Below are 57671 nucleotides of genomic sequence, written 5' to 3' on the forward strand. Positions count from 1 at the left end.
ATTGCCCGCGCCACCATTCATGATGTCAGCGCCGTTCCACCCCCTCAGCGTATCGTTGCCGGCACCGCCGGTCAGCGTATTACTCTTGGTATCGCCGGTTAAATCATCGTTGAATTTGCTGCCTATCAGATTCTCGATATTGGTCAGTGTGTCCAATCCCGCACCCACGGTATTTTGTTGCGTGGTGATCAACAGTGACACGCTGACTCCGCTACCGGCCGACGCATAGGTGGCGGTATCATTGGGTGCTGGCGTACCAGTTAGTACATTGTTCCCAGCCGTACTCGCCACCAGCAAACCATCATTGACGAAAAATGCCGTGTTGCCACCACGTCCGCCAATGAAACCGTCCGTGTCGCCGTCATTATCAATATCTGCGAAACTTAAACTGGCTCTCGAAGCAACATTTGCCAATCCAAATGGTATGCTGCTTGGATCATCAAATACCGGATTGCTTGATGTTCCAATATTTCTATAAAACACTGTACTGCTTGAAAAATGACTGTCAGCCCCCTCAAAGGCATCCAGGTCGCCATCCTCATCGATATCCACAAACACCAGCTCCGAGTAGTACGAGCTTAACAAACCAAATGCTGTGGTTTCGGCAGTAAATACTGGATTACTGGCTGTTCCTGTATTTCTAAAAAATTGCACCGGGTTATGATAGGAACATATAAAAACATCCAGATCGCCATCGCCATCGATATCAGCAAATGCGGGTTTCGAATATGAACCCACATCAACCAGGCCGAACGGATTCGTGCTAGGCGCGGCAAATGCCGGACTTCTGGCGTTACCCGTGTTCCTGAAAAACAGTATATTGCCGTCATCATTACCGATCAGCGCATCCAGATCGCCATCATGATCAATATCCACAAAGCTCGGGCTCGATGAAAACCCTACATCGCTTAAACCAAATGGGTTGGTACTCGGGGCTGCGAACACTGGATTGGTAGCCGTTCCGGTGTTTCTAAAAAACAGAGTATTGCCACTGCCATTACCTATAAACGCATCCAGATCGCTATCGCCATCGATATCAATAAGATTAGGGCTGGCGTCATCGCCTACATTGCTCAAGCCAAAGGGATTGATAGAACTGAGGGTAAAATCGGGATCGGCCATGTGAATCTCCTGAAAATAGGTTATTGTTTATGCTTATTATTTAAGATCATGCTGATTTCGCAATGACAAAGGATCAATCGCTTTCTGCAAATGCTGATGGAGTTTTCGTTCGATTGATAAATGCCGGTAAGCGGGCAATACATAGGATGATAATAATTCCGCATGCTGATGTTCATCTTCCTGCCAAGCCTCTGCAATGACCAAGCCAATCAGTTCGCCATCCAACGATGCCGCAATGCCGGTTATTTCACCACGTGGCGGCTGGGATTGCCAGCGTTTTTGCAGACTCGGTTCAGTCATCGCTTCATAGGGAAGCAGATTTTCGGGAGTCAAATGATAAACCCGCTGGTATTTGACCGGAAGCTCTTCCGCATTTTCGATCTGCGAAGGCCGTGGCAAACCGGCGGTCTGGGTCGGCTGGCTCAATCCCGGTCGTTTCACGGTAGGTTTAGTGACGATCAAACCGCCGGAACCAGGAAAAGAAATCAACCGATCGATATCATCGGTCTGAAAACCCAATGCCCGCGGCTGGCGAATTCCCGGCAATACCAAGACGTCAAACAACTCCTCGACCACACCATCAATATGCAGCACATGCACGACCGTGCCCGTATTCAAATCTACAACCGCAAGTCCGCACTGGGCCGTCATTTGATCGGCTGCCAAGCGGGTTTCCAATGTCAAACCGGTAAATGCCTTGGAACGCAGTTTGGATAACCCGACCAGGGCAAAATTCTTCCAGAACGCTAACCCTCGCACAAAACCCGGGCAAAACGTGACCGGCTCGAATCGCTCACCATTCAGATAACCCAGCTCGCCAGTACCGGAATTGAGGACCCACAGCTTGTCCTGATACCAGCGCGGCGAATGAGGCATCGACAAACCGCGAGCGATGATTTCACTGCTCGGTATGTGCATCACTATGCCACCGTCGACCCTATGATTGCGCCATCCCGCAGCTTCATCAGTTTCACTGCAGGCAGTGACATATGTGGGTTTGCCATCTTGCATGGCCAGGCCATTCAAATGGCAACGGTCTTCCGCCGCTAATTTGGTAATGAAAGGTGGCTGCCATAACGGAACAAAGCTATATCCAGCCTGGAGCTTGGCCAGGCAGCTAAAATCGGTATTGATGAAGACGATTTCCTGCGCTGCAGTCACGACGACATCATGCACATTCAAATCACCGGTAGTGTGCGCCTGGCTCGGTACATACAGGCGGTCGCCATGCTGGTATTGTTCATTGCGACCCAAGCGATTTTCCAATTGCCAGATCTGATACCGCGTCGCCAAATAGAGGCTGTCGTCCTTGGCATACAACCCCATCGGCTTATCAAACAAACGCTCATTGACTGCTAAATGGCCATTTTCTTTGCGTCCGACCAGAAAAAGCCGGTTGGTTTGATAGGTAGTAAACGCTAGGCTGATTTGCTCCTCCTCCAGCCAGTGGTAAAGTCGTGCAGAACCATGCATGGTAACGGCAGGCGAAGTATATGGGGATGTTTGTTGGGTCATTGGGTTCGGTTGATTCAATCAAAAAGGCAGGCTACCAGAAATTACCTCCAGGCAACCTTGAAGTTGAATTAAATAAAGACGATATCGACATTAGTCGTGTTCAATCCAACATCCACGGTGGCAATCTGTGCGTCGCATTGGCGCTTTGCCACTCCTTCGATACCGATCAAGCTTAGCGCATCAATACACTTGTACAAGTGATAAAAGCCACACTCCCGGCAATATGGCCTAATCATCACCCCCGGACATCGGGAACCAACTCAGTTCCTCAATTAAATCACGACAATGTCTGCAGACGTCAATGCCAATCCCGTGCCGACCGCGGCAATCTGCGTGGCGCCACCCGCGCCGTTGCCATTGGCATCGTAGATCAGAGCCCCGGTTACGCTGTTGTAGATGACATGGTCGTTGGCATCGAGCGCTTGCGCCCCGATGCGGAATTGGCCAGCCGCCAACGTGCCCGGCGCAGCCAAAGCGGTGAAAACGCTGTTTTCCAGTTGGATCGTGTCATTGACGGCCTGGTAATCCGTGATTACATCCACCGGCCCCATGCTGGTAAACTTGAAGATATCGTTACCGGCTCCGCCCGTTAAACGGTTCGCGCCCAGTCCGCCATCCAGCATGTCATTGCCAGCACCGCCGTTCAATGGGTTGTCGGCGGAATTTCCGGTAATGATGTTCGCTAATCCGTTCCCGGTACCGTTGATCGCTGTTGTTCCCGTCAGCGTGAGGTTTTCGACATTTGCCGGCAAGGTATAAGTCAGCCGGCTGCTGACCGTATCGATGCCCTGGTTCGGGCTCTCAGTAACCACATCCCCCACATTCTCGACAAAATAGAGGTCATCCCTGAGCCCACCGATCATGGTATCGGCGCCCGACCAACCGGTCAGCGTGTCATTGCCGCCCCCGCCATTTAAAGTATCGTTACCGGCCTGACCATTTAACTGATTGTCGGCATTATTGCCCGTCAACACGTTAGCCAACTCATTGCCCGTGCCATTGATTGCGCTGCCGCCGGTCAAGATCAGCTTTTCGGCATTGACCGGAAGCGTGTATGTAATGGTGCTGCTGACGGTATCGATACCTTCATTCGGTTTCTCGATCACGGCATCGCGCGTGTTCTCGACATACATCGTGTCATCGCCCGTACCGCCGATCATCGTATCGGCGCCCGACCAGCCGCGCAGACTATCGTTGCCCGCCCTGCCATCCAGAATGTTATAGGTTGTATTGCCGGTCAGGTTATCCGCAAACGCGCTACCGATCAGGTTCTCAACCGCGGTGATGGTATCCAACCCCGCCCCGCCGGTATTCTGCTGGGTCGTGATATTCAGAGAAACGGTCACGGCTCCAGTGGACGACGCATAGGTGATGGTATTGTTGCCTGAAGAAGTGCCCGTCAGAACGGTATTGCCGGGCGTGCTGACCAGCATCACGGTAAAGTCCTTGGTACCGGTAAGCGCCGGCGCAATGTCATCGCCGACGCTGGCGTTGACCGAGAATTCGCCAACAAAATTGGTTGCCGGCGTAAATACCACCCCCGCCAATAACGCATTGACATTCGCAACCGCACCGCTGGCTTTCCATTCACCGGTTGCCGCGTTGTAACTCGAAGTCACGCCGCCGGATGTTGCCGTGTTCAGTTTGCCAGCCGCACTATTTGATAGTGTCAAACTTACGCTAATAATTGTACTATCAGGATCGGTGACGATAACATCTTTTAGATTCAGAGGGTTATTTTTGGTATACACTTCTGGGATAGTAAGGTTGACTACATTAGGAGCATGATTATTAATTAGAAATTCATCCCAAGCAAAGCTCGAGGCATACCAGTACATTCCCATCACGTAAACATCCAAATCCCCATCACCATCAATATCTACAAATGCTTGACCGGTCAAACTACTACGCCCGCCGGGTTCTGGGATATTTAACGGATTGGCTTCACTAGAAAACAAAGGAATATTCGATGTTCCTATGTTTCTAAAAAAAGAACCATTGAAACCTAAGGAATCTAAATCCCCATCATCATCAACATCTTTGAAATCAAAATCAGATCCATTCAAACCAAACGAATTGGCAACAGGCTCAGCAAAAATTGGAATGCTATTAGTTCCAATATTCTCAAAAAAATTGTTATTCACAAATATATCTTGATCATTATCAGCATCAATATCTGCAAATACGGGTTTGGCATTAAAGCCAGTACCGCTCAAACCAAATGGACTAAATATGGGAGCATTAAATAACGGAATAGCAGCAGTTCCACTATTCTCAAAAAATAAAATATTTCCAGTTTCATTTCCTATAAATGCATCCTTATCTCCATCATTGTCGATATCGACAAAAGTTGGCGCGGCAAAACTCCCTACATCGATCAGTCCGAATGGATTAGTCAGGGCATTGTCAAAAATTGGTTGAGTCGTTGTTCCAATATTTTCAAAAAATAATGTATCTCCGCCTGGATCTCCAGGATAGGAATAGCTTTGCCCAACAAAAACGTCTAAATCGCCATCACCATCTATATCAACAAAAGTAGGAATCGGATCATAACTAGTTGTAGGTAAGTGAAAACTAGCGAATGAAAAATTTTCGCTACTGCCTGTCCCTTCATTTTTGAAAAAAGAAGTGTTACCAAAATAAGTACCTTCAAAAATATCTAAATCGCCATCTCCGTCAATATCGGCAAATGTTAAGTTTGTATAGGTACTTTCAGCATTTATGTGGAAAGGATTCAAACCGTGGCGATAGAACACTGGATCTTGTTGCGTTCCGACATTACGAAAAAACCATGTTCCACCAGTACCGAAATAATGATACCAACTCACAAAGGCATCAAAATCACCATCTTCGTCAATATCGACAAAATTGATAGTTGTATATCTACTTATATAATTCAATCCAAATGGGTTAGTTTGAGGAGTAGAAAAAGTAGGGGTGGAAGCGGTTCCTATATTTCTGAGAAATTCCACAGAACCATCACCACTACCAATAAAAGCATCAAAATCACCATCGCCGTCTATATCAACTAGTGATGGCGTAGCATACGAACCAACGTCAACCAATCCAAACGGATTTGTTACAGGAGATGCAAAAAAAGGAGTATTGAAAGTCCCTATATTTCTAAAAAAAAGTGTATTCCCTTCGGTATTGCCAATAAAAGCATCCAGATCATTGTCGCCATCGACATCGACAAACGTGGGATTTGCGTTATCAGTTACATCAGTAATTCCAAATGGATTTGTAATAGGAGTATTAAAAAGAGAATCATTGATCGATCCTCCATTCTTGAAAAAGAGCGTATTACCATCGCCATTCCCAACAAAAGCATCTAAGTCTCTGTCTCCATCAATATCAACCAAGGTTGGAGCAGCAAAATTTCCTACATCACTTAATCCAAACGGGTTAACACCAACATAAGAAAAAACGGGATCAGATTGCGCCATGAAGTCATCTCCGATGAAAGTTATAACTGCTGAATTGATCAATAGCTAACTTGAAATTGGTACAAACAGAAACTTGTCACTCTGCTGAGGGGAAAATGGTCGGCAAGCAATCAACTCATTTCAACCCCAGACTTTCCAATGCCTTCTGATGATCCCATTTGCCATGAAATAACAATCCTTTTTTCTCAGGCGTGCGATCGCTGGTCCAGGTGATATAGTTGCCATCAGGGGTAAACACCGGCAAACCGTCGAATCCTTCTTTGTCGGTCACGCGGACAGGGGCTTTTTCGCCGTCGACGTCGACGATGTAGAGTTCAAAATTGCGGTGGCCATGCAGATTGGTGGCAAATATGATGTATTTGCCGGAGGGATGATAAAAAGGCGCCCACGACATTGCGTTGAGGCGCGTAATTTGTTTTTGGTCGGTGCCGTCGATGTTCATCGTGAAAATCTCGGCTTCCCGACCGCTTTCGGTAAACCGGCGCCAGACGATCCGCTTCCCATCCGGACTGAAGAACGGGCCGCCATCGTAGGTGTTGGTGTCGGTCAGACGTTTCACGTTCGAGCCATCGGCATCCATGATGTAAATATCGATCATGGACGACGGATTGGTTTTGAATAGTGCAGCTTCCTCATCGGTCAACTTATTGGCATAGGCTCTGCGGTTGGAAGCGAATGCGATCAATTTCCCGTCCGGCGACCACGATGCTTCGGCGTCGTAGCCCAGGGTCTTGGTCAGATTGCGGATGTTGTTGCCGGAAAAATCGGTTTCATAGATATCGTAGAATTCATCATAATCCCACGCATATGACTGCCGTTCGCCGGATTTCCTGCGTTCGATCTCGGCGAGCATTTTGGCTTTTGCACCCGCATCTTCATGCGTAGACGAAAACAGCACTTTTTCTTGCGAAGGATGAACCCAAGCGCAGGTCGTTTTGCCCTGTCCGGGCGAGACTTGCTGCACCGCCCCGCTGTCGATATTTTTCAGGAAAATCTGGTAGAACGGGTTGTCGTCGGCCACTTCAGCCTGATAGATCATCCATTTCATGTCCTGGCGATAGTAGGCTTCCCCGGCCCTTTTTTCCTTGACGGAAAGTTGCTGTTCGGCGGTGATGAAATCTGTTGCATGCGCTGGCACACCATTGAATGCAGCTAACGAAACGAAGCTGCTGACTGCTAACGAGGCGCTGCTCAGAAAAGGGGTTGGAAGAAAATTTCTCATTGCGGTAAATGTCCGGGTTAAAAGAAACCATTAGAACATAGCCGCAAAAAGAAAGTAAACACGCAATGTTATAGAATGCAGGCTGTGAAAATCGACCCTGTCGACTGCCATCATTCCATCAAAAATTACTCGATGAGAACTTGAATAATGCCCAAATCATTAAAATTTTTTGCCGCCTGCATCCTCGTCCTGAACGGTTTGCTCTTCAGCCTCAGCGTCTTGGCTGGCGAACAGACCATACACCACCGCATGGAAATCATCCTGACTCCTGCAACCTCGGAACTTCAGGTAACGGATCACATCCGCGTTCCCGAGCATGTCCGAAACCAGAATGGCGCAACCACGCTCGAATTCAGCCTGCATGGCGATTTGACGATCACGGACAGTCAGGGCGTCCGCATCCTCGCGCGAGAAAATGATCGATCGTCGAATGCCGGCCCTGTTCCGCTCAAGTACTACACACTCACGCTGGCGCCGCAGCAGACCGAATTCACCGTGCATTACCGGGGAAAAATCAATCATGCCTTGAAAAATCCCGGCGAAGACTATGCGCGCAGTTTCAGTTATACCCCTGGCGTCATTTCCAGCGAAGGCGTATTTCTGGCCAATTCCAGTCATTGGTATCCGCAATTTGCGGATGCGCTGGTGTCCTTCCATATGGCTATCGAAGTACCACCGGATTGGGATGTCGTCAGCCAAGGTGTGCTGGTAAACGAGCACAAAACCGCAGAAAATCACATCGTGATCTGGGAAGAACAGCAACCGCAGGATGATATTTATCTCGTTGCTGGCCGCTATCATCGCTACACGCAATCCGCAGGCGCGGTCAATGCCCTGGTTTACCTGCGCAGTCCCGATGATGCGCTGGCTCAGAAATATCTCGACACCACCGCGCAATACATCGGAATGTACAACAAGCTGCTGGGCCCCTACCCGTACACCAAGTTTGCGCTGGTCGAGAATTTCTGGGAAACCGGCTACGGCATGCCCTCATTCACGCTGCTGGGCCCCAAAGTCATCCGCTTTCCATTCATTTTGCATTCGTCCTATCCGCATGAAATCCTGCACAATTACTGGGGCAACGGTGTTTTCGTCGATTATGCCAAAGGCAACTGGGCAGAAGGATTGACGGCCTATCTCGCCGACCATCTCGTCAATGAACAGCGCGGTAAGGGTGAGGAATATCGACGCGACGTATTGCAGAAATATGCCGACTTTGTCAGCAAGGAAAAGGATTTTCCGCTGATTCAATTCGTATCACGGCATAGCGCCAGTTCGGAGGCCATCGGCTACGGCAAGACCATGATGTTCTTCCACATGCTGCGCCAGGAACTGGGCGACGAGACATTCGTACGCGCGTTACGGCAATTGTACAAGCAGTTCAAGTTCAAACAGGCGACGTTCGACAATGTGCAAACCACGTTCAGCACGGTAGCCGGGAAGGATTTCAGTCGGCATTTCGACCAATGGGTACGCCGTGCCGGTGCGCCGAATCTGGTATTGCGCCAAGCAGACCTCGAACCGACTCCGCAAGGTTTCAAGCTCAAAGCGCAGATCGAACAAACCCAGCCCGGCGAACCGTATGATCTGATCGTGCCGGTGTTTGTATCCTTGCAGGATGAGGAATCGGCGAGCCGAGCGGATGTCAGCATCACCCAGAAAATGCAGACCGTTGAAATGAACTTCCCTGCCCGTCCGGTGCGCATCGATATCGATCCGCAATTCGATCTGTTCAGGCGCCTCGATGACCGGGAAATTCCATCGGCGTTGTCCCAGGGCTTCGGCGCCGAAAAACCGTTGCTGGTGCTGCCTGCAAAAGCCGACTCATCGTTATTGCAAGCCTACCGCGCGCTCGCCGCGCAATGGCAAAAAACCCAATCCATGGTGTTGGAAGTCATCGCAGATGATCAATTGGAAACGCTGCCGGCGGATCGAACCGTATGGTTGATGGGCTGGCAGAATAAATTCGGCCCTGAATTTCTGAAGGCGGCTGGCAGGCAGAATCTCGCTTACCGCGACCATTCATTGCAATTGGAACAGCACCAGTATGCGCAAGCAGAACATGCCGTCGTGCTGACGGCGCGGCAACCCGCGCGCAGCGATAAGACATTGTTGTGGGTCGCATCCGACAATGCCAAGGCCATTGCCGAGCTCACCCATAAATTGCCGCACTACCGCAAATACAGCTATCTGGTGTTCAAGCATGGCGATGAGCTGACCAATATCAACAAAGGCCAGTGGCCAGTCAGCGAGTCGCCGCTGACCCGGATCATCGATCCCGACGGCAATGCCGCAATTCCGCTTCCTGCGCTCAATATCAAGCCACGCCGAGCGTTGGCGGAACTGCCGCCAATATTCTCGGAAAGCCGCATGATGGCCGATATCACCCATCTGGCCAGCGCAGCGTTCAAGGGGCGCGAATTGGGCACGCCGGAGCTGGATACCGCGGCTGATTATATCGCCGCGCAATTTCAGCAGATCGGCCTGCAGCCTGGTGGCGACGGCGGTAGCTATATTCAAGCCTGGCAACAGGATGTCGGAGCTCCGAAAGGCAAGATTGCGTTGCGCAATGTCATTGGCATTCTGCCCGGAATCAATCCGCAACTATCGGGCCAGAGCCTGATCATCGGCGCTCATTACGATCATCTCGGCCTGGGCTGGCCGGATGTGCGTTCGGCGCATCAGGGGAAAATTCATTTTGGCGCAGACGATAATGCCAGCGGCATCGCCGTGATGCTGGAGCTGGCGCGGCAGATTGTGCCGAAATGGCAACCGGAGCGCAGCATCATTTTTGTCGCATTCACTGGTGAGGAAGCCGAACTGCTCGGTTCCAGGCATTACCTCAAGGTAGCCAGCACGTATCCGCGCGACAAGATCGCCGCGATGCTGAATCTGGATACGGTCGGACGGCTTGCCACTCATCCGGTCACCGTATTCGGCGCTGGCAGCGCGCGCGAATTGGTGCATGTCTTGCGCGGCGCGGGGTTTGTGACCGGCATCGCCGTCAATGCCGTACAAGATGATTTCGGCTCCAGCGACCAAGCCGCATTCATCGAAGCCGGCATCCCGGCCGTACAATTTTTTGCCAGCGCCCATGAAGATTTTCATGCGCCGGGAGATACCGTCGATAAAATCGACTCCGCCGGATTGGTCAAAATCGCCGCCATTCTGAAGGAAACCGCCGAATATCTGGCAAATCGCATCGAACCGCTGACGGTTGCGTTGCCGGCGAATACCGCTCAACCGGCACCACCCGCAGCCAAACAAAAACGCACCGCCAGTCTGGGCACCGTTCCAGATTTTTCCTATCAGGGTAAAGGAGTTCGCGTGGACAATGTCATTGCTGATTCCCCGGCGCAACAGGCAGGATTACAGACGGGAGACATCTTGACGCGGCTAGCCGGCCAGCCGATCAGCGATCTTGCGTCGTATGCGAGCATTTTACGCACGCTGAAAGCCGGCGAAAAAGTGGAATTACAGTTTCAGAGAGACAACGAAATAAAAACGGTTGATGTTACGTTGACTGAACGCTGATGTTTGCATCCAGAGGCAGGGCAGCCGAAGAATCTCAACCATGCTGCCCTGATTGAATTCATGCGTCCGGCCAGTATCGAAGACCACCGACCACAAGAACAGCAATGCCAAAGGCCGTGCTTGTTGAAATCAACCGCGGCTTGCGGCAAAAAGCACTAACTATGAAATTCTACGGCGACGCGACAGCGCAGCCATCAATCCAAGACCTGCAAGCAACATCATGTAAATCTCGGGTTCAGGTATGGCTTGCGCAACATGGATACTAATTGCCCCGCTATTATTCACCCATTCAGTGCCATCCATTGTGCCCAGGAAAAGACGGGTAGCAGCGTCAGGAATAAGAAATTGCTGGATGACATTCCCCGATGTCATGCCATCTCCAATGAAGAACACCTGCTGGATCTGAGGTGACAGCGTAGTAAAATTGAGTCCGAAGGTTTGAAAATCCAATCCTGCGGGCGCAGGCGACAAATTGGGAACGCTATCGGTTAAAAATACGCCAATTAATGAATTGATCGGTGCGCGGATATCGGATATGCCATTTTGGGCGCCTGCTTCATGATCCCAAAATAGCGTGCCATTATATACGTTGCCGTCTATGGAACTGCAATTGGTATCTACGCATGCAGGGGTATTGCTCACGCCTCCGATAGCTCCTGAGAATGTAAGGATTCCACCGGTTGAAAGACTCAATCCTTTGACCTCTATGGGGGATTGATCAGGAGCTTGGTCAGGCGGCGCTGTCGATCCGTCCGGCATCCCCGCGAGGTAAGGGTTGGCATTACCAGGAACAGAAACAGACACTGCTTGCGCAAAGCCGCAAAAACTCATCAACAGGATAATGAACGAATGGTTTCTTAAAGAAGTGATTATTCTCATTTTCATCTTTCTATCTCCAATTAAAGTTTATTGTTGGGTTCGTAAAGAATCTGCTAAGAAATGAGGATCAACTACCAAAAATGCCCGCATCCCTCCAAGACAAGGATAGGCAATGGGTTTTTGGTTTTGCGTTATGGGACGTTTAACTGAATGGAGTAAAACCCACTTCAACCGGAGGCATGTATAAAGGCGGGTCTATATGTTTCGTTCTGAAACAACACTCGCCTTCACGTATAGAAGTATTTCCCCTGTAGAAGCGCTGCATGGCCTTACCTATTTCATTTTTACAGCACTTCTCCACGCAATGCTAACAGGCGAAGATCAATCCTACAATAGCAGCGCGCAATAAATAACACCAAGTCTGAGTTGATTCACATCCCGACCAATCAATCATAGCTGTGAAAAACGCGTCCACACGTATCTGTCGGCAATATGTGATCAAGATAGCTGGCATGTGCTTTTCCTGACATTTGCAGTCCGGCTCCCATCAATACCAAGAATAACAAATGAATGAATCTGATTTTGCGCATGATTGACTCCATTCGATCCGGAAATATTCGAAAACTTTGCTTGATTCGGACATTCGTCGAATGACGGTTCGCGTTGCGTGTCAATCAATACGAAAATTGCCGATGTGTGCCGATGGTTCATTGAGTCTGAATGCACCAGCACTTGCCATTGTAAGCGTGGCGGCACGGCAGCCATGTAAGGAATTGAGTACTGTTTGGGCGGCTAACCAGGGATTTGAATCCACAACGCCACATCTAGAACTACTGCGCCTTAGGCGCAGCTACATCAGTGCTGTCTGATTTTGATATTGATTTCGGGCGTGGGATACGGCGCAGTAGAAGACAATCGGTTGAATCCAAGCACAGTCACCCGATGGGTTGCGTTGAAACTGGGAGCGCCATCCTGGTCACGCAATATCGAGGAGACTTTGTATTCCATGCTTTGCGAAACGGGGTCAAAACGAACATCATGAACCCAGATTCCAGCCCGCTGTACGCGTTGTTGCCCGCATTCATAGGACAGATCCCAACCGGTCAGCAGCGGTACAGCATAATTGTAAGGTAATTCGTCGATACGAAATGTCTGGGTACGCACCGCGCCATCAGAATTTTTGCGGCAATTTCCAGCATTGGCGGAACGGGGATTCAATACCAGAAAGTCGGGGCGCACTTTGATGCTGCTGCCGCGAATCACTGCCGCCCGCGTTTTGACCCCATGCGTCCGCGTGCCGTTGTCCTTGAATATGGTTTGTGTAGCCCAATGCGGGCTGCCATCCTGGCTCGGCGATACGCCGGTCTGGGAAAGACTGTAAGCCATCTGCAACAGAGGATAATCGACCCGATCGCCCCACTTGCACGGCGATAAACGGAATTCGCACTCGAAGGCATCGTCGTAACGGAACTCGAAGCCGCGCGGAATGATCGCAATCGCATCATGGCGCTTGAGCGTGCCTTTATTGCCGGTATTCTCCAGCGTCGTCACCGCGCCCTGATTCTTTTTCTGCTGCACGGCAGCTTCAATCCCGTTGTAATCACTTTCCATCGCCGCATCGAACCATATCGACGAATACCCGAATGCAGTATAAAAGACGCAAAATTCAAACGGTTCTTTGCCATTCTGGTCGTCCAACTTTCCTTGTATTTCGAACATCAGCATCGCTGATCCGGCATTTTTTACCAGTTTGCTGTGCGTGATATCGGCCCGCATTGAGTTGACTTCGCGTTCCTGGTGCAGGTAGCGCAAATCCCATCCATTCAGTACGATGGAGCCATTATCCACATAATGCGGCATTTCAATCCAGGCAACGACGGTAGCCGCTTCGGCCCCGCTGTCGCGCTGCACACATTTGGTTCCTTCCATCAGAATGAATCTGCCGTTGTCTTCAAATGACGTTCTGGCGGTGGTTTTCAACGAGAGCTGTTCAAATGGCGTGGCAGCTTTTGCCCGATCCGATGCATCCGGTGATTTCTTCTGCTGGGCCTTGGATGCGCAAGCCGAAAGCACCGCCAAGATGCCGAGTAACACTAGCCACCAGAGCGCGCGTCGAATCATACATGTTCTCCATTGAAAATCTGATGCGAAAAAAGCAGTGTTGCACATTCCCATCCGTAACGATCATATCATGCAGTCACGTTCGGCTAACCTTTGACCCGACTGATTTTGGCAATTTCCTTAATGTGCCTCAAGCTACGTAGAATTTGGGCCAGATGCTGACGGTTATTGACTTGCAGGATGAAACGCATTTGCGTGTAATCCCCATCGCCTTCCATCGCGATATCGTCGATATTGGACTCGGCTCTGGCTATTTCTGCTGCAATACGGGCCAATACACCTTGCTTGTTGATCGCAGTAACCTTGATGCATGCTTCGAAAGTTCTGCTGATGTCTTTACCCCAGGCAACGTCGAGATAATTCTCGGCGTTCTTGTGATTGCTGGAAATGACCGAGCAATCATGGGCATGAATCACTAGACCATAATCTTTCTTGATCAATCCTACAATGGCGTCGCCGGGAATCGGACGACAGCATTTTGCAAATTGCACGGTCAATCCTTCGGTGCCTAATATCGTAATGGGACCTGCTGCCTGTTCGTTGGAAACGGATTCCAGTGGCGCTGTCAGGCGCTTAGCCACCACGGCGGGAAGCTGCTTGCCAAGCGCCATCTCGGCCATTAATTCGTCTTTCGATTTGACGCCGCTGTCACGCACCAGTTTATCCCATTGCGCTTCGGTAACCAGATCCGGATTGATATTAAAAAATAGCAGCGCCTGATTTAACATGCGCTCGCCCAATTTCACCGATTCATCATATTGAATATTCTTCAGGAAATAACGGATATGCGAGCGCGCCCGGCCGGTTGCGACGTAGCTCAGCCAAGCCGGATTCGGATTGGCATATGGTGCTGTGACGATTTCAACGCGATCGCCACTTTTCAGTTGCGTGCGCAAGGGCGCATTCTCACCATTGATTTTCACGGCAACACAGCAATTACCAACATCGGAATGCACGGCATAGGCAAAATCAACGGCGGTAGAACCTCTAGGAAGCGTGAGAATTTTTCCTTGCGGCGTGAATACATACACGTCGCCGGGGAAAAGATCGATTTTCAGATGTTCCAGAAACTCCAGTGAATCGGTTGAACCACTGAGTGTTTCCAGTAAGCTTTGCAACCATTGGCTGGTCTTCAAATGCAGGTCATTGAAATCGCCATCGGTGGCTTTATAGAGCCAGTGCGAAGCTACGCCATTTTCCGCAATCCGATGCATCTCGGCGGTGCGAATCTGGATCTCGATCGGAAGACCAAACGGCCCCAGCAGAGTGCTATGCAAGGATTGATAGCCATTGCTTTTGGGAATCGCAATATAGTCCTTGAACTTGCCGGGAATCGGTTTGTAGAGACTGTGCAACATGCCCAAGGCCACATAACACGCCGGAATATCCTTGACGATGACGCGAAATCCATAAATATCCAACACCTCGGAAAACGACAGATGCTTGTCCACCATTTTGGAATAAATGCTGTATAGGTGTTTTTCACGGCCGGAAACTTCAGCTTCGACGCCTGATTCTTTCAGTTTATGGTTGATTGCTTCAAGGATCTTTCCGACCACTTCGCGACGGTTTCCACGCGCGGCTCTGGTCGCTTTAACCAGTACCTTGTAGCGAGTCGGATAGGAATAGCGAAAACCTAATTCCTGTAATTCCTGATAGATATTGTTCAAGCCCAGGCGATGCGCAATCGGCGCATAGATCTCCAGCGTCTCGCGGGCGATACTGCGTTGCTTGGCTGGATGCATCGCCTCGAGGGTGCGCATGTTGTGCAATCGATCGGCCAGCTTGATCAGAATGACGCGCACGTCCCGCGCCATGGCCAGCAACATTTTGCGGAAATTCTCGGCTTGCGCTTCTTCCTGGGTCTGAAACTCGATTTTGGTGAGTTTCGAAACGCCGTCAACCAGTTCCGCAACGGATTCGCCAAACCGTTCGCTGATCTCGGCCTTGGAAATGTCCGTATCTTCTACGACATCATGCAGCAACGCAGCCGTCAATGTCGGCACATCCAGATGCAATTTGCTCAAAATTCCGGCTACTGCCAGAGGGTGCGAAATATAAGGCTCGCCCGATTTGCGGAATTGCCCCGAATGTGCGCCCTGGCCGAATAGATAGGCATTCTTGAGCTGAGTAACGTCCTCCGGCTTCAGATAATGGGATGTTTCAGAAAATAGAAGTTCTGCTTCAGGCATGGATGAATGGTGATTTTTTTAAAACACGTTATATTCGATGGACAGCAGAGATTGTAAATGATGCGCCGACATTCACAATCTCTGCCATTCTCTACAAAATAGAACGATTATATGCTGGGACTCAGTTGGAATGAAAGCTGCCCATGCCAGAAGGCCTATGAAAGAAAACTCGGACTGTGAAACTTTCCAGCAGCGGTCGTGCGATGTACTGCACAGTATCACCCCATCTTCTGGCAAATTAATCAGTAAAAAGGCAAAGGAATTTTTGAAAAAACAGAGACGTTAATCCGGCAAAACGAGAAGGTGAAACAGCACGATCTATGAACGATCAAGGAGCGTTGTGAAGTAACTTCAACGCCGCAAGATCAATCAAATCATTTTCCCAGAGCTTCCTCGGCATGAAAGCGTGCCTGGGTTTACAGACTTCTTGGATTGAGAATATCCATCCCTACTTTACCTTGCGCCACTTCGCGCAGCGCAATGACGGTCGGTTTGTCACGCGCGGCTTCTACGAGCGGAGCCGAGCCGATGGCTAATTGTCTCGCCCGTGCTGTTGCTGCGAGCGTCATATCGAATCGGTTGGGAATTCTTTTTAAACAATCTTCGACGGTGATTCTTGCCATGGTAGTTACCTCAAAAGTTAAAAATTGTAAATGTGGAGTTCATGAATCCGGGATTATAAGCGAATGTCATGTTCTGGAAAATCGGGAAAAGGCACTGCAAAAGCTGCAACTCCAACGCAATCCGACCGGGTGCACAGTATTTCAGCGCTTGTTAGGATAGCTGATCCATCAACGACCGGTGTTTCAGTAGCTGCCGATCCCTTCTCAAGCGTTCAGCTCTGATGATGCACAGTAAATCGCCGAGCGCTTTATCGAGATCATTATTAACAATGACATAGTCAAATTCATGGATATGACTCACCTCTTCACGCGCAGCCGCGAGTCTTTTCTGAATGACATCCGGATTATCCTGACCACGGGTTTTTAACCGCATCTCAAGCGCATCAATCGATGGCGGAAGTACGAAAATTGCCACAGCGCATGGAAAAATCCGCTGAACCTGGTGGGCTCCCTGACAATCGATCTCAAGCAGAATATCCTGTCCTGCCGCTACCGCTTCGTTGATCCATTTTTGCGAAGTGCCATACAAGTTGCCGTATACCTCGGCACTTTCGAGAAATTCTCCATTACCGAGCATGGTCTGGAAGATGTCCATACTCACGAAATGATAGTCCCGGCCATTCACTTCTTCCGAGCGCGGCAACCGTGTGGTATGCGAAATCGATAAGCTGAGGCTGAGACCCGATTGCAGCAGCGCTCTCACCAAACTGGTTTTACCGGCGCCAGAAGGCGCACTGATGATAAATAATGACCCGGTAGTTTCTGTCATGTCATTTTCCGGTAGCGGTCTTGAGTGAAAATAATTCGAAATTCAGAGCGTATGCGTCGAAACTCCTCGCATGAACCGGCTTATTTTTCACTGCGCACTTTGGTAATCAGCGCATCCAATGTTCTGATCGTATCCTGCGGTGTGCCGCCCATTCTTCCGCTGGTCAGATATTTGCCGTTCACAACCAATGCTGGGACGCCGCTCAGTTGATATTGCCGCGTCAGTTGAGTCGACCTTGATACCTGATTCTGAACGGAGAATGAATTATACGTGGCCTCGAATTTCTTTTTATCGATGCCTTGTTTTTCAATCCAATCGAACAATACGGTTTCGTTATTCAAATCAATTTTGTCCCGATGAATGGCATCATAGACCTTATCGTGCAGATCGTTCGTGATTCCCATCGCTTCGATCGCATAAAATATTTTGGCAGCAGTAACCCAGTTAGGCCGCAATATTGCCGGAACGTAGCGGAAGCTGACATCGCTGGGCACATTGGCCAGCCAGGATTTCAAGTGAGGATGGAGGCTATAGCAATGGGGGCAACCGTACCAGAAAAATTCCAGCACTTCGATTTTGCCGCTATCCTGCGTCGGTTGGGGATTCTTCAGAATGGTGTAGTCTTTACCGTCGACAACCTCGGCATGCACTCCCGACATTGCGATCCAACTCAAACATACTATCAAAAAGAAAACTGCTAGAGACTTGCGTTGACTCATTTTAGCTCCTTTAAAAATCATCTGATGGATTATTGGATTTCTTGATAAATCAAAATTCTGCACATCTTGAGTCTAACAAACCCCTGACTCGCTAGGGCGTTCTGACGAACTGAGCAGCAATACCATTTTCTCGCAGCGAAGCGCTTGCTTCGTCGAGTTCCTCCTTTTTATTGAATGGACCAATCCGCACCCGGTACCACACGCCTTTATCCGCCAAATTGATCGGCTGTATCGAGGCATACATCCCCAGCAGCGCCAGTCGCGCTTTGAGGTTTTCCGCATCATCATTGTTCTTGAAGGAGCCAGCCTGCAGAAAATATTTTTCAGCAGGTTTCGTATGCTTGGTCTGCGGCGGTAACGAAGTTTGGGCCGTGTCGGGCGCCATACTGCGCGGTTGGATTGAAGCAAATTGCTGTTTCTGATCGACGGCATTGACTGTTGGTTGATTTACGACAGCAGGTGGCGAGGTATCTACCGGTTTATGGCTAATTTCCGGAACCTTGGCAGTGGCGGAGGATGGCACAGTGGGACGTTGTTCGGGCCGCTTGTTACTAGGATCGATTTCTGGTTCATCGATACCTGGGAGGATTTTATAAAAATCGAACCGTGGTTTTTCTTCAACGACGCTGACGAGTTCTTCCTGGGCAGGCTTTACTGGTGTTTTGGACTGTTCGGCGACCGGACGGATTTCGTTCTTATCGGTGGGTTGAGTGGCTTTGTCAGTAGTCAAGAAAGGACTGGGTGCATAGCTGATATATAACCAAATCCCGATGGCGCTCATCAAACCCAGCGCATAGCCGACAAATCCACCGAAGAATGCTGAACCGCCTTTTCCATTCGCTGATTTCGAAGAATTTGGAGATTTATAATCGCGACTCATGAATGTCCTTATGCACTAATTGGGTTACATTTTATCAGGCGCACTCACGCCCAATAACCTCAGTCCGTTGCTCAATATCTGCTGTATCGAGGCAATGAGCGCCAACCGAGCATGTTGCACTGAAATCTCAGGCACCAGAAAGCGTGTAGAATTATAATAACTATGAAATTCACTGGCCAGTTCTCTGAGATAAAAAGCGATCAAATGAGGCGATAATTCTTTCGCGGCAATTTCAGTCACATCCGGATAATCGATGATTTTTTGCAGTAATCCCAATTCTGCTGGATTGATCAGCGCTGCGGCATCCACCTCAGCTAGATCGGCTCGATCGCCGTCCCATTGTGCCAGCACGCTGCACACGCGGGCATGCGCATATTGAACGTAGTACACGGGATTCTCGTTCGTCTGAGACGTGGCCAGATCCAGATCAAAATCCAGATGCTGATCGCTTTTGCGCATCACGTAAAAAAAGCGGGCCGCATCCTTGCCGACTTCCTGGCGCAATTCGCGCAAAGTCACAAACTCACCCGCGCGCGTCGACATCGACGCTTTTTTACCATTCCGGTACAGCACCGCAAACTGTACCAGAGCAATCTCCAGTTTGGCCGGATCCACTCCCAGCGCCTGCAACGCGCCTTTTACGCGCGGAATGTAGCCATGATGGTCTGCGCCCCAAATATTGATGACCTGGTCAAAACCGCGCTCGAATTTGTTCAGGTGATACGCAATGTCGGAAGCAAAATAGGTAAACTGACCATTTTCCCGTTGCACGACGCGATCCTTTTCATCGCCGAACCGGGTCGAGCGAAACCAGGTTGCGCCATCCTGCTGATAGAGAAAATGCCTTTTATCCAGCAACTCGATCGTATGCGCCACCAATCCATTGTCGAATAATGATTGCTCCGAGAACCAGGTATCGAATTCCACGCCGAACTCCATCAGATCATTGCGGCAATCCCCCAATTGTTCCGTCAACACGAAATTATGGATATAGGCATAATCCTCTCCGAGGATTTTTTTGGCGTTGGCAATCAATTGATCCAGGCGCTCATCGGTATCCATCTCTGCGCCCTGTGCGGCAATGGGCATATCCTGCAGCAAGGATTCTGGTTGATGCACATAACGCTGTCCATGCGCCTGATAAATTAGTTCGGCCATGGCTTTGACATAATCCCCTTGATAAGCATTGGACGGGAAAGGAATCTGGATGTTATCGAGCTCGAGATAGCGCAGCCATGTGGAAAGCGTCAGGATATCCATCTGCCGACCGGCATCATTGACGTAAAATTCCCGCGAAACGGCGTATCCTGCGGCCGACAGTATATTGGACAGACTAGCGCCGATCGCCGCTCCACGTCCATGCCCCACATGCAAGGGACCGGTTGGATTGGCTGAGACGAACTCCACCTGAACTTTTTTTCCATTTCCGAGTGTACTATGACCAAACATTTCTCTGCTTTGCAGCACATACTTCAAATACTGCTGCTTGGCAGTATTCTTGAGAAATACATTGATAAACCCTGCGCCGGCCACTTCAATCTTTTCGATATACGGCGAATCAGGCAGATGAGCAATCAATGATTGCGCGATTTCGCGTGGATTGTTGTGCAACGATTTGGTCAATTGCATCGCCAAATTACACGAGTAATCTCCATGACTGGCCTGCTTGGTACGCGCAAGTTCAACGCGCAGCGTTGGCTCCACTGCGGTGATTGCGCTGGCTGCCTGATGGAAAAGCTCCGCAAAATGCGTTTTAAAGTGGGGAGGGATCGATAAGTCCATAATTTAAAATAATGATAAGATTTTCATAACTGCGCGCTGGTAACGATTCCGCTGGCGATAGTTCTGAAGTCAGGAAAACGCTGAAAAACTACCGCGTCCGCTCATGCTGACGATGCATTTCAAACAGGCATATCCCGACGGTCACCGATATATTCAAGCTCTCGACACTACCCGCCATCGGAATACGCACCAACTGGTCACATACTTCCCGCGTCAGCCGCCGTATGCCCTTTTCTTCCGAACCGAACACCCAGGCGACTGGCATATTGATCTGGAAATGGGTCAGATCATTATCTGCATTCCCAGCAGTGCCAATAACCCAGATTCCCCGCTCTTTCAATTGCCGCAAGGTACGGGCCAGATTTGTGACGGCGATATAAGGAACGGTATCCGCCGCTCCACTGGAAACCTTGTAGACCGTTGACGTCAACCCAACCGCCCGGTCTTTGGGCGCAATCACCGCATGCACGCCAAAGGCATCGGCCACACGCAAGCACGCACCCAGGTTATGAGGATCCTGAATGCCGTCCAGCACCAGCAAACGAGCCGGTTCCGTCAAGGTATCGAGCACATCGTCGATGTCGATATGAGTACGCGAAATATCGATATTAGCGACCACGCCCTGATGGCGATCGGTCCCGGTCATACTGGTCAATGTCGAACCTTCACAGGATGTCAGGCGAATTTTCCGGTTTTCCGCTAAATTCATCAGTCCCCGCGCACGTTGATCTGCCCGCGCAGCATCAATAAAGATTTCCTGAATACTGTCAGGATTCTGCCGCAACCGGCTCGTCACGGCATGAAAGCCGAAGATCAGGCGTGTGCTCGAGGCCATTCTTCTTCAAACACTGCAAATTCTTGCTCGGCAATAAGTACCATAGCGGATACAGGCATAATCACATAGAAAAAATAATCTCGGACGTTCTCGACGTTATTTGTCACGCCATTTTTCTTAAATCCGTTATTGTAAAACAAATTGGCTGCTAAGAAAGCTCAGATAGAATTACTGTGCTCGACCCGTACCGCGTAGAAATCAAGCACAAGGCAGCTTATTTAGGGGATGTTGACTGATTTTTATCCGCCTTCGTTTTGTCTGATGATCGCTTGCTGCGTTTGCTTGCTACCGTTTTCAGAGCATCATTTTGCTGAGCGCGATTCTGACGATGGGATAATCTCTCTGCTCGGACAGAACGGACTCCTTTTAGGGAAGGTTCAGCCAATACGAAATCGATTTTGCTGGTTTCCAAATCGACACGTACCAATTTGACGCGTAATCGATCCCCCAGGCGATACTGCATGCCACTGCGTTCACCGAGCAAGCAATGTTTGGTGGCGTCAAAATGAAAATAATCGCTCGGCAATTCGGAAATATGCACTAAACCCTCCACATACACATTGTCCAATGCCACAAACAACCCAAACCCGGTCACTGCGCTGATGACGCCATCAAAACTCTCACCGATTTTATCCTGCATATAGAAGCACTTTAACCACGATTCGACTTCACGTGTCGCTTCATCGGCACGCCGTTCCGTCATGGAACAATGCTTACCGAGTTCCTGCCAATCGCCCGGTTGATAACTTCCGCCGTTGAGCACCGCCTTAATGGCGCGGTGCACCAGCAGATCAGGGTAACGACGTATGGGTGAAGTAAAATGCGTATAGGATTCGTACGCCAAACCGAAATGGCCGGTGATAACCGGACTGTAGATGGCCTGTTGCAACGATCTGAGCATGACGGTCTGCAATAATTGCGCATCGGGTCTGCCATAAATCTTCAGCAGGGTCTGAGCATAATCCTTGGCGCTGGGTTTTTCTTTGCCGCCCAGTTGAATACCGAATTCCTTCAGAAAATTCCGTAATGCAATGATTTTCTCAGGAGAGGGGTCTTCGTGAATGCGATAAAGCGTCATTTGACCGTGCTTCTGCAAGAAATCAGCCGCGCATACGTTGGCCGCCAGCATGCATTCTTCGATCAAGCGATGCGCATCATTACGCTGCACCGGTTCAATCCGATCAATCTTGCCCTGTTCATTGAAAAACATCTGGGTTTCAATCGTTTCAAAATCGATGGCACCTCTTTTTTTGCGCGTTTTCAGCAATGACTTGAACAGTTTATTGAGGATCAGCACGTGCGGCAATAATGCTGAATATCGTTTGGCTTCAGGTCCTTTTGGTTTGGCCAGCATTGCAGCAACTTCGGTATAAGTCAAACGCGCATGCGAGCACATCACCGCAGGATAGAATGCGTATTCGACGATCTCACCGTTTTTCTGAAACTCGATCTCGCATATCATGCAAAGCCGCTTTTGCTCCGGATTCAAGGAGCACAGCTCATTGGATAATGCTTCCGGCAACATCGGTATCACCCGACGCGGGAAATACACGGAATTACCACGGTTCAACGCTTCTTGATCAATAGGATCATGCGGTTTGATGTAATGGCTGACATCCGCAATCGCCACGTATAAACGAAATCCCTTATCCTCCTGCTGGCAATATACGGCATCGTCAAAATCACGAGCAGTTTCGCCATCGATGGTCACCAGCGGCAAATGACATACATCCTCGCGGCCTTTCAATTCTCTTTTTAAAACATTCTTGGGAAATTTAGCGGCTATTTTTTGGATCTCCGGTGAAAATACATGCGGAAGATCATGCTTCCTCAATGCGATTTCGATTTCCATGCCAGGCGCTGTGTAGTCTCCCAAAATCTCGATGATCTTGCCGATGGGCTGCGCATACTTGGTCGGCTGCTGGATGATCTCCACCATGACTATCTGCCCGGCTTTCGCTTTGAGGGAATGTTCGCGCGCAATCAAAATATCCTGGCTGATGCGTTTATTCTCGGCAACCACCAGCAAAATGCCATGATCGATATGCAACCGACCCACCAATCGGGTATTGGCGGATTCCAGCACCTCCACGATAGTTGCTTCCTTGCGACCGCGACGATCCAATCCAATCTCGCGCACCAGTACCTTATCACCGTGCAAGGCTTTCTGCATTTCTTTGGCGCTCAAATACAAATCATCGCTGCCATCATCCGGAATCAAAAACCCAAACCCATCGGGATGGCCTTGAACGATGCCTTTGATCAAATCCAGCTTTTCCATCACGCAAATGTCGCCTTTGCGGTTGCGAAAAATCTGCCCTTCCCGAATCATAGCCGCCAATCGTCGATTGAACAGATCGTGTTCGTTCTTGGTAATACTCAGCATTTTATGCAGGCTATGCTCTGCAATCGGAATTCCCTCTTGCTGTAATAATTGCAAAATAAATTCACGACTTGGCAAAGCATGTTTGTAGCGCTCTTTCTCGCGCTTAAGAAACGGATCTAAATTTCTCAGCTTTTGATTCTTCTTCATTGACAAAACATCGGTTTCCTATAGAATTACGCGTTCTTCAGCAGTCTGTTCAGGCTGCTACATCGCCCAGATGGCGGAATTGGTAGACGCGCATGGTTCAGGTCCATGTGCCTTCGGGTGTGGAGGTTCGAGTCCTCTTCTGGGCACCATGAGCATACAACAAACTGTAACTTAACTTCGAAATATTACTCAAGCACTTAATCCCGGGATGAGTCAACTTCTCCCAAAACACCGCACCCTTTCCAGAAGAAGCATAATTTTGATGTGATTAGCTATTGTTATCACTAAGTTAACATATCTTAATTACTGCAGAACCACGGATAGGAAAATAAACCACATTTCATCAAAATAAAGCACCCCGCCGCAAGCGGTGAGGTATTTAAATTCGCTCTTCAAGCTGCTGGTTTTCAACCAGTTTACGCCCCAAGGAGCGAGGAATTGAACCCGGTAGAGATTAAAATATAAATTTCAGAATGTTATGAATTATACTAAATAGCAGCGCTGCTTTCTAACTAGTATATCAATGTTAGAGCATCTTCTGCTGAGTATTGGCGCCGGGTTGCTCGGCATATATCGCATACGATCTTCTCGGCACTACGGTTTTGATGGTTCTTCTCTGTCATCATCGTTCCTTTTTAGAGTTACGATGAACCAAAAATACTCTCTTACGCAATCACATCATTTTGTCCAACTGGCGCTGACGGGATATAGTCCAATAGAAACTCGCTTTAGTATTATTCCTAACGAAATACCTGAGGGGCAATTTGGAGTCAGGTAAAAAAAGCGCGTTGCTCTGATGAGAAACGCGCTGAAGGAATCATAAACATGAAATACACCCGGTTATCCAGTGGAGGCAATTCAAATAACCGAGAAGTCTACCTTTGTCAAAGGGAATTAAGCAGACGAAAAAAGTATATCAACCCAATTATGAAGATTTTGTGATAAACAGGGAAAATATAGAAATTTTTTAAAAAAACATTTCCTCCATTCTTTGGACAGATAAGCTGAGACCTTTGCAAAATCAGAAAATTTTCTATTTCCCTATGATTTTGATTTATTTGCTCGTCATGAGGATCCTTAAGCTGCTAGCCCTTATTCCGCAGGTCTATCTGCATTATTACGCCCCATATACAGCTGGTACAGCTCGGCAGGGTTGGACGCTTGCCGCGGACATATGGACCTCCTGCTCCTATTCTGTCAGTCATACAAAAACTCCAAATCCAGTAGCTTATCGGCCTTCCTTAATAGATGATCTTTAGGAATAAACTCTCCAGATCTATCGAACTGCAATTTTTCTCGAGATTGGGTATTTTATTTGACTCAGACGCGCGGCTTTTCAGTTGTAGTCATTCCTCAATACCATGGCAATGATCTTCGCGAGCCGCATGAATCTCGCTTTTAGAATCTTCCCATGTATGAAATGCGAGAAAGTACGTAATAAACTCTGCTTCGGCCAATAGCTGCCAAGATTCAGTATAACTAAGATAATCAGAGTTTATTTTTGCAATTTTGCCAATTGCTCCTTGAGGAATTTGATTTCTTTCGCCGCAAGAATTTGAGGTGTCACATCAAATTGCACGCCCAAAAAATACAGCAGATCTCCATGAGAATCAAACAGCGGTGACATTTTCAAATGGTTGTAAAATAGTTCGCCATTTTTTCGGTAATTACGCAATGTTACTTCCACGGGTTGCCTATTTTTGATTGCATCGCGTAATTGGCTCAGTCCCACTTGGTCATGTTCCTGGCCTTGTAAAAAGCGACAATTTTTGCCGATTATTTCCGCCAATGTATAGCCCGTGATAGTTTCAAACGCTTTATTGACATATACCAAAGGCATATCTTCTTGATCAGGATCAGCCAGGGACACGCCATTCACACATGAATCAAGAATCTTGGACAATACTTGTGGAATCAATCCAGGGTCTTTCTCAACGATAAAATCCATGATTTTTCTCCAGGTTAAGAACTTGTTGCTTAATAAATGTGCATCAGACGATTGTTAAGCGATGTCAACACGTTCGGTTTCAATGATTTTCTTGATATTTTTGACTGTTCGATCAGTTCCTTCCTGGATCGCAATCCGCACCAGCTTCTCAAACGGCCTCACATGCAAATCAAGGCTGAGTAATTCAAAAATAAAGGTTAATCGGCTATCGGAAGAATTAAGAGGTTCAATCAGATAATCGCATCGGTAGGGATTTGAAACACCCTCAAAACAAATACGCGATCCCGCATCAAAAATTTTAACCTTGAAAGTCGATTCGGATCGATTACCCTGATCAATTCGAACTTGACGACAAACAGTTCCGATCTTTACCGGGCCGTCGGTTAGTTTCTCCAATTCCTTGACTTCGGGAGACCACTTGGGATAGTTAATCAACAAATCGTTGCCGATAAAATTAAAAAGCATGTCATTGGGGCTTTGAATGACGGTACTTGCCTTACCAACCACGGGGCTATCTTTGAATAAACCGAGCATCTTCTTGCCTCCTGCATAAACTTTGTTAAACCCAATAGGTATCAATTCCTGCTAACAGCAAATCATATTGCGCTTCAATGAGTTCCTTCAGTGTCAGTGCTGGCAGACCGGTAACCAGATTGTTTTCAATTCCTATCCAACCCACTGCATCCGCCGATCCCAGACTAACCACGTACCCCAGATCGGGGCGCAGGTGTGGTTCAAGTAATCCCGGCAACCCTGAATGACGCAGAATATTACGCGCCACGAGCTGGCCTTTACGAACAGCGGATTGGGCTGTCAAGGTATTAGAACCCACGGATTGATAGACAGAACAATCCCCTGCTACAAAAATATTCGGCAGAGGTTTTTGGTCGATAAGGATCTGACCAAAAGCATTAGCAATGTGCGAAGCGCGTTGCGCTTTTCCCAAAAACAAAATGGACAAACTGGACGATAACTCAATGTGTTTCTGCGTATGCTTCTCTGTTAATAGAATACTGTTCGAATGCTGGTCACGATAATAAGTATTAGGATAAAACGCGATATCTAATTCCTGCATTCGGGATTGCACATAAGTATCGAATCCACGAGGAAATTGCTCCAATACCCGCTCGCCTGAATGGATTAAACGCAAGGAAGCTTTGCTTTTTATACGGCTGAGAAATTGCTTGATCTCAAATAAAAACTGTATCCCCGTCGCGCCTCCTCCAACAACTGAAATCGATTGTTCTGACTGATAATTGCTCGCGAGTAGGCGATTGAATAATTCGGAGCCTGCCGAAGCAACAAAATCCTGCAAACCTAACACATTTTCGGCGTGATCCAAGATTCTGTTTTCACATCCCGAAGCAATCAATAAATAATCAAAAGGTATGGTTTCATCGTTGATGATCAGTTGCTTGGTTTGCTGGCACAACTGTAGCTTTTCGGTATCGAAATGTACGGATGCAGCGATATGACGACAACCGTAGCGTTTTTCGATGTCGGCGAAGGATACTAGCAGGTCAGATAATGGGAAGCGGAACGTTTCATGCAAATGGGTAATCTTTACATGATGTGTTCTTGGGTCGATCAACGTAATGCAGCTATCCGGTGCATGCTTCAAAAGCGCCGTCATTGCTGCGATGCCGGCATATCCTCCGCCGACGATAACTATTTCCAATCTTTTTTGCTTCGATATATAAAATGGTAAAAAAGCCACCTTGTCTCCTTCATCGCATGACGAGAGAATATCAGGTTATTCACGATTATCGCTGAAATTTAATTGCTGAAAAAATTTCTCAGCTCTCGTCTTAATGCGGAATGCGATTCTTTTGCCAGTTTTTAAAAGCCCACTGCCAAAAAGAAGCAATGGTTCCTTCGATAATCTCCGCTGGCGGTGCTTGGCCTAAGAACCTTACTGCATCCACTAATTGCTGCAATCCATCCGAGACATCGATTGGAGCGGCATGGGTTTGTTTACTGAGCTTTTCTCCTCTTTCATTCGTCACGATCGGTAAATGCATGTACTGAGGCGTGGGGTATCCGAGCAATTGTTGCAAATAGATTTGCCGTGGCGTCGAAGAAAGTAAATCTGCGCCTCGCACCACATGCGTAATGTGTTGCTGGGCATCATCGACAACCACGGCCAATTGATAAGCAAATAGGCCATCCGAACGTCGCAGCACGAAATCGCCGACTTCGCGTTGCAAACGTTGGGAATGCAAACCTTCCAGCACATCCTTGAACTCAATGGCGTCATCATGAGTACGAATGCGAAGTGCATGTGCTTCAGAGGGAAAATATCGTGTATCACGGCAAGTTCCGGGATAAACGGGTCCCTGCAAACCCATAATGCTCGAATCAGAAATTTCTTTTCTTGAACACGTGCAAGGATAGATCAACTCCATACTTTGCAGCACATGTAGCGCATCTTGATAAAGATGCGTGCGGTCACTTTGATGAACGATTTCCCCATCCCACTCCATACCCAGCCGCTCTAACGTTTTCAAAATCTCCGTTGCCGCTCCAGGCACCTCACGTTGCCGGTCGAGATCCTCAATTCTGACCAGCCATTCACCTCGATTGGATTTGGCATCCAAATAACTGCCTACGGCAGCGACCAATGATCCAAAATGTAACGGCCCAGTTGGCGAGGGCGCAAATCGGCCGCGATAGTTCATTGTTTTCATTGGACTCTATTTATATTTTCCTGAAAATTGAATTACAATAGTTGGCAAGATTAGCCTATGGTACCAACCACCATCAACGAAAATCCGTGATCACCTTACATATGGCCTGATTCAATCGACTATAATTCTAAATGAATACGCTGCTGACTTTGTCGGCAGCCAATAATGATGGCTTTTTGGGACAATAATGCATATACACATCCTCGGAATTTGTGGCACCTTTATGGGCGGTATCGCAGTGTTAGCGCGGGAATTCGGGCACCGGGTGACAGGGTGCGATCATGGCGTTTATCCTCCCATGAGCATACAACTTGAGTCCCAGGGAATTGAATTGATCTCCGGCTATTCGCCTGAGCAGGTCAAACTTCAACCCGATCTATTCGTCATCGGTAATGTCGTTGCACGAGGCAATCCGCTAATGGAGGAAATCCTCAATCAGAATCTGCCCTATATCTCGGGCCCTCAGTGGCTTTCCGAGAATATCTTAAGGAACCGCTGGGTTCTTGCTGTAGCCGGTACTCACGGCAAGACGACGACGAGCTCGATGCTGGCATGGATTCTAGAGTATGCAGGATTATATCCGGGGTTTTTAATTGGCGGCATTCCTGAAAATTTCGGTGTCTCTGCACGAATTGGTAGGGTTCCAACAGCACAACAAGACTCGGAGACCGATGAGACTTCTCCCTTTTTTGTGATTGAAGCGGATGAATATGACACGGCTTTTTTTGATAAGCGCTCAAAATTTGTTTACTATCATCCCAGAACAGTCATTTTAAATAACCTCGAGTTTGATCATGCGGATATCTTTCCTGATCTCTCAGCCATTGAGCGTCAATTTCATCATCTGATCCGCACGATTCCCAATAATGGCTTGGTCATCCAGAATGCCATGGATAACAACTTAGAGCGCGTACTGCAGCAGGGTTGCTGGACGCCCATCGAAAAATTCGCAACAAACGAGGGATGGCATTCCGTCGCGCGAGCCGATCATGACATTGATATTTTCTTCAAAGATCACCACGAAGGTTGCTTACGATGGGATTTGATGGGCGAGCATAATCGCATGAATGCTCTGGCCGCGCTGAGTGCTGCCCGGCATGCAGGGGTGCCTGCCCAAGTTGGCATTGAAGCACTCATGCAATTCAAAAATGTCAAGCGCCGTATGGAAAAACGCGGCGTCATCGACGGCATTACTGTTTATGATGATTTTGCTCATCATCCGACCGCAATTGAGGTAACGTTGCAGGGGTTACGTGCTCATGTCGGAAAACAGAACATTATTGCTGTCCTCGAACCTCGCTCAAATACGATGAAATTGGGAGTATGGCAGCATCATCTTGCTGATAGCCTGGCCGAGGCGGATGATGTGTTTTGCTTCAGCCGCGATGCTCAATGGGCAAAGGATGCGCTTCAGGAACTCGGCACTAAAGCAATCTGTCATGATCAATTGGATATATTGATTCAAGATATCTCTAAAGCCTCCCAAGCGGGTAGTCATATTGTCATCATGAGCAACGGTAGCTTCGAAGGGATACACGAAAAGCTGTTGTCAATTTTACAGAATCGCCAATGAATACTGGATATTCAATTGCTTCCTAAAATTCATCCGCCTTCAAACTCACATAACGAAAATACCGTGCATCCCAATTTCTCCAGACGCACCCTGCCTCCTATGTCTGGAAGATCAATGACAAAACAGCATTCCACTACCACTCCGCCCATCTCCCGTATCAGCATCACGGCAGCTTCTGCCGTTCCACCAGTCGCGATCAAATCATCCACAAGCAGTACCTGATCACCGGGTTGAATGGCATCGACATGAATCTCGATACGATCAGTGCCATATTCCAATTCATAATCTCTACCCACAGTTTCAGCCGGTAATTTATTTCGTTTGCGAATAGGTACAAAACCTTTACCTAACTGATAAGCAACCGGAGCGCCAATGATAAAGCCACGTGATTCAATCCCGATAACCTTGTTGATGTCAACGTTCTGGTAACGCTTGGAGATTTCCTGAATGGTCGTTCTTAAACCGATAGGATCTTTTAATAATGTGGTGATGTCACGAAACATAATCCCTGGATGAGGATAATGAGCAATCGTGCGAATGTGAGATTTAATCGACATATAATACAAACCATTTTATTCTGATCAATAAAAAAAGCCTCAACCTGAACAGGTTGAGGCTTTTTGAATAATTGCGATAGTTACACTATCAACCGCTTAGTGATCCATTGCAGCTTTTGCGTCAAAGCTTTTCGGTGCTTTAACTTGGGTCATGAGATCGTCGTCCCATTTACCTTCGACATTCATATGAAGAGCCGCACCCAGTAATACAGCTTCAATCAGGTTATGACTGAGGTATACGTATAAACCAGGTTGTTTGAATTCATACGCTGCAGCAACGGCACCACCTGCTGCAATAAACCAGGTTTCTTGGTTGGTCAGAGGAGTATCGTTGAACGAGCCTTCTGCCCAGAACAGATCAGCATGGCCACCGATCAGGTGCGGATAGGATGGGCGGTTTGATTGTGAATGAATGAACAATACTTTTTCGCCTACTTTAGCTTTCAGAGCATTGTCTCCGGTAATCGCGCCAACGGCACCATTGAATACTACGTGTGAAGGAATAAGCCCTTTGGCCGTTTCCAGCATGTCGGCCATACCTTCAGCTGGTGAACCGTATGTTTTGAATTTGCCGCTAGCATCTTTTGGCAGATAGAAATCTTGTTCACCGATGTAAAATGCTTTGTCGTATTTATAAGGTTTACCTTTGGCATCTTTCAGACCATCTTTAGGTAATACCATAACTGCGCCATTCATGCCTGAAATCACATGGAATGGAATCATCGTTCCACCAGGTGCGCAGTGATAAACGAAAACGCCCGGTTTAACAGCTTTCCAGCGCAATACCACATCTTCCCCAGGTTGAACCAATGTTAAGCCTGCACCACCCAATGCGCCGGTAGCAGCGTGGAAGTCCACGTTATGCGCTAAAGTGCTGCTTTTTGGATTAGATAAGGTCAATTCAACATAGTCACCTTCATGAACTACGATGAGCGGGCCAGGAATACTACCGTTGAAAGTCAAGCCCCATACTTTTGCACCAGGAGCTACTTCCATTAATTTTTCTTGAGTTTCCATACGGACTTCAACAATTTTTGGTCCTTTAGAAACTTGATCGTGTACAGGTACATTTGGTGGAGCCACCAGTTCCTGCTTCACACGAGGTAATTTAGAAATGTCAGTTGCAGCAACAACAGCTTGTGTTGCGCCCAAACAGAGCAATCCTAATCCAACAACTGCCTGAACAGCTTTAATCATATCTCCCTCCATAAAAGATGAATTTTGCGCTTATTGTTGCGCCATTCTAATCTGCTGTGTAATCACCAAGACTACCTCAACATCGACCCTTTCTTAGAGCAAAGGGCGGAACGGCGAATATACACTTTATGACCCAAGCTGTCTATTGTTAATAGCCTATTATCATGATCATAGGAGGGTTATTAACCTTGTATCAATTTGATCTCAGCGGCGGCTAAATTTTCTTGTGTTCCCTTGAGTACGAGTACGTCGCCGGTGACTAAGGTAGTGTCATCGGTCGGCAATAATCCGCGAATATTCCGCCTTCTCACTGCAGTCACTTCCACAGCCAAACTGGCTAAGTTGATATCGCCCAAGGTTTTATTGACGGCAGCTGCTCCGGGAATCAACGTAATGGTCAGTAAACGCGGTAAGATTTTCTCGCTGCTGCTATCATCGATGGCATCCGTCGTTCCATGATAAAAACCTCTCAGCAAATTATAACGTTGCTCTCGAATTTCTCGGATACGCCGTAAAATTCGTCCGGTCGATATATCGACAAACATCAGCGCATGAGATGCGAGCATCAAGCTGCCTTCCAGGATCTCTGCGACGACCTCGGTTGCACCTGCTTCTTTCAATATATCGATATCGGAGTCATCATTCGCTCGCACTACCACCGACAGTTCCGGACGAAGATCCTGAACATGCCGAAGAATTTTTATGGCTGACACGGTATCGGCATAACTTACCACCAAAACTTTTGCGCGCATCAGTCCTGCCGCAACCAGCACTTCGCGTCGGGCAGCATCCCCATACACGACGGATTCGCCGGCGCTGACCGCTTCTTGGATGCGCTTGGGATCCAGATCGAGCGCTATGAAGGGTATCGATTCTTGTTCCAGAATACGGGCAATGTTTTGACCACTTCGTCCATAGCCACAAATGATGACGTGATTTTGTGTCGCCATCGTTTGTGCTGCAATCGAGGTTATTTGCATGGCGCGGTATATCCAGTCCGAGCTGTAAAAACGTTGAATCAATGGCTCGCTGTATTCAATGATGAAAGGCGCTACAAACATCGATAACACCATGGCCGCAAGCACGGGTTGCAGAATTGAATGCTCTATCAATCCTATGCCACTCGCCAGTGCCAACAGCACAAACCCAAATTCACCCGCTTGCGCCAGATTCATTCCAGTGCGAATTGCTGTGCTGGAATCTGTACCGAACAATCGTGACAATTCAGCAATTACAATTATTTTTGTTATCACAAGTCCGGTCAATATCATGAATACCCAAAGAAAATTTTCTATGACGACGCGCATGTCCAATAACATACCGATGGTCACAAAAAATAACCCCAGCAACACATCCCGGAAGGGTTTGATATCGTCTTCAACTTGGTAACGATATTCAGTCTCGGAAATCAACATGCCGGCGAGAAATGCTCCCAACGCCAACGACAGGCCAGCCATCTCAGTCAACCACGCCAGACCTAAAGTGATCAACAATACATTCAGAACAAAGAGTTCCGAAGATCGTTGATGAGCTACGACATGCAACCATGGACGCATGAGTTTCTGTCCAAAAAACAAGATGATGGCAAGTACAATGCATACCTTCACGACAGCCACTACAAAATCGCTGGTATCGCTATCGATTTCAGTCGCCAATGCTGGCACGATAATCAACAAAGGAATCACCATTAAATCCTGAAAAAGCAATACGCCAATGACTTGCCGTCCATGCAATGAGTTTAATTCCAAGCGTTCAGCCAGCATCTTTATCACAATTGCGGTGGAAGACATGGCCAAAGCCCCGCCCAATACAAAACCAACTCGCCAATCGAGGCCCAGCATCCATGTAATGATCATCACCAGCAGAATACTGATGACGACCTGGGCAGTACCAAATCCAAATACCAGGCGTTTCATGGCAACCAATTTGGGCAAGCTGAATTCCAGTCCTATGCTGAACATCAAGAAAACCACTCCGAATTCAGCCAGATGGCGCGTATCCTCCGAGTCTGCAATCCAGCCCAATGCGTGAGGACCAATGACGACGCCTGCCAGCAAGTACCCCAGCATGGGCGGCAATCGCAACAGACGAAACACAACGACCGCCAGCACAGCGGTCATCAACAGAATTAAGACAGGTTGTAATGGGTTACTCATGAATCAACAACAAAAAATTGCTCACAATGAATTCAATCGCAACGATACTTGAGGATGGCTTGAATCACAATCGATGCGGCACATAATGGTATAATCGCGGTGACTTATTACTTGATAATTAAATGCCAGTACCTCATCTCTCAACCGCATTGCGCGGCCCCATTCTTGATTTAGAAAATCGTATCATCACCGCCATGCCCTCCATCGAACATTGGCTGAGAAGCAAATGGCGCGAACATACCGTACCTTTTTATTGCTCGGTTGATTTACGCAATAGCGGGTTCAAATTGGCTCCCGTCGATACTAATCTGTTTCCGGGCGGATTCAACAATCTGAATCCCGAATTCATGCCACTGTGCGTCCAGGCCATGATGAATGCGATCGAGAAAATCTGTCCCGATACGCAAAGCGTGTTGTTGGTTCCAGAAAATCATACCCGCAACACCTTTTATCTGCAGAACATCGCGACGCTGCAAAGTATCATGCAACAGGCCGGACTCAATGTCCGCATAGGTTCGTTATTGCCTGAAATTACGGCAGCCACTACCATTGATCTTCCCGATGGCCAAGCAATTACGCTTGAACCGTTGATACGCAAAAACAATCAGTTGGGCGTCAAAAACTTTGAACCATGCGCAGTCATTCTTAACAATGATCTATCCACGGGAATTCCGGATATCCTGCAAAACTTGAGTCAGGCCATCATTCCACCCTTGCATGCGGGATGGGCGACACGCCGAAAATCCGTTCATTTTTCCGCTTATGATCAAGTTGCACAGGAATTTGCGGAATTGATAGGAATCGATCCTTGGTTGATCAATCCGCGTTTTACCTCATGTGGAGAAATCAATTTCCGCGAAAAACAAGGTGAGGATTGCGTCGCCAGCGCTGTCAACCGCATCATTGCAGTCATTCAGAAAAAATATCAGGAATACGGCGTCAAAGAAGACCCTTTTGTGATCGTCAAGGCCGATTCGGGTACCTATGGCATGGGTATCATGACTGTCAAGGATGGCGCTGATATCTATAAGCTCAATCGCAAACAGCGCAACAAAATGGCTGTAGTCAAGGAAGGCATGCAAGTATCCAATGTGCTGGTGCAAGAAGGCGTTTACACGTTTGAGAATATCAATCAGGCTGTCGCCGAACCTGTCATCTACATGATAGACCGGTACGTTGTCGGCGGGTTTTACCGGGTGCATACCGGCCGCGGCATCGATGAGAATCTCAATGCCCCGGGTATGCATTTTGTGCCGCTCGCGTTCGAAGCCTCTTGTCTGCTGCCAAAAAATTCGGCGCAAACGCATTCGATTCCTAACCGCTTTTATGCGTATGGTGTGGTCGCGCGTTTAGCGTTATTGGCTGCAGCACTGGAACTGGAGCAGGAGCAAGCCGGACTGAATACCCCTGCCCCACTCCCAGCGGATTGACATGAAGCTTGCGTTCATCATTGATCAACTCGACTCGATCAAGACAGCGAAAGATTCCAGCTTCGCAATGATGTGCGAAGCAAACACCCGAAATCATCAGATCTACGTACTGTACCAGCATGATATCTTTCTGCTCGATCATAGGGTCGCTGGGCATGCACGCGCTTTGACCCTTAAGGATGCGCCTCATCGGGATAGTCACTGGTATTCAATTAGCGACGTTGAAACAGTACCACTCAATCGGTTTGATGCCGTACTCATGCGCAAGGATCCGCCGTTCGATCTGGAATATGTCTATAGTACCTATTTGCTGGAACTGGCTGAGAATCAAGGTGCGTGGGTCATCAATGATCCAAGCGCGATCCGCGATCATAATGAAAAACTGGCGATTACCCAATTTCCACAATGGATAGCTCCAACCTTGGTTACCAGCCAAGGACCGTTGATCCATGACTTCCTGGACATGCATCTCGATATCATTCTAAAACCATTGGATGGCATGGGAGGAGCCAGCGTGTTTCGGGTGCATCGTACCGATCACAATCTCAATGTCATTCTCGAAACACTCACTCATTATGGAACCCGAACTATCATGGCTCAACGATTCATTCCAGAAATCGTTCAGGGAGATAAACGCATTCTGTTGATCGATGGCAAAGCTGTGCCTTTTGCATTGGCGCGTGTTCCAAAACCGGGAGAAACTCGGGGCAATCTCGCTGCCGGAGGAATCGCTCAAGCGCAAACCTTGAGCACACGTGACCTGGAAATTGCAGAATCCATCGGACCAGAATTGACGCAGCGGGGTCTGATGTTAGTGGGATTGGATGTCATCGGTGACTATCTGACAGAAATTAACGTGACCAGTCCAACAGGCATGCAGGAAATTACCCGAGAAACGGGCTTTAATGTTGCCGGGATGATGCTGGATGCGATCGAGGCGAGTCGATCAGATCGAAAAATTCACTTTCAGGCGCATAATAAGATGTAGTACAGACAATGTCAGCAAAACTCAGCGGACCGGAATGAAATTAATTTTTCACAGCCGCTGAGTTTTATTACATTTCTAAACTGATTCGAATTACAAATTAATGTACGGTTGCAGCTTCTTTCTGCTCGCAGATCAAATTAGCGCAGTAGGTTTCATGAATACCATCCAAGAAACCCCATAGCGCGTCGCAGGCTTCCTGAGTCGCCGCGAGTACTTCAGCCTGTTTTTCAGGCGTATCGGCAAAGCGTTCAATAATCGACCACTCAGCTTGCGAATGATAAACATCGGCTTTTTCATGAACTGAGAAAAACTCATAATCTTGCGGATTTTTCATGCCATAGAATTTGGCCAAGCCATCGATTTTCACCGCAGCGATGTCGGGCACTTGCGATTCGAATGCATGCAATGCAGCCAACCCCGCATAAAATGGACGGTTCAAGCAAATATCGCGGAAGGTCGAAACGAGATGCTCAGTCGATGGCAATGCGGCTGCATTGGTTAAGCTTTTGTCATTGGCTCCCAATGCAAAGGCAAAATTTTTCCATAGCGCAGGATGGTTCTTGTCGCCATGTTCTTCATCGATCAGATTTCTCAGTACTTCCTGGCGCACGCTGATATCGCCACTATTGGTTTCCGAGTGCATATGCGGCGTATTGAAGTGTACAGCGCTTAAATAAGTAGGCTCGGCCAATACATTATAAAAATATTGTTCAGCGTAATGACGCAATTGTTCTTTGGTCAATTTTCCTTCTGTCCAGGCAATGTAAAATGGGTGCTTGAGCAGATGCTTCTCGCCAATAATGGCAGTAATTTTTTGCTTGAGCATTGTTGTCATGATAACTCCTTAAAAACCGTGATGGATAAGACGCCATATCATCGCTAATTAACTACTGCAAGTCAAATGCCGAAGACTTGAATTCAGTTGAGACATGGCTGGATAGATACCGGCTAGCCGTAACCATATTTTGAAGCGCCGGTTTGACTTCTTCCCAGTTGCGCGTTTTCAATCCGCAATCGGGGTTCACCCATAAACGTTCTGGCGGTATCCGCTGTGCAGCTTTCTTCATTAATTGAATGATGGATTCGACGGATGGGATATTGGGTGAATGAATATCATACACGCCAGGTCCAATTTCGTTCGGATACTGAAATTGATCGAAAGCATCCAGTAATTCCATGTTCGAACGCGATGTTTCAATGGTAATGACATCTGCATCCATACCCGCTATCGCTTCCATGATGTCGTTGAATTCCGAATAGCACATGTGCGTATGAATCTGGGTTTCATCCTTTACACCTTTTGCGGTGATGCGAAAAGCGCGGGTAGCCCAGTCCAAATAACCCTGCCACTGTGATTTCCTCAGCGGCAACCCTTCGCGCAACGCCGCCTCATCAATCTGAATCATTTGGATACCTGCTTTTTCCAAAGCCAGTACTTCATCGCGAATCGCAAGTGCTAATTGCATACAGGTCTCAGCGCGTGATTGATCATCGCGCACAAAAGACCAATTCAACATCGTCACCGGTCCCGTCAGCATGCCTTTCATCGGTTTGCGAGTCAATGATTGGGCATACTGAATCCATTCCGTGGTAATCGGTTTTGGATGCGCCACATCGCCAAAAATAATCGGCGGCTTGACGCAGCGCGACCCATATGATTGCACCCAGCCAAATTGAGTAAACGCAAAGCCGTCCAAATGCTCGCCGAAATACTCCACCATATCGTTGCGCTCCGGCTCGCCATGCACCAACACATCCAAGCCTAGTGTTTCCTGTTCACGCACACACACCTCAATTTCTTGTTGCATCGCTTGACGATACTCCTTTTCCGCTAATTGGCCGGTACGGAAATCGCGGCGTAATTGACGGATTTGCTGTGTTTGTGGAAATGACCCAATCGTGGTGGTGGGAAAAAGCGGTAACCGGAATCGATTGCGCTGTATGATCGCTCGCTGATGGTAAGGTGAACGGCGATTGCCCATTTCATCGGCAATTTCCAGCATGCGTGCTTCGACATCCGATCGGTGCACCTGTTTCGATTGCTCGCGGCTGGCGATTGCAGTTTGATTGTCTGCCAGTAATTCCGCAACACTGGCTCGACCATGATTCAATGCTTTTGCCAATATCTCGACTTCATCGAGCTTCTGGATTGCGAACGCCAGCCATGAATGAATATCCGCATCGAGTTTTTTTTCACTACTCAAATCAACCGGGACATGCAGCAGAGAGCAGGAAGGCGCCAGCCACAACCGATCTTGCAAACGTGTATGCACCGGTTCCAACCAATCCAGCGCTGCGGTTAAATCGGTTTTCCAGATATTACGGCCGTTTACGATACCCAGAGATAAGATTTTATGGCTAGGCAACCAGTCGATTACTTTGGGTATTTCATCGGGTGCACTGACAGCATCCAGATGTAATCCAGCCACCGGCAGCTCGCAGGCCAATTGCAAATTATCCTGCAACTGTCCAAAATAAGTCGTCAATAGCAGTTTGACTGACGAAGCTTGCAATTGGTAATACGCCGTGCGCAATGCGTGCTTCCATTGTTGCGATAATTCCATGACCAGTACCGGCTCGTCTATTTGTACCCATTCAACGCCGGCATTTTTGAATTCACTCAGTAATTGCGCGTAAACCGCCAATAAGTTATCAAGCAAATCAAGTCGTTCGCTACCGTCTTTAGCTTTTCCCAGCCACAAATAGGTAACTGGTCCCAGGATAACTGGTTTAACGTGTTGATGGATTTCCTGAGCCTGATTGATCTGTTCAAGTATGCGGCTGGCATGCAATGAAAAATGGGTATTTTTATCAAACTCCGGCACGATGTAATGGTAGTTGGTATCGAACCATTTCGTCATTTCGCCGGCGTTAACGCAGCTACACGAAGAGGTATCCGCAGCCGAGCGTCCCCGCGCAACACGAAAGTAATTGTCAATTTCACTCCCGGCTAATGTGCTGACCCGAGCTGGAATGTTACCCAGCATAAAGCTCGTATCCAGTACATGATCGTACAATGAGAAGTCACCTACCGGCATCCAATCCAGTTTCAACTGATCATGCCAGTGCTGCTGCCGGAGCGTGTCAACCGTACTGAGCAAGGTCTGTTCTGAAATCTCGCCTTTCCAATATTTTTCCAACGCAAATTTCAATTCCCGGTTTCTGCCGATTCGAGGAAAGCCCAGATTATGTATCGTTACCATCTTTCAATCACCACTCAAAGATTAATTAAAGTGACCCAATTGTATGGAAAATTAATAATGAGTAATAATGATAAATTTCAACATTCCAATAAGATTTCCTAATAAATGATCGAACACAGTCATCTGAAAATCATCCAAGCGCTGCATACCAATGGCACGTTGACTGAAGCTGCCAATGCGCTTTGCCTGAGTCAACCTGCGCTATCACATCAGATCAGTTATCTGGAAAAGAAACTTGGTATCAAGTTGTGGGAACGTGAAGGTCGCAACCTGCGCCTGACTCAAGCCGGAACATTGCTACTAGATGTTGCCAATCAAATACTCCCAGTTTTGGCGCAGACTGAAAAGACGTTGCAAGCCTATAGCGAAGGCCGCCAAGGCATTTTGCGCATCGGCGTCGAATGCTACCCCTGCTTTGAGTGGCTGACCGGCATGATCGGCCAGTACATGCGGCAAATGCCCAGCATCGATGTCGATATCGTGCAGAAATTCCAGTTTTCCGGATTGGAAGGTTTGTTGAATCGCCACATTGATGTATTGATCACGCCTGATCTGGTCAGAAAAGACAATATCGCATACGAAATTCTGGCGGAGTATCAATTGGTGTTGTTAGCCGCAGAACATCATCCAATGGCTGGTCTGCAGCACATCACTCCGGAACTGCTCAGCAAGGAAACCCTATTGACCTTTCCTGTACCGCTGGAACGGCTCGACATCCTCACACATTTCCTCACTCCCGCCCAGTTCGAGCCGGACAAGCTGAAACCCATCGAATCGCTTGACATCATGCTGCAAATGACCGCCCTCAACCGCGGCGTATGTGTGCTGCCGGAATGGCTCGCCGATCTCAAAAACAAGGATTTGAATCTCAAGAAAATTCGGATCGGCGACTCAGGACTTTTTCAGAAATTGTATTTGGCGATGCGAGATGCGGATGAGGCGGTTTCATACATCCGGGAATTTATTGCAATAGGCCAGCAAACAGCTAAAAGTTCATCCATTTAAACTATTGAAAATAGATTTCAATTGAGAAAATTTCTTCAAGAAAACCCGACTTGTTTATCACCAGCAGCGTTATCCATCAGCGAATACCAAAACACAGGTGGCACAGGAGTTGAAAAATGTCGGTACGCGATAAAATCAAGAGCCATTAGACCAGATTGCGCTGCTGGAGATTCAAGAAGTACCTTTCCAAACCCCGATTCACAAATCATTTGCATTTGTTGCCGGTATTCACTTGCAGTTGCTGGCAATTGAATTGGTGCTTCGGCTACACCAGATTCAGAATGTGCGGGCTGGAAGTAAAGATGTTGATATAAATCTTTCTCAGGGTGCCAGAGTTGTATACATACTCCTGGATACTGATCGCGTACATTCTGAGCTAACACTTCATACATCTCATCCATCCCCAAAATAACACTCCAACCGGCAAAAGTTGCCAACATCCAGGATGTTTCCGTCATGCGTTCAGTTGCTTGTCCCCCAAGCCACCCCCCCTCCTCCACCAGATCATCCAAAGAATCTGTAGCGATAGGTACAAATTTCTTTGCTTTCAAGGCGTAATCTACATTGCGAAACAGCTTCTTTAACCATTCCTTAGCTGTTTCTGTTCGACTTAATCCAAGCAGCGCTATTAATGCCAGATGAATGTCTTGACTTTGCCGATCGAGGCATGGGGAACTGCTAGCCCCGTTATTTTGTAGCCATGACTCCAAAGTTTGTATCACTATATTGGCATTTTCTTCCCAGAAAGTATTTTTTTCATCTGTTTTTTTGCTTCCTTCAGAGATTGCAGAAAATATCTGAAATAGCGCAATACTTGCCAGAATACCGATCTGCTCAAATGCAATTAACGACGATTCCACGCCATTCGAAGCATATCGGATTATGCTATTTTCCACGAAACAATACGGTTGAATTCTTGCATGATATTGAACTGTAAAACGATAGTAAATCCACCATATTTGACGAAGAGGACCAACTATTGCACTTTGTTTGTCTCTTTCATCAGCGAGGCAAATACGGTGCCAAGTCCACAACGTAGCACGCTCGACCGCACAGAGGCCTTGGCGAGTATCACCGTCATCACGCAGCGTCCAATAAGCAAACATTTGAGCTGATAGATTAACAATTCGCAAAGCTTTCAATAAAGCTTTCCCCGTCTTAGGCTTGTCGGTTAATCGCCCTTCATCATTCAAATCCAAGGAACGTTTAAATAGACGATATAAGTCTTGCCGGTCATACTCGCTATCACCAGATAATGCCAGTGCCCGTCGCAAATCGCGGCGATCTTCGTCAAGAAAAATATGCTCATCTAGAAGATGAATTTCGATCAGCTTAGCAATAGTATCGGCTCCCCAAAATTCGATACATGCCCTAGCTTTGTTATCAATGACGAATCCACTCCAATTGGAGTGCACAGTTTGTTTCAACTCTCCGTTAGTTGCAACTACAATGCGAATACTACGATCATGATCTTGCGGTTCGAGGTGAGACTTCAAATAAACATCAAAAATCTCGTTGATACTTTGGCGCACAGATTGATTGCCACCATCCCATTCGGTACGGCCTATATCTCCTTGCTTGACTACAACAAGCAGTAATTCATCTAAACCAGACTCAGAATCTCTCCCCCTGAATGCAATATCGACACCATATTGTCTATTACCAGTTTGTGGGCGAGCCACAGGAATATAATCCATTTCCACCAATAAATCAGGCAACAAGCGATCCAATTCATCTCGCTCTTTGAGTGAGCGCAAATACTCAGCAATAACCAGCTTCATTGATCTCCTCGTTTAGCAGATCTAAAGCCCAGATTTTTAATTTCATCATTGAGAGGGTCAACCACGTATTGTGCTGGCAATGAGATAAAACAAGAAAACGAACCAAGACGGTTGATATCACTGATTTTCCCTTGGAAAAGCGAAAAGCAACCTGTCCCAGCTTTTAACGAAACTGTTGTACAGAGTTGTCGCAATATCGATTTTTCATTTGCTTTATCTCTTGCCTCTCGGTGCTCTCTAGATTTTTTCAATGCAATACCATGTCTTATGCGTGTTGGAATTGGCGGACGAAATTCGTGTCGGACAGGCAATTGCTTAATTGCCTCTGTGTAAGTAAGCAAACCCGTTTGCACCTGTTCTAATAATTGTTTTTCCTCGGGCGAAGAAGCGTCATTCAATTTTTCCTGAATAGCTTCCAACGTGGATTGAGGATAATTCCGTCCCGCTTCTTCAACCAACAATGTATAAGCAAGATTAAAGGTTCTTTGCTGAGCATTTTGGGTATTCAGTAATGAAAATATTAACGAAAGCAATGCTTCTTCATGAAACACCCAACCCAACAAGCGCCGTGCGAGATATTTAAAATCATCAGCGGTTAAAGTATCGAGAATATCTTTCGCAAAAACAGGCTGCCTCACTTCATGAACCCACAAATGACCAATTAGGTCACGAAAAGCAACACCAAGAATCCTGTCATCAGAAATCAACCAGCGGGTAATCAACTCATGTAACAAGGGCTTGCCGACTAATTCCCTTATGCTATGGGCAAAACATGAACCCAATTTTTCATCCGAATTCCTACTATCGTAGTGCTTAACCACCCAAGTTGTTAAGCTGTTATATACCAATTCATCGTGCGTATTGACTTCAATCAATTGCGACAGAACATAATCAAAATTATTTTCTCGATCCGCATCTAAGCCGGTCAAAGCATCTAAAATTTCTGCAAAACTTGAATGATCTTTTGCTAATTTGAAATTCATAAAAGCAAAATCGCTAAGTACTAGTAATGCACTCTGATTGTTTGGCTGCGCATGTTTCAAAAGCTCAGTAACTAATTCGGGCTGTGAAACAGCGGCATTCGCGAGAGCTCTCCAGGCTTGGAGACTAACGTTGGAATCTGAATGATGCCCCACCGCCTTTAAAACTTGCTGCACCCGATTTTTTAATTCCGATTCTTTTTCCCAATAATCTTTCAAGCAGCCCAATGCCCACAAAGCAGCAGCTAAAAGATCAGCAAATTCAGATGCAGTATCACTCAAAACAAGCTCAGTAACATCGACAGAATGACCAGCTCTTGCCATACCGATTAAGGCGGAACCATACAGACCGGTATTCTCAGTTGATATTTGATTTCGAACTAAAGTGTATAGCTCTCTAGCGAAATCAGGATGATTCGATAGATAATTATTCAATTGATTGAAAAACATACCAGCGGCAAAGTCTCTTGAAGTTTTTAGATACTGCGCTTCCACCAAATCAACCAAGCTCTGGCTTTTTATTTCTTTAAGAAACGGTAGTGCATTGCCTATATTTCTCAATACACTAAAAACATAATGAGCATCCGAAGCATTAATAGCTTCAATCCCAGTCTTTAAAACATCAATTTTCTGAGAAATTAATCCTAAAAATCGACCGCTGGCGAAGTCAGTATGTCCAATTTCATCAATCTCCAATTGATGCGCTTCATCAAAAATTTCCTGAGCATTCAAGAGCGCATCAGAGTTTCCAAGTTTCTGGAAACTGTGCACTGCTGTACAGTAATTTCTTGCTGCAATTGAAATAAATCTTAGTTCACTATCTTCAATGTAAAAAAGCCCATCAATAATGTGTTTTTCTGAAAGGAAATCAGAACTTGAAATTTCGATCACTAAATCCATAGTACGCCGACTATGAAGTTCGGATGCAAGTCTCGAAATATCCTCAGGAATTTCTTCAAATTTCAAATCAAAAACAGGAATACTGCTATTCATCTTACTTCGTTCTCAAACATTTTTGCCAATGGAAGATAGTTAAATAAAAGAATCATCTTTCAAATTTTGTTGGTTAATCTCAATAAGTATATTCTATTACCTGACTCTAAATTTTCACTATCAATTTCCATCGCACTTCCAATATCCCGCTAAACTATCGTCCTTCTAATCTCACTCATTACCATGGACGAACAATCCAGCCTCCTGGCATTATTCACCAGCAGTTTCCTAGCCGCTACTCTTCTTCCCGGCGGCTCAGAAGCGGTGCTCGTGGGGGTATTGGTGACTTATCCGGATTTACACTGGCAAGCACTCATTTTAGCGACGATTGGTAATACGTTCGGCGGGATGAGTTCTTATCTGATTGGACGGTTGCTGCCCGATGAAAATGCTGTGCTGAAGAAAGCGGGAGGCAGTGCTCGGGGACTGGATTGGGTTAGGCGGCATGGGGCCCCAATTTTGTTGTTATCGTGGGCGCCCTTGATTGGAGATTTGTTGTGCGTTGCCGCCGGATGGTTACGAACCCATTGGGGATGGGCATTGTTATTTATTGCTATCGGAAAATTTGCGCGCTATTGGGCGATTGCGGCAGCCATAGGGTAAGGATAGAAGATAATTAGTGGGCGATCCAGCTCATTTGCATGTCGAATCAAACGAACTGAACCGCGCTGATAATGAATCTATTTCAATTTTCGAATAATTTTTGCAGTTCGCCGCTTTGATACATCTCCGTCACAATATCCGAACCACCAATGAATTCACCATTCACATATAACTGAGGAATGGTGGGCCAGTTGGAATAATCCTTGATGCCCTGTCTGATTTCCGGATCTGCCAGTACATCGACGGCATAAATATTATCGACACCACAAGCCTTGAGAATATTCACCGCATTTGCGGAGAAACCGCATTGCGGCTGATCTAATGAGCCTTTCATGTAAAGAACTACCGGATGAGTGCTAATTTGTTGCTCGATTAAATCTTCAACATTCATAGTGTTAATTTCTCCAAAAAATCATTCCAAAAATTTTGTACCTTAAAACGTTGTCAAGTGCCTTATCAGTTGCTGCTATTGCTGCCTGAATGAAAAGCCGTTGCCTGACCGCCGCTGACGCGCATTATGCCAGCCAAATCCGGATAGGAACAAATATTACTAAAATCTGCATCACGCAACAATCGCCTGCATTCCTCGGCTTGATCATATCCGTGCTCGAACAGCAACCAACCTGCATTCACGAGAAAGCCAGAAGCCATGCTGATAATATGTTGAATACACGTCAATCCATGAGTCCCTGCAGATAGCGCCAGCCGTGGTTCGAACCTCAAATCCCCTTGCTGCAAGTGAGGATCGGCTTCTGCCACATAGGGGGGATTGGATACTATCAGATCGAAGGTATCGGATGAAAGTTCATCAAACCAACTTGCAGTGATGCAGCGAAGATTATTGACGCGTAAATTGCTGGCGTTGCTCCGGCACACTGTAATTGCATCGCTGGAAACATCGACAGCCGTCACCTGGGCGTAAGGTCGGTGCTTGGCAATGGTAATCGCAATGGCGCCGCTTCCCGTCCCCAGATCCAGTATTTTCAATGGCTTATCAGCGGGGATATGCTGCAAGGCCAGATCCACCAATAATTCGGTCTCCGGGCGCGGAATCAACACGGCATCGGAAACTTTGAAGGTCAGATCATAGAATGCACGCTGTCCGGTTAAATAAGCAACCGGCACACCTTCCATGCGCCGTTGGATCAGATTCAAGAAATTCGCGTGCTGCTGCTCAGTGAGTATTTGTTCGGGGTGAGTCAATAAAAAGGCGTGTTCGACATCAAGCACATGCTGCAGCAACATCTGCGCATCGACTTTATCAACGATTGCTGCTGTTGCCAGCGCTTCTGCAATGGTGCTGGGGTATATCGCCATCAATGAGTCAATCCCATGCCACAGCGTCCGCGCCGGTACAGCGCACGATGCTCCAATTGATCAGATCAATTGGAGACCGTTTTTGAAGACACACCCACATTACTCAGTGGATAATAATGCGCGCCCGTTGACTTCCTGAGCAGCTCTTGCGTTGGAGGTATAGAAGGTTTTCAATTGATCAAGCTGCGCTGCCGAAATTGTGATGGTTTGCGGTAACAAATACCATTGCACGCCTTCGCTGCACGGTGGGGTAGTCAGTGAGCCGGCCAAGGTGTAGTACTCGAGGTTGGCAGGATCAAGCGCCGGTAATAATTGCGTTGGATTCAACTGGATGCCGGTGGTCGCATTTTCTTGCCCTTCATCTGGAGGCATGTTATCCAAAATAGTTTGGATAACCGGATGTTCGTTTCCGACATCAATCGCGACACCGAGCACGATGATCCGTCCATCTTCATTGATATGAACGAAATGCAATTCAGCAGGAAAATTTCTTCCTGCAACGACATGTTCGCTGGGTTCATGAAAATGAAACTGGATCAGCGGAAAGGACTCCTCTCCGATTTTCAGCGCGCCCGTGTAATTTTCCGATGTATTGACTTGCACGGCATGACCGGTATTGAAAAAACTCGGCGTATCAACATCATAGACCGTTTGTAAACGACTCAATGGCTTGCTGCTGTTGATCGGTGTGACTGCAAGATCGATCGGCGATTGATGCTTGCCAACCCCGCATTCCGCGTATGGATATTTCATCGGCACCACCTGCGTCGTATCCTCGACTGCCCACCACGTAGATTGTTCCTCATGAGTCCAATGAGGTGCTGCAATGACCGTCGTTGCATAACAAGTAAAAATTACAGAAGCCAGATTTCTTATTATCGTAGTTTTCATAAATTAACTCCGAATGTGGTAAATATTCGATTAACAGGTGTGTTTTTTACAATACTCAACCATGGGAGGTTTTGGATCAGAGCCGGAACCGGAACCTTGTGATGATTGCGGATTTCCCTGATTCACTGACGGCGCCGATTGAGAGGATTGGCTTTTTTGTTTGGCATCGGAAGACCTGTTTTGTTGACTACTATCAATCAGTGCGTTTGATTTGCGATCCCCTGTGTCAGCAAAACAGGAAACGCTGGAACTTAATACAATAATTAGAAAAAGTTTTTTAAGCATGATTTTCCTCGTCTATAAAATATCTTAATCACATTGACAAGCAATGTGCTGGTCAAGCTAGCATATGAAATGTCAAGAAAATGTGGACAGAAACAATTATTAGAAGTAATGTTATTGGAAAGAGTATTTGATAACTAATTGTTTATATGTATGTATAAATAGAATTCTCTCTGCTGAAAAATATAAAATTCAGAATAATCTTTCTATCAATGTCGACAAAATCCTACAATGAAATAACTTTTTCCAGATATTCAATCGTCAATCCGTTAACTTTTGGAATACCAATACCCGACTGCACAGGATAAGGTTCGATCCGGTCAGTATGCAGGTAGCCTCTGCGCTCATAAAACGCGATCAATTCCGATCGTTGAGACACGACGAACATCAGAAATTTAGTTTTCTTCAGATGATTTTGGGCAAAAGACTCCGCATACTCCAACATATATTTGCCCAATCCCTTTCCTTGCAAATCTGGATGAACCGAGAAAAAACCGATATACGCATGATCCTTTTCCTTAGCGACGTAAATACACGATATCAGCATACTTTCTTGATAAATCACAAAAAAATATCCTTCAGGGTTTGACAGTGCAGTAGTTATTTCATGCGGATTTGTTCTATCGCCTCGAATGATATGATTTTCGCTCGTCCACCCCAAATCACCGCGATAGGTCAGGTTAATCAGTTTGGATATGTCCTGGGCTTGCGTGAGATCAGCCCTTTTGATGCATAACCGGGAAAAGTCCATAGACTTATCGTTGAATGTGCTAGTGTGATTCAAACGGACCCGTTAATTCATTCCCAACCAAGGATTCTTGGTCAGCGCAACCAACACAATGTACACAAACACGCACTCGGCTGCTACCCACGCAGTGATCTTTAACTGCCGGGTTTTTCCAAATCGCATCGCAATGAGTCCAAGGCCAATATACACCAAAAGGCCAATGACCTTAGCCGTCAACCAGGCGTGCTCCAGTGGATTTTGTTGAATGGTCATTGCCAAAGCAATCGCGCTGCCCAGTAACAGCGTATCGACGATATGGGGCAATACTTTCACCCAGCGCTGGCGCAAATTTTGGGAATTCTGCAACAGCCAGATGCCTCGCAGGAAAAACAATGTAAAACTGACGATGACGCTGCCGACATGGATCATTTTCAAAACGGAATAACTCATCGGATTACATTCCCACGAGCCAGCCATGACTACCCGCGACGGCACCCGCAATGGTTATCAAACTCAGAATGAGTAAAAACAAATGCTTACGTTGAATTCGCGTAAACGTATCAGGTGAAATAGGAACAGCCGCCGATTGCGGAGTCTGGTGTCGCCGGCTGCGTGGCTCCTGTATAAACAGCATCACGCTGAACAATAGCCAAATAGCTACCATCGCATGCATCCACCAATACTGCCATTGCAAGAATCTCTGCCAGGCGTTCAACTCATACACCATATAAAACCCGGATATACCCACCACCAAGGTCGTAATTCGCGCCTGCGCCGCAAAGCGCCGCCTGAATTGCTGGAAGAAGGCCATCGCTTCAGACATCGATTGCATTCGCATCAATGTAGGCAGTAATACCGATGTGACCATCGAGACTCCGCCGATCCATAGCACTACTCCCAGCACATGCAACAAGCGGGCAAACACTAAATCATCCATGTATGAAAATCTCTAAAATTGATTGAGAATCTGGATAGATGGCACGACAATGCCACCAACGCCCCGTTTAATCATTCCACTAGGTCACTCGAAGCCCATTGCTCGGCTTCGTCGTAATCATGGAACACGGAGACATTGGCATTGACGAACAGATTGAATACCCAAGCGCCCCAGGCTTGCCACTCGTCATCGGTAACAACTGCCACTCGATTAAAATCACTGCCATGCTGGCGTATGAATTTTATTTCTTCCCAAGCAACATCGACGGTGTAATCGAGCATATCGCGCCAGTCAAACAACAGATTGGCTTTACCATCAAAATGAGATTGGTAGAGCACTTGCTGTTCAAACTCTTTATAGTCCACTAGCGTGAATTCCCCAATGACTGCGACGATGATGAGATTATTTTTTTTCTGGATAGTAATCATGATCGGACCTCGTGTGATAACTGGCACATCATAGGTAAATAAACCGCAGGGTGCAAATTCTACAGTCAAAATGACCGCTGCTGGATATCATTTCTGGGCAGCCGAAGCCGGCAATTTGATACCAAGAATTCCGCTCAGTGATCCGCCCAGAATGATCAAACCCATACCCAGCCATGCAATGGGTGGTAATACTTCATCCCAAACCAGCATTCCCCACAAACAGGCAAATATGACAGTGCTATAACCCAGCGACGTTACGACAAGCACTGCGCCACGATGATAGGCCCGGGTCATCGCCAATTGGGCCAATGTTGCTGTCATGCCGATACTCACCAGCAATACCAGGCCGTTTGCGGTAATGGGGTGGAAAGAAGTAAACGCCAGCCATCCCCCCGTCATTACCGTACTGATCAACGTAAAATAAAATACCACGTGCCATTCCGTTTCACCCAAGTTGCCCAATTGCTTGACATTCATATAAGCAATGGCGGCAAAGAAACCAGAAGCAATGCCAAGTAAATTGGCATCCCAGCTATCATCGGGTAAAGTCGGCCGCAGCAAAAGAATGACACCGATAAAACCGATCCCGATAGCTCCGATCATTAGCCAATGGTTGTGCTCTTTCAAAACCAATGTCGTCAACAACGCGACAAATAGCGGCCAGGTGTAATTGAGCGAAATCGCTGTCGCCAAAGGCAGATGAGTCAGGCAGTAAAAAAAGAGTAGCAGGCTGATAAGGCCCGACACTCCGCGCCAGCAGTGAATTCTCCAATGCGGTGTGCGAAGAGGAAGGCGGTGATGATGGATGATCATATACGTCATCCATACACCGAATAGCGAACGGTAAAATACCAGCTCGGTACTCGAAAAATAAGGAGCGCTCAGTTTGACCAATACGCCCATGCATGCAAACATAAAGGCTGCGAGTACCATCCACATTGACCGCATCATGAATTATTCCAATTGGTATTGAAGGGATAAAAAAGAAATAAGACGAAGAAAACGCTGAAAAACTCCTGCGCCTAGACCGGTTGTAGTGAAATCAGGCTCAATATGCTGTCCATGCTAACATTCAATTGCGTTTTCACCTGATTCCACCTTGCCGGCCAAAGCTTGCTGTTTTTTCAGAATTTACTTAAAGATGCGGTTCCATTTCACGCCGCAGAAATTGATGAAAGTGCTTCATTCCAGCTTCCATCGGCATTTGATAAGGTCCTACTTCATTCAATCCCTGCTCATGAAGTGCTCTGCGTCCCTCAGTCATCAATCTGCAGATTTCATCATCTTCCAACGCAGTTTCCTGGTAGGCTGCCTGTTCCGCTTCAACAAAATCACGCTCAAACAAGGCAATTTCTTCAGGAAAATAAAATTCAACCACATTGGTGCAGCTTTCAATACCTGTAGGAATCAAAGTGCTGATGACCAATGTGTGCGGATACCATTCCACCATGATATTCGGGTAGTACAACAGCCAGATGGCGCCATGAGATGGCATTTCCCCTTCAGTTTGTTGTCGCAGCACCTGTTCGTGCCATTTTGCATAGACAGGGCTACCCGGGCGTTGCAAACGCCCACTATCGATCGCAACCGTCTGGACGCTGTACCAATCATCGAATTCCCAGTCGAGTTTCTCGGTATTGACAAAATGCCCCAGCCCGGGATGGAAAGGATCGACATGGTAATCCTCCAGATAAACTTCGATGAAGGTTTTCCAATTACAGAGATAGTGATCGATCTGGATTCGATCCAATACATGACCGGAAAAATCAAACTCACTGAGCATGCTGAACTTGGCCATATCGTGCGATACATTCCGCGCCCCGCTGAAGAGCAGGCCATTCCAGTTTTGCAGCGGCGTCTTATTTAAATTAAGGCACGGGTTCTGTTCAAAATGCGGAGCCCCAAGTAATTTGCCTTCCAATGAGTAAGTCCAGCGATGAATCGGACAGACAATGTTTTTGATGTTGTCGCGCCCTTTCAGGAGCAGTGCTTGCCGATGACGGCAGATGTTCGAAAGCAATTCAATGCCGTGCTCATGTCGTACCAGAACCTTGGCATTATTCATCCCCTCTGGCACATAATAATCGCCCACATTGGGCACCATCATTTCATGTCCGATATATCCTGGACCTTTATCAAATAAAATTCGTTTTTCAATCTCTAGGATCTTTGGATCCAAGTACCAGTCAACCGGAAGTTGCACCGACATCCCCGTCAGTTGTGAGATTTCAGCCAAGTTAGACATATCGATACCTTACACTCTCCCAAAAAATTAGCGGCGAAAATACCCGAAAAAACAAAAAAATAAAACTCCCTTCAGCAACGAAGAAAAGAAAACTTGTTTGCTTGGTTATAATAGCAATGTTGATAGTACAATACGGTACCCATTTACCGAGCAATTTAACCAATATTAATCAAAAAGAGAGCATCTTAATGAAAGAGATACATCAGTTAAGAAAACATTCATGGGCATATCTATTATCCTCGTTGATGATCGCAGGACTGACTGCATGTGGCGATGGCAGTGAAAAAACCCAAGCGGCATCGTCCGACTCGTCATCTGTAGCCACCGCCAAACGTACAACTCAAACCGGCCCTGCAGTCGGTATTTTAGTCGATTCACCCGTCTCTGGCATATCTTATGCAGCAGGATCGGGGAAATCGGGCATCACTGATGAGCAAGGTAAATTCAATTTCAATCATGGTGATAAGATTGAATTCAAATTGGGAAATTTGACACTCGGTAATATTCAGGGTTCACAAATCCTCACCCCCATTGAGCTGGCCGGAGATAATCCCAATAAACTTCAGAATTTACTGGTTCTGCTGCAATCATTGGATTCTGATGCCAATCTGTCCAATGGCATATCGATTTCGAGTGACACAGCCGCAGCAGTCAAGAATTCCATCAATCTCGACAGCGATCCAGCAGGATTTGCGGATGCTGCAGGATTAAAAGGCATCATGGAAGCCAGCGGAATTACAGGAGGAGTAAGAACGCCTGAAGAAGCACGCACTCATTTCTTGTCACAAGGCGTCGCACTGCTCAGCGCCCAAATCTGGGTGAGCTATACTGACAAAACAGCCAGCGTATTGCGAGTAGCTTCAGACATCAGTGGTGAATATTTGCAAGGCGATGCCCGTCCTGATGACTCGTGTGATGAAAACCGGGTCTGCGGCGGAAAGACCGTGTTCCAATCCGGTGTTGAATATGGCATTGCCAAAGCTGAAGAATTCGATAGCCGTGGCTTTAAATTAATAGGGACACCGAGCATCGATACCAACATCAAGGCCGGGCTGTCCAATCCGAATCCAACCCGGCGAGTGCGCACCGATGGGTTTGAGCTGATCAACTCCGATATCGTGACCGTTCAACGAGCACGCGCAGAAACCAGTGTATTCGGTGAGTTGTTCCATATCGCCAAGCCGATTCAGTTAAGCGATGAAAACGAAGTGGCCGAGAAAGAAGTCAAAGAAACCCGTTACGCGAAAATCGATAACGATGCGAATGGCATTGTCGGCGCATGGGCATACGACAGTACAGCGATTCAAACCCCGACGCTGGTTTTCTTTCCCAATGGGAAATTCTTCATGATCGATCCGACCGGAACCACTCAACGTGCAGATCAAGCGAAATGCGCCAAACCCGGTGTTGAATTTTCATCCTACAGTTATGACAAGGGCAGCAGCAAGCTCAATTTTTCGAGCTTTACCTACAACACCAATGGCTGTGCCGGTTTTTCCGACTTGGATAACAATACCGCCATCGGTTTCTCGATCAATGCCGATGGAAACTCAGCCAAGCTGGACAAGCAAGGCGAAGAATCCGTCACCGTATATCGAGTTTCGAAATAATTTCAATACGCATGCTGAACCGAGCCACTCATCGGCATCATCGATCGCGATGAGTGGCTTACTTTCCGAACCAACTCAACCGCAATCGCGAAACTCACCTGATCTTCGCTAGGTAAGTATGCCGATCATTCAGGTCGCACTGAACGTTCCTGTCGACACAGTGTTTGATTACTACGCAGACGACGCCAGCACCGCCGATATTGGTCTACGCGCCTGTGTTCCGTTTGGTAAAAAACTTCTGACCGGCATCATCATTGCCGTCATTGCCGAAACCCAGGTGCCTTCAGCCAAACTTCGATCAGCCCAATTCATTTTCCGAGAAATCAAACCGTTATCGCAAGAATTACTGCAATTGTTCAATTTTTGCAGCCGTTACTATCATTATCCCCTCGGGATGGTGATCATGAATGGATTGCCGATCAAATTACGCAACAACCAGCCAATACAACTCAAGAAAAATCTGACAGAGCAACGCTATGGCCTGACGCCAGCGGGCGCCTTAATAAAAATATCGGACATCCCAGCAAAGCAACGAATAGCTCGGCGTTTATTCAAGGAATTCCATGACTCGACGGAATTGAGCCATCACCAAATCCAACAGATCTCTCCCCGGGCCATCCATGTGCTCAAGGATTGGCTGGCGCAAGATTGGGTAGCATCAATCACCACTGCCGATAAACCCATTGAAGCCAATTCAGGTCCACCGCTGACTACCGAACAAGCGCGCGCAGTTGCTTTAATGACCGCCACACCAAATCAGTTCAAGGCTTGGTTGCTCCATGGCGTGACGGGCAGTGGAAAAACAGAGGTTTACTTGCGGATTATTGCCACAGTGTTGGCGCAGAACAAACAATCGCTCGTTCTGATCCCTGAAATCAATTTGACGCCGCAATTGGAAACCGTATTTCGTGCCAGATTTCCGGCTACGTGCCTGGTGAGTTTGCACAGTGGTTTGAACGACACCGAGCGATTGATGAATTGGCTACAAGCACAAAATGGTGAAGCGAAAATCATCTTGGGTACGCGCCTGGCGGTCTTCACGCCTCTTCCAGATCTTGGACTGATCATCGTCGATGAAGAACACGATGCATCGTTCAAACAGCATGAAGGGCTGCGATATTCCGCACGCGATCTGGCCATTTTTCGCGCCAAGCAGGCCAATATTCCCATTCTGCTCGGTTCTGCAACTCCTTCGCTGGAAAGCTACCATAACGCCCTCATCCATCGATATCACACTGTTCGATTGACATCTCGCGCCATTGAGAACGCAGCGCTACCTTCGATCGAATGCATCGATACTCGAGCCGACAAACCCCGGGAAGGATTATCGAAGGCGCTGCTTGCAGCAATTGACCGATGCCTGGCGAACAAACATCAAAGTCTCATCTTCATCAATCGGCGCGGCTACGCGCCGGTATTACTCTGCCGGTCTTGCGGTTGGACAGCGGCTTGCCATCGATGCTCCAGCCGGTTGGTTGTGCATTTGCGGGATAAAAAATTATGTTGCCATCATTGCGGCCACGATGAACATTTCCCTCGCGCCTGTCCGGATTGCGGCAATCAGGATATCGCTCCGTTTGGACAAGGCACGCAACGCATAGAAGAAACACTGGCAACACACTTTCCTGCGGCGCGGATTGCGCGCATCGATCGCGACTCCACCCGGCGCAAAAATGCCTGGAAAGATATTCTGCAAGCGATTCATACACAACAAATCGATATCCTCGTCGGCACTCAGATTCTTGCGAAAGGACATGATTTTCCGAACCTTTCATTGGTTGGCATACTGAATGCGGACACTTCGCTGTACAGTACCGATTTCCGCGCCAGCGAACGATTATTTGCGCAATTGATGCAAGTCGCAGGGCGCGCCGGGCGCGCTGAAGTTCCAGGTCATGTCCTGATCCAAACTGAATTTCCTGCCCATCCCCTCTACCACGCATTGCAACGCCAAGATTATGATTCATTGGCACAGGCTTTGCTGGCGGAAAGAAAAACGGCTAAATTTCCTCCTTTTGTTCACCAAGCATTACTGCGCGCTGAATCACACGTCATGCAGGATGTGATGAATTTTCTGACTCAGGCATCTCATCTGATTGCTCACTCAGACTCAATCGAAATGTTCGATCCAGTTCCAGCCCAAATAGTGCGTTTGAAAGGACTGGAGCGCGCCCAATTGTTGGTACAATCCGCTTCACGCAGTCAGTTGCAAGAATTTCTGGGCAAGTGGTATATCGAAATCAATCGATTAGCCACTCATAAAATTCGCTGGATGCTGGATATCGATCCTGTTGAATTCTAATGAAATGGTTGTGAGTGAAAATGGATCAGAAGAACCAGCAAACAATAAAAACAGCGTGTGTTCAACGCCATGCAATTGACACCACAGCAGCCGTTCAATGCTGTCTTTCATTCCCGATTCCAACTTCTGGAGTAAAAGTTTCAAGCAGAGCTTGCCAGCAGTGATCAGTGATTTCCTTATTCCGAAAAGAACTCCCGTGCCTTGTCCATCCACGATTTAGCTCGGGGACTATGACGCGATCCATCCTTCAGGCTGATCGCTTCGAGTTCTTCCAATAATTCTTTCTGGCGCCCTGTTAATTTAACAGGAGTCTCCACCACGACGTGACACAACAAATCGCCTTTATCATGACTGCGTACGCCCTTGATGCCTTTACTCCGCAAGCGGAAAATTTTGCCAGTCTGAGTTTCAGCAGGAACCTTGATCTTTGCGTGTCCTTCCAATGTAGGCACTTCGATTTCTCCCCCCAGAGCAGCCACGCTGAAGCTGATCGGTATTTCACAATGCAAATGATCGCCTTCACGGCGGAAAACCGGATGTGCAGACAAATGAACCACGACATAGAGGTCGCCGGACGGTCCGCCATTGATGCCCGCTTCACCTTCCGCAGAAATACGGATGCGGTCGCCGTCATCCACACCGGCCGGAATTTTCACATTCAACGTCTTATGTTGCTTGACCAACCCGACACCATGACAGGCATTGCAAGGCTGCGCAATGATCTTGCCGCTGCCCTGGCATTTGGGACAGGTTTGCTGAATCGAAAAGAATCCCTGCTGCATCCTGACTTGCCCATGACCATTACAGGTCGGACAGGTTTTCGGCGAAGTCCCGGGTTTTGCGCCACTGCCGCTACAAGGTTCACATTTGACCATCGTCGGAATGCGGATTTTTGTCTCAGTTCCGTGCGCCGCCTGCTCCAACGAAATCTCCAGGTTATAGCGTAAATCGGCACCCCGATGCATATTCGAACGCCCACTTCTGCCGCCACCGAAAATATCTCCAAAAATATCGCTGAACGCGTCGCTGAATCCTTGGGCTCCCGAACCGCCTGCTGAACCCCCATTCACGCCGGCATGGCCAAATTGATCATAAGCAGCACGTTTGTTGCTATCTGTCAGAATTTCGTAAGCTTCCTTGGCTTCCTTGAACATCTCTTCCGATTTTGCATCGCCGGCATTCCGATCAGGATGATATTTCATTGCCAATTTGCGATAGGCTTTTTTGATGGTGTCCTCATCGGCATCACGGCTAACACCGAGAATGTCATAGTAATCGCGCTTACTCATATTCAATTCCTGCTGCTAAGATAAATGTAAAGTACGTCATAGAATGAATGTCCAGTTTCTCTTAAACACTAAAACGCAGAGTGCCCGGAAAAGACTGTTAAATCCCTTCCGACACCTCTGCGCTTTGTCAGCTTTCGCTGTTGCAACAAATTATTTTTTGTTTTTAACTTCCTCGAACTCAGCATCAACGACTTCACCTTCAACTGGTTTCTCACCTTGATTTGATGAAGGACCGGCTCCAGCTCCGGTTTGCCCCTGTTGATCCGGCTGATCTTTTTGCTGATACATTTTTTCAGCTAATTTATGCGCAGCTTCCGTCAATGCCTGTGTTTTGGCGTCGATCTCATCCTTTTTATCGGTTTTGAGCACATCCTCAGCATCCTTCAATGCCGCTTCGATTTTGGCTTTTTCCTCGCCATCGAGTTGATCG

At 47.4% G+C, this 57671-nt stretch carries 47 protein-coding genes and 1 tRNA gene (1 of these 48 running past the window's edge); 9 read left to right on the forward strand and 39 right to left on the reverse strand.

Features of this window, described 5'->3' with window-relative positions; genetic code table 11:
- The 5 genes from ABF87_RS08290 to ABF87_RS08305 all read right to left on the reverse strand — a co-directional run.
- Positions 1-1122, reverse strand: a 1122-nt coding sequence (locus tag ABF87_RS08290; RefSeq protein ID WP_193568003.1) for a VCBS repeat-containing protein, incomplete at its 3' end; no start/stop codon positions are given.
- 36 nt (positions 1123-1158) lie between these two features.
- On the reverse strand, positions 1159-2637 hold the full coding sequence (locus tag ABF87_RS08295) for a TIGR03032 family protein (protein ID WP_160828663.1): 1479 nt from the start codon (positions 2635-2637) through the stop codon (positions 1159-1161).
- A 68-nt stretch (positions 2638-2705) separates the two neighbouring features.
- Positions 2706-2834, reverse strand: a complete 129-nt coding sequence (locus tag ABF87_RS15280; RefSeq protein ID WP_275689458.1) for a hypothetical protein — start codon at positions 2832-2834, stop codon at positions 2706-2708.
- A gap of 75 nt (positions 2835-2909) precedes the next feature.
- Entirely contained in the window at positions 2910-6083 is a 3174-nt protein-coding gene (locus tag ABF87_RS08300; protein WP_160828664.1) for an FG-GAP-like repeat-containing protein, read from the reverse strand.
- Between the two features lie 115 nt (positions 6084-6198).
- Entirely contained in the window at positions 6199-7305 is a 1107-nt protein-coding gene (locus ABF87_RS08305) for a PD40 domain-containing protein (protein WP_160828665.1), read from the reverse strand.
- Between the two features lie 147 nt (positions 7306-7452).
- On the opposite strand from ABF87_RS08305, the gene ABF87_RS08310 reads away from it, so the two are divergent.
- Positions 7453-10839 (forward strand): M20/M25/M40 family metallo-hydrolase, encoded by a 3387-nt coding sequence (locus tag ABF87_RS08310; RefSeq protein WP_160828666.1) that lies wholly within the window; start codon positions 7453-7455, stop codon positions 10837-10839.
- Positions 10840-10998: 159 nt separating this feature from the next.
- On the opposite strand, the gene ABF87_RS08315 is transcribed toward ABF87_RS08310, so the two are convergent.
- From ABF87_RS08315 to rnr, 11 genes are all read right to left on the reverse strand, one after another.
- Complete coding sequence (locus tag ABF87_RS08315) at positions 10999-11724, reverse strand: PEP-CTERM sorting domain-containing protein (protein WP_205012677.1); 726 nt, start codon at positions 11722-11724, stop codon at positions 10999-11001.
- A 380-nt stretch (positions 11725-12104) separates the two neighbouring features.
- A complete protein-coding gene (locus tag ABF87_RS08320; protein WP_160828667.1) occupies positions 12105-12248 on the reverse strand; it encodes a hypothetical protein in 144 nt (47 codons plus the stop codon).
- A gap of 265 nt (positions 12249-12513) precedes the next feature.
- On the reverse strand, positions 12514-13779 hold the full coding sequence (locus tag ABF87_RS08325) for a hypothetical protein (protein WP_160828668.1): 1266 nt from the start codon (positions 13777-13779) through the stop codon (positions 12514-12516).
- 86 nt (positions 13780-13865) lie between these two features.
- Complete coding sequence (locus tag ABF87_RS08330; protein ID WP_160828669.1) at positions 13866-15971, reverse strand: bifunctional (p)ppGpp synthetase/guanosine-3',5'-bis(diphosphate) 3'-pyrophosphohydrolase; 2106 nt, start codon at positions 15969-15971, stop codon at positions 13866-13868.
- 416 nt (positions 15972-16387) lie between these two features.
- Complete coding sequence (gene rpoZ, locus ABF87_RS08335; RefSeq protein ID WP_160828670.1) at positions 16388-16594, reverse strand: DNA-directed RNA polymerase subunit omega; 207 nt, start codon at positions 16592-16594, stop codon at positions 16388-16390.
- 151 nt (positions 16595-16745) lie between these two features.
- Positions 16746-17363, reverse strand: coding sequence for a guanylate kinase (gene gmk, locus ABF87_RS08340; protein WP_160828671.1), 618 nt, complete (start codon positions 17361-17363; stop codon positions 16746-16748).
- Between the two features lie 80 nt (positions 17364-17443).
- Positions 17444-18082, reverse strand: coding sequence for a thiol:disulfide interchange protein DsbA/DsbL (locus ABF87_RS08345; protein ID WP_160828672.1), 639 nt, complete (start codon positions 18080-18082; stop codon positions 17444-17446).
- Positions 18083-18173: 91 nt separating this feature from the next.
- A complete protein-coding gene (locus ABF87_RS08350) occupies positions 18174-18962 on the reverse strand; it encodes an SPOR domain-containing protein (RefSeq protein ID WP_160828673.1) in 789 nt (262 codons plus the stop codon).
- Between the two features lie 24 nt (positions 18963-18986).
- Complete coding sequence (gene argS, locus ABF87_RS08355) at positions 18987-20744, reverse strand: arginine--tRNA ligase (protein WP_160828674.1); 1758 nt, start codon at positions 20742-20744, stop codon at positions 18987-18989.
- Positions 20745-20832: 88 nt separating this feature from the next.
- Positions 20833-21579, reverse strand: coding sequence for a 23S rRNA (guanosine(2251)-2'-O)-methyltransferase RlmB (gene rlmB, locus ABF87_RS08360; protein ID WP_160828675.1), 747 nt, complete (start codon positions 21577-21579; stop codon positions 20833-20835).
- 214 nt (positions 21580-21793) lie between these two features.
- Positions 21794-24112 carry a ribonuclease R gene (gene rnr, locus ABF87_RS08365; protein WP_164503194.1) on the reverse strand — a complete coding sequence of 773 codons (2319 nt, stop codon included), beginning with the start codon at positions 24110-24112 and terminating at the stop codon, positions 21794-21796.
- A 64-nt stretch (positions 24113-24176) separates the two neighbouring features.
- On the opposite strand from rnr, the gene ABF87_RS08370 reads away from it, so the two are divergent.
- A tRNA-Leu gene (locus tag ABF87_RS08370) sits at positions 24177-24261 on the forward strand.
- 1346 nt (positions 24262-25607) lie between these two features.
- Here ABF87_RS08370 and ABF87_RS08375 read toward each other — a convergent pair.
- From ABF87_RS08375 to gluQRS, 4 genes are all read right to left on the reverse strand, one after another.
- Positions 25608-26060 carry a PAS domain-containing protein gene (locus tag ABF87_RS08375; RefSeq protein ID WP_160828677.1) on the reverse strand — a complete coding sequence of 151 codons (453 nt, stop codon included), beginning with the start codon at positions 26058-26060 and terminating at the stop codon, positions 25608-25610.
- A gap of 54 nt (positions 26061-26114) precedes the next feature.
- Positions 26115-26594, reverse strand: coding sequence for a polyketide cyclase (locus tag ABF87_RS08380; RefSeq protein ID WP_160828678.1), 480 nt, complete (start codon positions 26592-26594; stop codon positions 26115-26117).
- A gap of 25 nt (positions 26595-26619) precedes the next feature.
- A complete protein-coding gene (locus tag ABF87_RS08385; protein WP_240143601.1) occupies positions 26620-27738 on the reverse strand; it encodes an FAD-dependent oxidoreductase in 1119 nt (372 codons plus the stop codon).
- Positions 27739-27868: 130 nt separating this feature from the next.
- A complete protein-coding gene (gene gluQRS / locus ABF87_RS08390; RefSeq protein ID WP_160828766.1) occupies positions 27869-28738 on the reverse strand; it encodes a tRNA glutamyl-Q(34) synthetase GluQRS in 870 nt (289 codons plus the stop codon).
- A gap of 196 nt (positions 28739-28934) precedes the next feature.
- Between gluQRS and mpl the strand changes: the two genes are divergently transcribed.
- Positions 28935-30320: a UDP-N-acetylmuramate:L-alanyl-gamma-D-glutamyl-meso-diaminopimelate ligase gene (gene mpl / locus ABF87_RS08395; RefSeq protein ID WP_160828680.1), complete on the forward strand. Its 1386-nt coding sequence runs from the start codon at positions 28935-28937 to the stop codon at positions 30318-30320.
- A 29-nt stretch (positions 30321-30349) separates the two neighbouring features.
- On the opposite strand, the gene ABF87_RS08400 is transcribed toward mpl, so the two are convergent.
- From ABF87_RS08400 to ABF87_RS08410, 3 genes are all read right to left on the reverse strand, one after another.
- Entirely contained in the window at positions 30350-30877 is a 528-nt protein-coding gene (locus ABF87_RS08400; protein ID WP_160828681.1) for an adenine phosphoribosyltransferase, read from the reverse strand.
- A 96-nt stretch (positions 30878-30973) separates the two neighbouring features.
- Positions 30974-32074 carry a copper-containing nitrite reductase gene (gene nirK / locus ABF87_RS08405; RefSeq protein WP_160828682.1) on the reverse strand — a complete coding sequence of 367 codons (1101 nt, stop codon included), beginning with the start codon at positions 32072-32074 and terminating at the stop codon, positions 30974-30976.
- Positions 32075-32256: 182 nt separating this feature from the next.
- A complete protein-coding gene (locus tag ABF87_RS08410) occupies positions 32257-34230 on the reverse strand; it encodes a monovalent cation:proton antiporter family protein (RefSeq protein ID WP_160828683.1) in 1974 nt (657 codons plus the stop codon).
- Positions 34231-34352: 122 nt separating this feature from the next.
- Here ABF87_RS08410 and gshA point away from each other — a divergent pair, with 122 nt between their 5' ends.
- Positions 34353-35660, forward strand: coding sequence for a glutamate--cysteine ligase (gene gshA / locus ABF87_RS08415; RefSeq protein ID WP_160828684.1), 1308 nt, complete (start codon positions 34353-34355; stop codon positions 35658-35660).
- A gap of 1 nt (position 35661) precedes the next feature.
- A complete protein-coding gene (gshB, locus tag ABF87_RS08420) occupies positions 35662-36648 on the forward strand; it encodes a glutathione synthase (RefSeq protein ID WP_160828685.1) in 987 nt (328 codons plus the stop codon).
- A gap of 97 nt (positions 36649-36745) precedes the next feature.
- Here the strand turns inward: gshB and ABF87_RS08425 are convergent, their stop codons facing one another.
- Both ABF87_RS08425 and metE read right to left on the reverse strand, forming a co-directional pair.
- The gene (locus ABF87_RS08425) at positions 36746-37483 is read right to left on the reverse strand and encodes a CADD family putative folate metabolism protein (protein WP_160828686.1); all 738 of its coding nucleotides are present in this window, start codon (positions 37481-37483) and stop codon (positions 36746-36748) included.
- 52 nt (positions 37484-37535) lie between these two features.
- The gene (gene metE, locus ABF87_RS08430; protein ID WP_160828687.1) at positions 37536-39851 is read right to left on the reverse strand and encodes a 5-methyltetrahydropteroyltriglutamate--homocysteine S-methyltransferase; all 2316 of its coding nucleotides are present in this window, start codon (positions 39849-39851) and stop codon (positions 37536-37538) included.
- Between the two features lie 105 nt (positions 39852-39956).
- Between metE and ABF87_RS08435 the strand changes: the two genes are divergently transcribed.
- On the forward strand, positions 39957-40856 hold the full coding sequence (locus ABF87_RS08435) for a LysR family transcriptional regulator (RefSeq protein ID WP_160828688.1): 900 nt from the start codon (positions 39957-39959) through the stop codon (positions 40854-40856).
- A gap of 35 nt (positions 40857-40891) precedes the next feature.
- Here the strand turns inward: ABF87_RS08435 and ABF87_RS08440 are convergent, their stop codons facing one another.
- Positions 40892-42637 carry a hypothetical protein gene (locus tag ABF87_RS08440; protein ID WP_160828689.1) on the reverse strand — a complete coding sequence of 582 codons (1746 nt, stop codon included), beginning with the start codon at positions 42635-42637 and terminating at the stop codon, positions 40892-40894.
- Positions 42634-44610: a hypothetical protein gene (locus ABF87_RS08445; RefSeq protein ID WP_160828690.1), complete on the reverse strand. Its 1977-nt coding sequence runs from the start codon at positions 44608-44610 to the stop codon at positions 42634-42636. Before ABF87_RS08445 ends, ABF87_RS08440 begins: the two co-directional genes overlap by 4 nt.
- A gap of 183 nt (positions 44611-44793) precedes the next feature.
- Here ABF87_RS08445 and ABF87_RS08450 point away from each other — a divergent pair, with 183 nt between their 5' ends.
- Positions 44794-45213 carry a YqaA family protein gene (locus ABF87_RS08450; protein WP_160828691.1) on the forward strand — a complete coding sequence of 140 codons (420 nt, stop codon included), beginning with the start codon at positions 44794-44796 and terminating at the stop codon, positions 45211-45213.
- A gap of 82 nt (positions 45214-45295) precedes the next feature.
- On the opposite strand, the gene grxD is transcribed toward ABF87_RS08450, so the two are convergent.
- From grxD to ABF87_RS08500, 10 genes are all read right to left on the reverse strand, one after another.
- Complete coding sequence (gene grxD, locus ABF87_RS08455) at positions 45296-45604, reverse strand: Grx4 family monothiol glutaredoxin (RefSeq protein ID WP_160828692.1); 309 nt, start codon at positions 45602-45604, stop codon at positions 45296-45298.
- A 65-nt stretch (positions 45605-45669) separates the two neighbouring features.
- On the reverse strand, positions 45670-46530 hold the full coding sequence (gene prmC, locus ABF87_RS08460) for a peptide chain release factor N(5)-glutamine methyltransferase (protein ID WP_164503195.1): 861 nt from the start codon (positions 46528-46530) through the stop codon (positions 45670-45672).
- A 99-nt stretch (positions 46531-46629) separates the two neighbouring features.
- Positions 46630-47421: a carbonic anhydrase family protein gene (locus ABF87_RS08465; protein ID WP_160828693.1), complete on the reverse strand. Its 792-nt coding sequence runs from the start codon at positions 47419-47421 to the stop codon at positions 46630-46632.
- Positions 47422-47451: 30 nt separating this feature from the next.
- Positions 47452-47706 carry a hypothetical protein gene (locus ABF87_RS08470; RefSeq protein WP_160828694.1) on the reverse strand — a complete coding sequence of 85 codons (255 nt, stop codon included), beginning with the start codon at positions 47704-47706 and terminating at the stop codon, positions 47452-47454.
- Between the two features lie 223 nt (positions 47707-47929).
- The gene (locus ABF87_RS08475; protein ID WP_160828695.1) at positions 47930-48454 is read right to left on the reverse strand and encodes a GNAT family N-acetyltransferase; all 525 of its coding nucleotides are present in this window, start codon (positions 48452-48454) and stop codon (positions 47930-47932) included.
- Between the two features lie 42 nt (positions 48455-48496).
- Positions 48497-48880, reverse strand: a complete 384-nt coding sequence (locus ABF87_RS08480) for a SirB2 family protein (protein WP_160828696.1) — start codon at positions 48878-48880, stop codon at positions 48497-48499.
- Positions 48881-48884: 4 nt separating this feature from the next.
- Complete coding sequence (locus tag ABF87_RS08485; protein WP_160828697.1) at positions 48885-49367, reverse strand: hypothetical protein; 483 nt, start codon at positions 49365-49367, stop codon at positions 48885-48887.
- A 71-nt stretch (positions 49368-49438) separates the two neighbouring features.
- Positions 49439-49795, reverse strand: coding sequence for an STAS/SEC14 domain-containing protein (locus tag ABF87_RS08490; RefSeq protein ID WP_160828698.1), 357 nt, complete (start codon positions 49793-49795; stop codon positions 49439-49441).
- Between the two features lie 87 nt (positions 49796-49882).
- Positions 49883-50746 (reverse strand): DMT family transporter, encoded by an 864-nt coding sequence (locus tag ABF87_RS08495; protein WP_345789897.1) that lies wholly within the window; start codon positions 50744-50746, stop codon positions 49883-49885.
- Positions 50747-50930: 184 nt separating this feature from the next.
- On the reverse strand, positions 50931-52040 hold the full coding sequence (locus ABF87_RS08500) for an aromatic ring-hydroxylating dioxygenase subunit alpha (protein ID WP_160828699.1): 1110 nt from the start codon (positions 52038-52040) through the stop codon (positions 50931-50933).
- A 188-nt stretch (positions 52041-52228) separates the two neighbouring features.
- Between ABF87_RS08500 and ABF87_RS08505 the strand changes: the two genes are divergently transcribed.
- Together ABF87_RS08505 and ABF87_RS08510 are read left to right on the forward strand one after the other, a co-directional pair.
- Positions 52229-53650 carry an adhesin gene (locus ABF87_RS08505; protein WP_160828700.1) on the forward strand — a complete coding sequence of 474 codons (1422 nt, stop codon included), beginning with the start codon at positions 52229-52231 and terminating at the stop codon, positions 53648-53650.
- A gap of 118 nt (positions 53651-53768) precedes the next feature.
- Positions 53769-55952 carry a primosomal protein N' gene (locus tag ABF87_RS08510; protein ID WP_160828701.1) on the forward strand — a complete coding sequence of 728 codons (2184 nt, stop codon included), beginning with the start codon at positions 53769-53771 and terminating at the stop codon, positions 55950-55952.
- A 176-nt stretch (positions 55953-56128) separates the two neighbouring features.
- Here ABF87_RS08510 and dnaJ read toward each other — a convergent pair whose 3' ends face one another.
- On the reverse strand, positions 56129-57241 hold the full coding sequence (gene dnaJ, locus ABF87_RS08515; RefSeq protein ID WP_160828702.1) for a molecular chaperone DnaJ: 1113 nt from the start codon (positions 57239-57241) through the stop codon (positions 56129-56131).
- Positions 57242-57391: 150 nt separating this feature from the next.
- Positions 57392-57671, reverse strand: partial view of a molecular chaperone DnaK gene (gene dnaK / locus ABF87_RS08520; RefSeq protein WP_160828703.1) — the end only. Its footprint extends 1661 nt past the window's final position; the window shows 280 of its 1941 coding nt (coding positions 1662-1941); its start codon lies beyond the right edge, outside the window; it ends in the stop codon at positions 57392-57394.

This window comes from Nitrosomonas sp. JL21 (genome assembly GCF_009833095.1).
In the GTDB taxonomy this organism is placed as follows: Bacteria; Pseudomonadota; Gammaproteobacteria; order Burkholderiales; family Nitrosomonadaceae; genus Nitrosomonas.

Coding starts and splice junctions, on each gene's coding strand:
- ABF87_RS08505 (WP_160828700.1), top strand. CDS start 52,229: ATGAAAGAGATACATCAGTTAAGAAAACATTCATGGGCATATCTATTA.
- ABF87_RS08400 (WP_160828681.1), bottom strand. CDS start 30,877: ATGTCGATTAAATCTCACATTCGCACGATTGCTCATTATCCTCATCCA.
- metE (WP_160828687.1), bottom strand. CDS start 39,851: ATGGTAACGATACATAATCTGGGCTTTCCTCGAATCGGCAGAAACCGG.
- ABF87_RS08440 (WP_160828689.1), bottom strand. CDS start 42,637: ATGAAGCTGGTTATTGCTGAGTATTTGCGCTCACTCAAAGAGCGAGAT.
- ABF87_RS08410 (WP_160828683.1), bottom strand. CDS start 34,230: ATGAGTAACCCATTACAACCTGTCTTAATTCTGTTGATGACCGCTGTG.
- ABF87_RS08425 (WP_160828686.1), bottom strand. CDS start 37,483: ATGACAACAATGCTCAAGCAAAAAATTACTGCCATTATTGGCGAGAAG.
- ABF87_RS08510 (WP_160828701.1), top strand. CDS start 53,769: ATGCCGATCATTCAGGTCGCACTGAACGTTCCTGTCGACACAGTGTTT.
- mpl (WP_160828680.1), top strand. CDS start 28,935: ATGCATATACACATCCTCGGAATTTGTGGCACCTTTATGGGCGGTATC.
- ABF87_RS08330 (WP_160828669.1), bottom strand. CDS start 15,971: ATGCCTGAAGCAGAACTTCTATTTTCTGAAACATCCCATTATCTGAAG.
- ABF87_RS08310 (WP_160828666.1), top strand. CDS start 7,453: ATGCCCAAATCATTAAAATTTTTTGCCGCCTGCATCCTCGTCCTGAAC.
- ABF87_RS08380 (WP_160828678.1), bottom strand. CDS start 26,594: ATGCTCGGTTTATTCAAAGATAGCCCCGTGGTTGGTAAGGCAAGTACC.
- ABF87_RS08320 (WP_160828667.1), bottom strand. CDS start 12,248: ATGCGCAAAATCAGATTCATTCATTTGTTATTCTTGGTATTGATGGGA.
- ABF87_RS08495 (WP_345789897.1), bottom strand. CDS start 50,746: ATGATGCGGTCAATGTGGATGGTACTCGCAGCCTTTATGTTTGCATGC.
- ABF87_RS08435 (WP_160828688.1), top strand. CDS start 39,957: ATGATCGAACACAGTCATCTGAAAATCATCCAAGCGCTGCATACCAAT.
- ABF87_RS08295 (WP_160828663.1), bottom strand. CDS start 2,637: ATGACCCAACAAACATCCCCATATACTTCGCCTGCCGTTACCATGCAT.
- gmk (WP_160828671.1), bottom strand. CDS start 17,363: ATGACAGAAACTACCGGGTCATTATTTATCATCAGTGCGCCTTCTGGC.
- ABF87_RS08485 (WP_160828697.1), bottom strand. CDS start 49,367: ATGGATGATTTAGTGTTTGCCCGCTTGTTGCATGTGCTGGGAGTAGTG.
- gshB (WP_160828685.1), top strand. CDS start 35,662: ATGAAGCTTGCGTTCATCATTGATCAACTCGACTCGATCAAGACAGCG.
- ABF87_RS08490 (WP_160828698.1), bottom strand. CDS start 49,795: ATGATTACTATCCAGAAAAAAAATAATCTCATCATCGTCGCAGTCATT.
- ABF87_RS08315 (WP_205012677.1), bottom strand. CDS start 11,724: ATGAAAATGAGAATAATCACTTCTTTAAGAAACCATTCGTTCATTATC.
- ABF87_RS08305 (WP_160828665.1), bottom strand. CDS start 7,305: ATGAGAAATTTTCTTCCAACCCCTTTTCTGAGCAGCGCCTCGTTAGCA.
- ABF87_RS08375 (WP_160828677.1), bottom strand. CDS start 26,060: ATGGATTTTATCGTTGAGAAAGACCCTGGATTGATTCCACAAGTATTG.
- ABF87_RS08445 (WP_160828690.1), bottom strand. CDS start 44,610: ATGAATAGCAGTATTCCTGTTTTTGATTTGAAATTTGAAGAAATTCCT.
- ABF87_RS08500 (WP_160828699.1), bottom strand. CDS start 52,040: ATGTCTAACTTGGCTGAAATCTCACAACTGACGGGGATGTCGGTGCAA.
- ABF87_RS08325 (WP_160828668.1), bottom strand. CDS start 13,779: ATGATTCGACGCGCGCTCTGGTGGCTAGTGTTACTCGGCATCTTGGCG.
- ABF87_RS08450 (WP_160828691.1), top strand. CDS start 44,794: ATGGACGAACAATCCAGCCTCCTGGCATTATTCACCAGCAGTTTCCTA.
- rlmB (WP_160828675.1), bottom strand. CDS start 21,579: ATGGCCTCGAGCACACGCCTGATCTTCGGCTTTCATGCCGTGACGAGC.
- argS (WP_160828674.1), bottom strand. CDS start 20,744: ATGGACTTATCGATCCCTCCCCACTTTAAAACGCATTTTGCGGAGCTT.
- ABF87_RS08300 (WP_160828664.1), bottom strand. CDS start 6,083: ATGGCGCAATCTGATCCCGTTTTTTCTTATGTTGGTGTTAACCCGTTT.
- rnr (WP_164503194.1), bottom strand. CDS start 24,112: ATGAAGAAGAATCAAAAGCTGAGAAATTTAGATCCGTTTCTTAAGCGC.
- prmC (WP_164503195.1), bottom strand. CDS start 46,530: ATGGCGATATACCCCAGCACCATTGCAGAAGCGCTGGCAACAGCAGCA.
- ABF87_RS08350 (WP_160828673.1), bottom strand. CDS start 18,962: ATGAGTCGCGATTATAAATCTCCAAATTCTTCGAAATCAGCGAATGGA.
- gshA (WP_160828684.1), top strand. CDS start 34,353: ATGCCAGTACCTCATCTCTCAACCGCATTGCGCGGCCCCATTCTTGAT.
- ABF87_RS08470 (WP_160828694.1), bottom strand. CDS start 47,706: ATGCTTAAAAAACTTTTTCTAATTATTGTATTAAGTTCCAGCGTTTCC.
- gluQRS (WP_160828766.1), bottom strand. CDS start 28,738: ATGAACTATCGCGGCCGATTTGCGCCCTCGCCAACTGGGCCGTTACAT.
- dnaJ (WP_160828702.1), bottom strand. CDS start 57,241: ATGAGTAAGCGCGATTACTATGACATTCTCGGTGTTAGCCGTGATGCC.
- rpoZ (WP_160828670.1), bottom strand. CDS start 16,594: ATGGCAAGAATCACCGTCGAAGATTGTTTAAAAAGAATTCCCAACCGA.
- ABF87_RS08465 (WP_160828693.1), bottom strand. CDS start 47,421: ATGAAAACTACGATAATAAGAAATCTGGCTTCTGTAATTTTTACTTGT.
- ABF87_RS08480 (WP_160828696.1), bottom strand. CDS start 48,880: ATGAGTTATTCCGTTTTGAAAATGATCCATGTCGGCAGCGTCATCGTC.
- ABF87_RS08475 (WP_160828695.1), bottom strand. CDS start 48,454: ATGGACTTTTCCCGGTTATGCATCAAAAGGGCTGATCTCACGCAAGCC.
- ABF87_RS08345 (WP_160828672.1), bottom strand. CDS start 18,082: ATGAGTCAACGCAAGTCTCTAGCAGTTTTCTTTTTGATAGTATGTTTG.
- grxD (WP_160828692.1), bottom strand. CDS start 45,604: ATGAATGTTGAAGATTTAATCGAGCAACAAATTAGCACTCATCCGGTA.
- nirK (WP_160828682.1), bottom strand. CDS start 32,074: ATGATTAAAGCTGTTCAGGCAGTTGTTGGATTAGGATTGCTCTGTTTG.